The organism is Streptomyces sp. NPDC007264 (assembly GCF_042869095.1).
GTDB lineage: Bacteria > Actinomycetota > Actinomycetes > Streptomycetales > Streptomycetaceae > Streptomyces.
The window spans coordinates 113,344-168,805 of record NZ_JBIAFD010000012.1 but is presented as its reverse complement, the minus strand read 5'-3'; the positions used below and the strand labels follow the sequence as shown (position 1 = coordinate 168,805).

Genomic DNA, 55,462 nt, shown 5'->3' with positions numbered 1-55,462 from the left:
CCCCGCGGCCGCGCAGGAGACCCGGCGGTGGGTCCAGGGACCGTACCGGTTCGAGACCCTCCAGGGCGTCAGCCACTGGGTGCCCGAGGAAGCGCCCGAGACGCTCAACCGCCTGCTGCTCGACCATCTGCGAGCGCACGCTTCCCCGCTGGGCACCGAGGCGCCGCGACGAGCGCGCCGTGCGGAAGCCCGAGCCGACTGAACCGCGGCGGGAAGTCCGCTGCGGCCAGGAAAGGTTCCCGCGCAACTCGTCCACAAACCGGCGCATCACCCGTTACCGTGTGCCCGAGCCTCTGACGTGCGGCCGGACACGGCGCGACCCGTCGGGGCCCGTCACAGGGGGGCGGGGTGGAGAGCACGCGGACGGCGTCCACGGCGGGGGCCGGGGACGCCGAAGACGACAGACGAAACGTCTCGGACGCCACGGGCGTCCTGATGCTCGGCGCGTGCGCGGCCTGGGCGCTGATCACGGCCGCCGCACACGGCGGCCGGCCCGAGGGCGTGCTGCTCGCGGTGCTCGCGGCCGCCGCCGGCTACGCGTCGGGGCGGATCCTGGGTGCCCTGCTGCCGGTGGCCGCACCCGCCGCCGGCGCCTTCACCGGCCTCGGTCTCGCGCTCGCCGCGCCGCACCTCACGGCGGGCCCGCAGTTCGCCGCCCCGCTCGGGCACACCGGTGCGATCGCCGCCCTGCTGACGCTCTCCTCGGGCGCGGCGTGCTGCGCCGCGTGGGCCGCCGGGGCCCCGGGGGCACGCCTGGTGCTACGGCTGTCGGTCGTGGCGTTCGCGGTGGTCGCGGCGGCGCTCGGCTCCGCCACGGGTCTCGCCGCGTGCGCCGGCGTGCTGCTGTGCTCGCTCGCCGCCGACCGGACGCGTCGCCGCGCCCCGGCTCTGGCCGCGCTCGCCCTGGTGGCGGCCCTGACGGCGGCGACGACCTGGGCGGTGGCCGAGGGCACCCTGCCGCACGGTCTGCGGACCGTGCTGGAGGACCGGTTCAGCCGGCATCGGGTGCGGCTCTGGCACGACGCGCTCACCCTGACCGGCCGGGATCCGGTGCTCGGAGCGGGGCCCGGGCGCTTCGGCGAACTGAGCCCCACGGCCACGCAGTCGCTCCTGCCCGACGGCAAGCCCCACTCCGCGCCCCTGCAACAGGCCGCCGAACAGGGGCTGATCGGTGTGGCGCTGCTCGCGGCGGTCTTCTGCTGGGTCCTGTACGCGCTGTGGCGCACCAGGCGCCCCACGCCGGTCGCCCTCACGGCGGGCGCCGCCCTGACGGCACTGGCGGTGATCGCGTCGGTGGGCAACGCGCTGAGCTTCACCACGGTGACGGTGGGAGCGGGGGTGCTGGCCGGGATCGCGACGGCACGCCCGCTCAGGGAGGAGGGGCAGCGCAAGCGGAGCGGGGTGTCGCAGCCGTGAGCCGCCGCTCGGGGACGCACCGCCGTGGGTGCGCAGCACCTGGGGAACCCACCGCCGTGGCGTGCCGCACCCAGGAACCCACCGCCGTGGCGTGCCGCGCTCCGGGCGCGGCTCAGTGCGTGGCGCCGGGCAGGCCGGGCCGCAACCGGGCGCGGATGACGTGTACCGCCGTCTCGGCGTTGTCCACGGTGATCGTGAAGGTGTGGCCGTCCCACAGGCGCAGGGCGAGGCCCTCGCCCCGCCGTACGACGACGGCGGTGCCCTTCTCCGGCCGCCAGCGGTAGCCCCAGCCGCCCCACTGGCGCGGGGTGACCCGCGGGACGAATTCCGCGCGGGCGACGTTCGCGAGGGGGATGCGGCGGCGCGGCACACCGATGTGGCCGCAGCGCACCTCGAGGCACTCGTGGTCGACCCTCACCGCGACGTGCACGAAGGCGAGGGTGCCGAAGAGGACCAGCAGCCCGGCCGCGATGCAGCCCACCACGGCCATGACGAGCGGCGCGATGCCGGAGGTCCAGGCGGAGTCGACGGCCAGTTCGATGCCGAGGGCCATGAAGGCGGCGCCGCCGAGGGACAGAAGCCACTGGAGGCGGTTGGTCGCCCGCCCCGTCCAGATGTCGGGGGGCGTGGCCGTGTCACCGTGGGGGTGGTCCCTCATGTCTCGAGCGTACCGAGGTTCCGGAGCGTGGGCACCTGGTTGCGCGGTGGTCACCCCCGGGAGACGGTGACTCAGCTCACATCCAGGGCCGTCCGCAGCAGCCTGCCCTCGTCGTACGCCAGCGCCGCGGCGGGCAGTGCGCCACCGCGCCCGCTGAGCAGCACGGTCACCCCGGCACCAGGGGAAGCCTCCGGCGCGGGGCTCGCCCCGATCCGGCGCAGCGCCTGCGCGGCCACGGCGCCGGCAGAGCCGTGCAGGACGAGCGGCGGCCGGCCGGGCTGCTGGACGGCGGCGCGGATGCGCTCGGCGACCAGTTCGTAGTGGGTGCAGCCCAGGACGAGGGTCGTCACCTCGGCCGGAGTGCGTGCCGCGGCCGCCGCGACGGCCGCGGCGACGGCCGCCTCGTCCGCCCGCTCCACCGCGTCGGCGAGTCCGGGGCACGGGACCTCGGTGACCTCGACCCCGTCGGCGAAGTCGCGGATCAGGCCGCGCTGGTAGGGACTGCCGGTGGTGGCCGGCGTCGCCCAGATCGCCACCGGCCCCCCGCCCGCGGCGGCCGGCTTGATCGCCGGGACGGTGCCGATGACGGGCACGGTCGGTTCGAGGAGGGCCCGCAGAGCGGGCAGGGCGTGCACGGACGCCGTGTTGCAGCCGACGATCAGCGCGTCGGGCGCGTGTGCCGCGGCGGCCTCGGCGACACCCAGGGCGCGCCGCGTGAGGTCCTCGGGAGTCCGCGGTCCCCAGGGCATGCCGTCCGGGTCCAGGGAGAGCACGAGATCTGCGTCGGGCCGCAGGCGCCGCACTGCGGCGGCGGCCGGCAGCAGTCCGATTCCGGAGTCCATCAGCGCGATCTTCACCCGGCAACGATAGACGATGAGCCCCGGCGGGCCGCCGTGGTGGGGCAGACTTCGACGGGTGAGTGCCCTTGTGTGGATCACCGCCGTGTCATTGGCCGCCTGGTTGTGGCTGCTGCTGGGCCAGGGGTTCTTCTGGCGTACGGATCTGCGGCTGCCGCCCCGCCGGGACCCGGAGTCGTGGCCGCCCGTCTGTGTCGTCGTGCCCGCGCGGGACGAGGCCGCCGTGCTCCCGCGGAGTCTTCCCTCGTTGCTGGCCCAGGACTATCCGGGACGTGCCGAGGTCTTCCTGATCGACGACGGCAGTTCGGACGGCACCGGGGAGCTGGCCCGTGAACTGGCCGGCCGGCACGGCGGACTGCCGCTGACGGTCGGCTCCCCGGGCGAGCCACCCGCGGGCTGGACCGGCAAGCTGTGGGCCGTGCGCCACGGAATCGGACTGGCACGCGCGCGTGCGCCCGAGTACCTGCTCCTGACGGACGCCGACATCGCGCACGCGCCCGACACCCTGCGCTCCTTGGTCGCGGCGGCGCGCACCGGCGGTTTCGATCTCGTCTCGCAGATGGCCCGGCTGCGGGTGCAGAGCATGGGGGAGCGGCTCGTCGTACCCGCCTTCGTGTACTTCTTCTCGCAGTTGTATCCGTTCCGATGGGTCGCGCGGGAAGGATCGCGCACGGCGGCCGCGGCGGGCGGCTGCGTCCTGCTGCGCACCGACGCGGCCGAGCGGGCGCGGATCCCCGACGCCGTCCGGCAGGCCGTCATCGACGACGTGGCGCTCGCGCGGGCGGTCAAGAACAGCGGCGGCCGTATCTGGCTCGGGCTGGCCGACCATGTCGACAGTGTGCGCCCGTATCCGCGGCTGCACGACCTGTGGCGGATGGTCTCGCGCAGTGCCTATGCCCAGCTCCGGCACAGTCCGCTGCTGCTCGCCGGTACGGTGCTGGGGCTCGTGCTCGTCTACCTGGTGCCGTCCGTGGCCCTGGTCGCCGGGCTCGTCACGGACGACGTCGCGGCGATGGTGCTCGGCGGGCTCGCGAAAGTGGTGATGACGGCGACGTACGTTCCCATGCTGCGCTACTACCGTCAGCCGCTGTGGCTCGCGCCGTTGCTGCCGGTGACCGCGGTCCTGTACCTCCTCATGACGGTCGATTCGGCGGTGCAGCACTACAGGGGGCGCGGTGCGGCCTGGAAGGGCCGCACCTACGCACGTCCGGACGCCGCGCTCGACGAACGGTGACCGACGCGGTCACTTCCTGCCGGGGGTCCAGTTCATGCCCCACCCGTAGGCGTGGTCGATGGTGCGCTGGGGGCTGACGCCGCGCTCCGGGACCAGGTAGCGGGCCTCGCGCCGGACGACCAGGTCGCCGCCCGTGTTGGTGATGAGGGCGAGCGCGCACACGGTCGAGGGCACCGTGCACTCGTCGAGGAAGAACTCGATGGGAGCGCCGTGCTGCGGCTGGAGCGTGACCGTGGCGTGCAGGTCGGCGAAGGACCGGGCGCCCTCGTAGATCGTCACGAAGATGAGGATGCGCCGGAAGCTCTGCTGGTGGTCGAGGCTGACGGTGAGGTTCTCGCCGCTCTCGACGGCACCCGTGCGGTCGTCGCCGTCGAGGTGGATGTACGGGGGCTGGTGCAGCGCGCCGAAGGCGTTGCCGAGCGCCTGGACGACGCCCTTCCTGCCGTCGGACAGCTCGTACAGCGCGCACAGGTCCAGGTCGAGGTCGGCGTGCATGGCCACCGCCCGGCCGCGTTTCCTGCCCCATCCGGAGAACTGTTTGCGCACCTGCCAGTTGAGGTTCACGCGCAGGGCACCGGACGTGCCGCCCTGCTTGGCCAGCGAGACCGAGGGGGCCTGTTTGGTGAGGGTGACCTTGCTGAGGCTGACCGGGGGCTGGGGCGCCGAGGGGGCAACGGGCAGCGGCGGCGGAGCGCCGTAGACGCCGGCGGGGGGCGGGACGGTGACCGGCAGGGCGGGCACGGGGGGTGCGGGCGGTGCGGGCGGCGGGGACATGGTGACCGGCGCGGCCGGCCAGTCGACGCGGGTGACGGGCGCGGGCGGCGGCGGCACCGCGTGCTGCGGCTCGTCCACCGTGATCCCGTAGTCCGTGGCGAGCCCCTCGAGTCCGCTGCTGTAGCCCTGTCCCACGGCGCGGAACTTCCACGCTCCCTGACGGCGGTAGAACTCGCCGAGCACGAACGCGGTCTCGACGGTCGCGGTGGGGTCGAAGCGCGCCACCTCGGTGCCCCGCTGCGCGTCGAGCACGCGGATGGACAGACCGGGCACCTGCCCGAAGGTTCCGCCGTCGGTGGAGGCGGCGAGCACCACGGTCTCGATCGCGGGCTCCATGCGCGCGAGGTCCACGAGGAGTGAGTCCGTCACCTGGCCGCCCACGTCCCGCTTGCCCTCGTGGCGGACCGCGCCGGAGGGGTGCGTGGCCTGGTTGTAGAAGACGAAGTCGCCGTCGGTGCGGACCTTGCCGGCGACCAGCAGCAGCGCCGAGGCGTCCGCGTCGGGCACACCAGGTCCGGAGCGCCAGCCCAATTCGACGCGCAGTGCCGTCGTCGGCACCTGGAGATTCGACCCTTTCGGCATTGACATGTCCGCCCCCATCAGGTGTCACCGTGCCAAGGCCGAGGCGCGGTGGTCCGTTGCATCCGTTCCGGCCAACCTATTCCCCCGGGCCCCGAACTCCCATGACCTCTACCGGAAGACCGCCGCTCGGCCCTTCCTTCAACCGCCGGTAACCCTCCCGGAACTCGGCCTTTACAGGATCCAAACACCGTTTGCTGCCCCTTTTTGCCAAGTTCGCTCGCATTGGGGATCCCACGTCACCCAGGACACGGAAAACAACCCTCTTATCGGTCTCCCCAACCAGCACATCGTGGGCTTAACTTATGTGCCATGACCTCCCCCCGCTCCACTTATGGCGGCGGCTACTACTCCGCGTCGCCCTTCCCGGACACTCCGATCTACGACTCGCTCGTCGCCGAGCGGGGCACCCCACAGATCGCTCCGATCCGGGTTCCCTCCGCGTACGAGACGCCGGGCGGCAATCTGCCCGCGCTGCCGTCGGCCCTGCCCGCGCTTCCCGCCGGCCCCTCCCCCCAGACCCCCTCCTACGGCTACCCGCAGGCACCCATGCCCGCGCCGCTGCAGCAGGCCCCGACCGCGTACATCCCGCAGCAGGCGGGACCGCGCGGCTACCCGGGTCCCCAGCAGATGCAGCCACCGCGGCCGATGGCCGCGGGCACCGGGTACGAGGCGATGCGCCCCGCGGCGCCGCGCCCCGCCCCGGCGGCGCCGTACCAGGACCCGTACAACAACGGGCAGCAGTACCGCGGATACTGATCCGCCTCACGGGGTGAGGCCGTCGGCGCCCGATGACACGATGGCCTCATGCCGAATCCAGTGCTGCGCTCGATCCACATCCACCCGGTCAAGGCACTGCGGGCTCAGGACCGCCACGAGGCCGTCGTGGAGCGATGGGGGCTGGACGGGGACCGGCGCTGGGCACTGATCGACACGGCGGGCAGGATCGTCACCCAACGCGAGCGCCCGCGCCTCGCGTCGGCCGCCGCCGAGCTCCTGCCCGGCGGCGGGATCCGGGTGTCCGCACCCGGCCTGGAGCCGCTGACCGTCGCCGTACCCGGGCCGACCGGTACGACCACCGCCACGTGGGCGGGGGAGGAGATCGAGACGGTCGCCGCCGGTCCGGGGCCGAGCGCGTGGTTCAGCGGCTACCTCGGCGAGGACGTGACCCTCGTCCACCTCGACGATCCCGCCGTCCGCCGACCCCTCGACCCGGCCCGCGGGCGCCCGGGCGAGAGCGTGAGCCTGGCGGACGCCTACCCGCTGCTGCTCACCACGGTGGCGTCCCTGAACGCGCTCAACTCCCTGATCGCACAGGGCGACCGCCCCCATGAGGGGCCGCTGCCCATGAACCGGTTCCGGCCCAATCTCGTGGTGGACGGCACCGCGTCCTGGGCGGAGGACGGCTGGCAGCGGATCGCCGTCGGCGAGGTCGTCCTCCGGGTCGCCGAGATGTGCGGACGCTGCGTCGTGACCACCACGGACCAGGCCACCGGCGAGCGCGGCAAGGAGCCGTTGCGCTCCCTGGCCCGCCACCGCGGCTTCGGCGGCCACCTCGTCTTCGGACAGAACCTGGTGCCGGAGACGCCCGGCACGGTCCGCGTCGGCGATCCGGTCACCGTCCTCCACTAGGCCCTGACCCGCTTCGGCCCGGCCGGGCCGGCGACCGTGTCACGCCGCTTGCTCTCCCCTGCTCCCGCCGTGCTCCGGACGGGAATCCTCGGGTCTGGCCGAGAAGGATCCGTCAGACGGCACCTCCGTGGGAACCCGATGGCCGGGCACGGTCGTTGTGAGGGGATGAGACGTTCACGGGGGCGGGGGTCGTCACGGACGCGGAAGGGGGTGCGGGACGGTGCGTGCGATCGGCGGTCTGTGGCGCTGGCGGCACAATCCACTGCGCCGTACGACCGATCTGGTCGAATCCTGGGTGGCGCTCGTCGCGCTGCTGCTGATCCTCGTCGCCGCACCCGTGGCCGGGTGCCTGGCCGGGGCGGCCGCCGACAACTCCCTCCAACGGTCGGTCCGCGACCAGTGGCGCACCCGCCACCTGGTGACGGCCACCGTCGTCAGGAAGCTCGGCCGCGGCTCACCGGACCCGGATCCCGAGACGTCCTCGGCGCGGGACGCCCACAGCCGTGTGCTCGCCGACTGGACCGCGCCGGACGGCACCGCACGGCACGGCGCGGTCCTGGCGGCCCTCAAGTCTCCCCACCCGGGCGACCGCTTCAGGCTCTGGACCGACGACCACGGCCGCACGGTGAGCCGCCCGTTGGACGGCGCCACGGCGACGACCCACGCCGTGCTGGCCGGTTTCGGGGTGGCCGCGATGACCGCGGCACTCGTCGAAGGCGGCCGCCGGCTGATCGTCTGGCGCATGGTGTGTCGCCGGTACGCCCGGTGGGACCAGGCATGGGACAAGGCCGGCCCCGACTGGGGCCGCACCGGCACGGGCAGTTGACGGCCTTCCGGCTCCGGTCAACCGGGCACGTCCGCGCACGCTACGGTGGACCGGCCGGGCCGATCGGCTGTCCGGCTTCTTCACGAGAACCCGCGTGAGCACCGAGGTGGGGGCACAGCAGCGCCATGGCACAGGGCACGGTCCAGGTGACGCACACCGGCACATCGCGGTGGCGGCGCCGCACAGGTGAGTACGCATCGCTCGCCGCCGCCCTGGAGGCCGCTGGGGACGGGGACGTCCTCACCGTGGCTCCCGGCACCTACCGGGAGAACCTCGTCGTCCAGCGGGCGGTGACACTGCGCGGGCCGGAGGGCTCCGCGGGCTCGGTGCGCATCGCGCCCATCGACGGGGTGCCGCTGACCGTGCGGGCCTCCGCCGTGGTCCAGGACCTGCACATCGAGGGCCAGGACGCGGCCGCGCCCGCCCTGCTCGTCGAGGAGGGCGCGGCGGAGCTGGTGGACCTGCGCATCATGACGCGGTCCGCGGCCGGCATAGAGGTCCGCGGCGGCGCCCGCCCCACGGTCAGGCGCTGCACCGTCGACAACCCGGCGGGCATCGGCATCGCCGTCGTCGACGGTGGCGGCGGGGTGTTCGAGGAGTGCGAGGTCGTGGCGGCCGCCCAGTCGGGCGTCGCGGTCCGCGGCGGCGGGCACCCGCGGCTGGAGCGCTGCCGTGTGCACCACACCTCGGGCGCGGGCCTGGCGGCGACCGGGGAGAACTCCGCGCTGGAAGCGGTCGGTTGCGAGGTGTACGAGATCCGGGGCTCCGGGGTGCAGATCACCGGGCGGGCCACGGCGCACCTGACGGACTGCGATGTGCACCGCACGACCGCCGACGGTGTCACGCTCGACACCGACGCCGTGCTGACCCTCGCGGACTGCCGCATCCACGACGTCCCGGAGAACGCGGTCGACCTGCGGTCCCGCTCGGTGCTCACGCTGACCCGCACGACGGTGCGCCAGTTCGGGCGCAACGGCCTGTCGGTGTGGGACCCGGGCACCCGCGTGGACGCCAACCAGTGCGAGATCTTCGACAGCACCGGCGACTACCCGGCGGTGTGGGTCAGCGACGGCGCGACCACGGTGCTCGAGTCCTGCCGGGTGCACGACGTGCCGGACGCGCTGTTCGTCCTCGACCGCGGTTCGCGCGCGGACGTCGTGGACAGCGACCTCACGCAGGTGCGCAACACGGCGGTGTCGGTGAGCGACGGCGCCACCGCGCAGCTCGACGACTGCCGGATCCGGGACGCGGCGACGGGCGCCTGGTTCCGGGACCACGGCAGCGGCGGCACGCTCTCCGGATGCACCGTCGACGGCACCCAGACGGGGGTGATCGTCACCAAGGGCGCCGACCCCACCATCGAGCGGTGCACGGTGACGGCACCGGCGGAGGCGGGCTTCTACGTCTCCGCGGGCGCCCGGGGCAGCTTCCTGAACTGCCGGGTCACGGGCAGCGGCGGCTACGGCTTCCATGTGATCGACGGCTGCCGTGCGACGCTGAAGAAGTGCCGTACCGAGCGGTGCGCCCGCGGGGGCTACGAGTTCGCGGACGGCGGACCGGACGCGCCGGGTGGGGGCGGCGCCGTCGTCGAGGACTGCACCAGCGACGAGAGCGCCGGGCTGCGGCCCGTGGTGGCCCAGGAGGCCGCCGTGCAGAAGGCGAGCCTGTCCCCCGGCCTGCTGGGCGCCATCCCCGGCCAGCGCAGCACCGAGCAGGAGCCCTACGTCACGGCCGCCCAGGAGCCCGAGAGGCCCGCGCGCACCTCGCAGGACGTACTCGGTGAACTCGACGCCCTGGTGGGCCTGGAGAGCGTCAAGCGCGAGGTGCGCGCCCTGACCGACATGATCGAGGTGGGGCGCCGCCGCCAGCAGGCGGGTCTGAAGGCGGCGTCCGCGCGCCGGCATCTGGTGTTCACCGGCTCCCCCGGCACCGGCAAGACGACGGTCGCCCGGCTCTACGGCGAGATCCTGGCCTCGCTCGGCGTCCTGGAGAAGGGCCATCTCGTCGAGGTGTCCCGGGTCGACCTGGTGGGTGAGCACATCGGATCCACCGCGATCCGCACCCAGGAGGCCTTCGACCGGGCGCGCGGCGGAGTGCTGTTCATCGACGAGGCGTACGCCCTGTCGCCGGAGGACTCCGGGCGCGACTTCGGGCGTGAGGCCATAGACACGCTGGTGAAGCTGATGGAGGACCACCGCGACGCCGTCGTGGTGATCGTCGCGGGGTACACGGCCGAGATGGAGCGGTTCCTGGCCGTCAACCCCGGCGTCGCCTCCCGCTTCTCACGGACCATCACCTTCGGCGACTACGGCGCCGAGGAACTGCTGCGGATCGTGGAGCAGCAGGCCGAGGAGCACGAGTACCGGCTGGGACCGGGCACCGGCGAGGCGCTGCTGAAGTACTTCACGGCGATTCCGAAGGGGCCGACCTTCGGCAACGGCCGTACGGCGCGCCAGACGTTCGAGGCGATGGTGGAGCGGCACGCGGGCCGGGTCGCCCAGCTGGCGGAGACCAGCACGGACGACCTGACGCTCCTCTACCCGGAGGATCTGCCGGAGCTGCCCTGAGCCACCGCCTCACCGGTCCCGCGCCCGGCGCCGGAGCACCTCAGGCCCCTGCTGCGCGCCCGGCGCCGGAGCACCTCAGGCCCCTGCTACGCGCCCGGCGCTGCGGGCGCGTCCCCGGACGCGCCGTCCGGCTGCGCGGGCTCCGACCCGGCAGACACGTCCCCGGCCTCCGGTGCGGCAGACACGCCCCCGGGCTCCGGTCCTACAGACGCGTCCCCGGCCCCCGGCCCTACAGGCCCGCCCCCGGCCCCCGGCCCTACAGGCGCGTCCTCCGGCTCCGGTCCGGCGGGCGCGTCCGCCGGGCGCGGCCCCGGCAGCCCCGGCCGCAGCCGCGCCAGCAGCCGCTTCCGCTCCTCGGCGAAGGCCGGGTCCGCCTGGTACTCGCTGTGCCCGAGGATCGGAGCAGGCAGCGGGTCCTGCCGTGTGCGGCCGTGGGCGAGAGGGTCCTTCAGCGGTGCGCGGTCCACCTGTGGGCCGCAGTCGCCGGGCAGCCCGATGGGGCCGCCGATCGGATCGGTGCGGCGGAACAGATTGCGCCAGCAGTCGACCTCGCGATGCAGGGCGCTGAGCGAGGCCGGGCCGAAGTACGCCGGGAACCAGCGCCCGTACAGCCGTTCCAGCGGCGAGCCGTAGGTCAGGAGCGCCACCCGCTTGCGGGCGGACGGCCCCAGTTGCCAGGCCGCGGCCGCCGCCAGCACGCTGCCCTGGGAGTGGCCCGAGAGGACCAGCCGTCCCCCGGTGGTGCCCGTCCAGGCGGCCATGCGCCAGGTCAGGTCCGGCACGGCGCGCTCGGCGTAGCAGGGGGGCGCGAAGGGGTGTGCGGCGCGCGGCCAGAACGTGCCGACGTCCCACAGGATGCCGATGGTGCGGCGCGCGGACGCGTCCTTGTAGGCGCGCCGGCCCCAGGTGACGAAGAGCAGGAAGCCCACGCCGATCAGCCAGGAGCCGAGCGCCTGCGCGGTCTCGGCGGCGCCCCGGACGAGGGGAACCGTGCCGTGCGCGGCCCCTTCCGGCGTGTCGTCGGTGGCGAAGGCCCCCACCAGGGCCACCGCGCCCAGCAGCAGCGTCACCGCGGACACGATGCCGACGACGAGCGGGGCCCGGTCGGTGAGGACGGCCATCGCGCGTGCGCTCGCGATGCGCAGGGTGCGGGCCGAGTCGTCGGGCTCGCCCGGGTAGTCGCGTTCGACCGCTTCGGTCTCGGCCCGCCGCAGCAGCCAGGTGCGCCGGGCCAGCCAGCCGACGAGGACGAGAAGGACGAGGAGCAGGGGCGGGATGGTGGACGCCTGCCAGGTGAGCACGACGGGCGGGCCGGCCATGGCCTGCCCGGTGCCGTCCAGCCAGTCGGCGACCCGCTGGGCCACGCCGCCGGACATCACGCCGCCGAGCGCGCAGGCCAGCATGGCGACGGCGGGTCCTGCCTGTCCGCGCATCGCGGCGCGCGCGTCGGGGCGGGCCCGGTGGAGGACATGGGCGACGACGCCGAGCGCGACGACCAGGACTCCCTGCGCGAGGGCGAGCGCGCCGAAGGTCGTGTCGCCCGGCAGCCGGCCCGCCGACCGCCAGCCGGGGCGCGACCAGCCCGTGTACACCGTGGTCAGGAGCAGCACGGCGAGCGCCCCCCGGGGCAGCCACCGCACCAGCCCGCGGTCGAGGTCGCGGTCGAGCCGCTGCTCGGTGCGGCCACGGCTGCACACCACCCAGACCGCGGCCGCCGCGCCGACGAGGAGGGCGGAGGCCAGAAGCCATCCGAGGGACTGCAGCGCGACCCCTCCGTGGCGGCGGTCGTGGCGGGCGGCGGGGCTGCCGAGCGCGGCCGCGACGGTCAGGAAGCCCGCGGCGGTGTGCGCGGCACGCAGCCGGGCCACCAGCCGGCGCCCGTACCAGAACCCGGGCCGGCCGAGCGCGGAGCGGTGCTCCTCCTCGCCGGGCTCGGCCGGGTGGGAGACCGGCTGCTCGGACTCGTAGGCGCTCCAGGTGCGGTGCGAGAGGTACCAGAGCAGGCCGGTGAGCGCCACGGGCACCAGCGAGGCCAGGGCGAGGCGCCGGCCCGGCGTGCTCCACCAGCCGGCGTCGGGGGCGGCGGGCGAGAGGAAGCCGAGCCACGGGTGGCGCCCGACGCACGCGCGCGTGCCCGCGCACTGCCAGGCGCCCAGGTCCAGGGCCACCTCGCAGGCCGCCGCCACCAGCAGCACGGTCAGGGTGAGCCCGAGCAGCCGGACGATCAGCCCGTACAGCCGGACGGTCCGCGGCCGGCCGGTCGTCATGGGGCGCATCCAGTGCGCGAGGTTGGCCACCATGAACGGCAGCAGCAACAGCCACAGGGCGCGTGCGGCGTTTCCGGATGTGAGATTGCACCAGACGTACGCCTCCGGCACGGGGCGGCCGCGGTGGTTCTCCGGGTGCCGTTCCGCGTCGGTGTCGTCGGCCCGCCGGTAGACGGCGGCCGTGCGGTCGCCGGTGATCCGGACCGTCCGCGGATCGCGCAGCATCTCCTCGGGCGTGGTGCCGCCCACTCCGTGGACCAGGAGTTCCAGTGCGGGTGCGGCCGCCGCGGACCGGTGCCCGGCGCCGCCCCGCTCCCCCTCGTGTTCCTGTGCTTCCCGTGCACGCTCCACTGTTCTGCTCTTCCCCCGCGCTGCGTACCGTGTGTCGTGTGCAGGCTCAGGTTCTCCGCTGACACGGGCCCGCACACCTGTTGTCACGGAATCTCCCCGATACGAGTGAGCGCGCCCGGCGGTGGACGGCGCCCCCGTGGGGCACGGGGGGTGGCGCCCGCGGCGGCGACCCGTGCGAGGATGAGACGTCCTGCCACCGGTGACGGGGGAACGGCCTCGTCGGAGCGGGTGCGCATGGTGGGTCGAACTGATCGGGCGAAACGGAGCGGAGCGGACGTGAGCGAGAATCAGAACCTCCTCGCGGAGCAGCGCCGCGCCCTGATCGTGGACGAGGTGCGCCGGCGCGGCGGCGTCCGCGTGAACGAGCTGACGCGGAAGCTCGGCGTCTCCGACATGACGGTCCGCCGCGACCTCGACGCACTGGCCCGGCAGGGCGTACTGGAGAAGGTGCACGGCGGCGCGGTGCCGGTGGTGGAGGCGAGCACGCACGAGCCGGGGTTCGAGGCCAAGTCGGGAATGGAGCTGACGGCCAAGGAGGACATCGCGCGGGCCGCGGCCGAGCTGGTCGCACCGGGCACGGCGATCGCCCTGTCCGGTGGCACGACGACGTACGCGCTGGCCCACCACCTTCTCGACGTGCCGGATCTGACCGTCGTCACCAACTCGGTGCGGGTGGCGGACGTCTTCCACTCGGCGCAGCGCTCCTCGGGCCGGCGGCAGGGCGCGGCGACGGTGGTGCTGACCGGCGGGGTGCGCACGCCCTCCGACTCGCTGGTGGGGCCCGTGGCCGACCAGGCGATCGCATCGCTCCACTTCGATGTGCTGTTCCTCGGGGTGCACGGGATATCGGCGGAGGCCGGTCTGTCGACGCCGAACCTGGCGGAGGCGGAGACCAACCGGCGGCTGGTGCAGTCAGCACGGCGCGTGGTGGTGGTCGCGGACCACACCAAGTGGGGCACGGTAGGCCTCAGTTCGTTCGCCGCGCTGGACCAGGTCGACACACTGGTCACCGATGCCGGGCTCCCGGCCGAGGCGCGGGAGGAGATCTCCGAGCACCTCAGGCGGCTGGTGGTGGCCGGTGAGGAACCCGGGGAAACCGAAGACATCTGACGGTCGGCCAGCTATGGTGGCGCCCGCCCCGGTGGCACCGCCTCCGTTCGGGGGCGTTCGTTTCCGGCGAGGAGGTTCGTCCATGGCACGCCGTCTGCGTCCGGTGGAACTCGACTTCGCGCGGACCGCTCCCGTGCGGCTGGCGTTCGCGCGCGAGGTCGCGGCCTCCCCCGAGGTGGTCTTCCGGGCCCTCGCCGAGGACGTCCCCGGCTGGAGCGAGTGGTTCGCCGCGGTGGCCTCCGCGCGGCCCGTCGACGACGGTGCCGGGCGCGAGGTGCGCCTGACGGGCGGCATCCGCTTCCGGGAGACGGTGGTGGCGGCCACACCGAACGAGGTGTACGCGTACCGGGTCGACGAGACCAACGCGCCCGGTGTGCACGCCCTCCTCGAGGAGTGGCGGCTCACACCCTCCGGCACCGGCACCCGGGTGCAGTGGACCTTCGCGGGCGACGGGCCGGCCGTCTTCCGCTTCGCGCTGAGAGCGGCGCGGACGGGCCTGGGACGCGCCTTCCGGGGCGCGGTGACCGCGCTGGACCGCCGGCTGGCGGCACAGAACGCCTGAGGGGGTTCAGCCGGGCCACACCCCGGTCTCCAGCAGGGACTCGATCGCCGTGGTGTACGGAGCGATGTCCAGCCCCTGCCCCGCGAGCCACCCGTCCGAGTAGTACTTGTCCAGGTAGCGGTCGCCCGGGTCGCACAGCAGGGTCACCACACTGCCCGTCCGCCCCTCGGCCACCATCTCCGCGACGATCTTGAGCGCGCTCCACAGACCCGTGCCGGTCGAGCCGCCCGCCTTGCGGCCCATGGCCCCTTCCAGGGCCCGCACCGCGGCGACGGCCGCCGCGTCCGGGACCTTCATCATGCGGTCGACGGCGGCGGGCAGGAAGCTGGGCTCCATCCGCGGCCGGCCGATGCCCTCGATGCGCGAGCCGCCGTCGCAGGTGAAGTCCGGATCGCCGGCCGTCCACCCCTCGAAGAAGCACGAGTTCTCCGGATCGGCCACGCAGACCCGGGTGTCGTACTGCATGTACCGGACGTACCGGGCGATGGTCGCCGACGTGCCGCCGGTGCCGGCCGTGGCGACGATCCACGCGGGCTCCGGGAACCGCTCCAACTCCAGCTGGCGGAAGACGGACTCGGCGATGTTGTTGTTGCCGCGCCAGTCCGTGGCCCGTTCGGCGTAGGTGAACTGGTCCATGTAGTGGCCGCCGGTCTCCGCCGCGAGGGCGGCCGACTCCTCGTACATCCCGCGCGGGTCGTCGACGAAGTGGCACCGCCCGCCGTGGAACTCGATGAGGCGGCACTTCTCGGCGCTCGTCGTGCGCGGCATCACCGCGATGAAGGGCACACCGACGAGCTTGGCGAAGTACGCCTCGGAGACGGCCGTCGACCCGCTGGACGCCTCGATCACCGGGCGGCCCGGCCGGATCCAGCCGTTGCACAGGCCGTACAGGAACAGAGACCGGGCGAGGCGGTGCTTGAGACTGCCGGTGGGGTGGGTCGACTCGTCCTTCAGGTACAGGTCGATGCCCCAGTGCTCGGGCAGCGGGAAGCGGAGCAGGTGCGTGTCGGCCGAGCGGTTGGCGTCGGCCTGTACCCTGCGGACGGCGTCCTTGAGCCAGCTCCGGTACTCGGCGTCGCTGTGGTCGACGTCGAGGGTCTCGCCGGGGCGGGCGATCGGGGGGGTGCTCACGGCGGGGGCTCCTTACCGGGGGGGTGCCGACGCCGGGTTCACGCGGTCGGACGCCTCGATGATAGACACCTCCCAAAACGCTTCCCACCTGCATAAACGTATCTTTGGGCAGCTCAAAGGCGCCCTGTGGCACGCGGCGGGGCACGGTGGGGGGCGCATCCATGCGAGTGCGCCGGATGCCCCGCGTGAGCCGCCCGTGCGCACTGGTGCGAGCCGTCGGCTGCGGGCAGACTGCACGGCATGGGCCGCCGACCGGCGCATCCGGACACCGTGCGCCACCGGCCCGTGCGGGGATGGACACTGGATCACGACCGGGTCGGTCGAACCCACGCCGGATCGCGTCCGCACGCGGTCAGGGACGGGCACGACCGCATGGGCAAGGGGGCGGAGCAGGATGGCGGAGCCGGAGTTCACGGCCACGGGCGTGCGGATCGGGAAGGGGCTGCGGTCGCTCACCCGGGCAGGAGAGGTCCGTATCAGGGACGGCAGGCTGCGGCTGCTCACGAGTTACGGCAGCGAGATCGACAGCGCCCCGGTCCGGGCCGTGCGCGCTTCGAAACCCTGGTTCGCGCCGGAGGACCGGGCGTTGGCCGATGTCAACGGCACCCGGTATTCACTGACACTCGGCGACCAGGACCCCGCGCCGGGACGGCCCCGCCCCTCGTCGGCGCGGCGGTTCATCGAGGCGGTCCGCAAGGCGGGCGGGCGCGAGGACTGAGCGTGGCGCGAGTTGCACGACGTCACCTCGTGCGTCACGCTGGTCTCACATCACTCTCGGTTTACCGGCGATTACGCTGAAGAACCAGCCCGCCGGTCACGACCGCGGGCGGCCCCCGTACGAAGCCGTTCCGCACCCAGCGGCCGGAGCACTCCGCCGCACAGCAGGCGGCACACAGGCCAGCCCTCCTGCTGGATCCGATCCCGTCGTCTTCCGGACTCAATTCGGGGAGTCGCAGCCGTGATCAGCCAGCCAAGCAGGCACTGCACGGTGGAGCTCCAAGCCCTGCCGTCGCGGATCGGCCAGGTCCGCAGAATCGTATCGGCGCAGTTGCGCTACTGGCACCTCGATCCCCTGATCGACCGGGCCGCGCTCGGTGTGACGGAGTTGTTGACGAACGTCCACCTGCACGCCCGGCCCGACAAGACGTGCACCGTGGAGATCGAGCTGCTGCTCGACCGGCTCACCGTCTCGGTGCACGACCACGACCCGCGCCTGCCCGAGCTGCGCGAGTCGGACTGCACGGACACCAGCGGACGCGGTCTCGCCATGGTCGCCGCGGTGGCCGACAGTTGGGGGGCGCGTCAGGACGGCGACTCGGGAAAGGTCGTCTGGTTCACGCTTCCCGCACCGGCACAGGCACCCGCCCGGCCGCTGCCGGCCCTCACGCCGTACGAGAAGCCCCTGGAGGCGCCGGCCCGCGCTCTCGCGGTCGGCGATCGCACGACGGAACACGCTCCCGCCCGGTCCGCCGTTGCCGGCTGACCGGGCGGTGACCCGCGACCGGTACACCGCCGGCGGGGGCGTCGCCCGCCTCGTTCCACGGCGTCGGCGCGCCACACGTCGGGACGGCCCCCCACCGGGCCGGAGGCGGCCCGGCGGAGGCACCGGCCGCGGGCGCGCGGACGCCTCCGCCACCCCGGTCGGGGCGCGCGGAGGCGTCCGGCGGCGCGTCCGACGGCGGTGCCGCCCTACGGGGCCGGCTCCCGGCGAAGCACGGCCCGCGGCCGGGACCGGATCCGGCCCACGGGCCGACGGCCGTCGGCCGTCGGCCGCAACAGGCGCCGCCCGCGCCTGCCTTCGCGGACCACCGGCGTCGGCGCCCGGCGGGTGACGGGCGGGAGGGACGTCATGCGGCGTCGCGCTTGCCCGTACGGCCGAACTGCTCGTCCAGGACGGAGAGCCGGCGCCAGTACTCGTCCTCGTCGATCTCGCCGGAGGCGAAACGGCGGCCGAGGACGGCGATCGGAGAGTCGCCCGCCGGACGGCCGTCCACCCCGCGCCACGGCGCGCCACGGCCCCGCCAGGCGGTGCGGCGCAGGAAGGTCAGGGCGCCGAGCAGGACGGCCACCCAGATCAGCGGGAAGAACAGGATCCAGGGGCCGGGCCCGCCGCCCCAGTGGGCCAGGGTCTGCATCTCGGGTCATCTCCTCGGTCGGTTCGTCGGTCCGTCGGTCCGTCGGTTCGGTCGGTTCGTCGGTGCTGGGGTGATGACCACAGACTCGCCGAACGAGGGGGCCCGGGTCGTCGTACGGCCGGCGGCAGTGCGGATACCCCGCCGGGAGTACGCGGGCGACCGCCGCCGCCCGCCGAGCCCTGGTGGCGACCGAGGCTCGATTTCTGTACCTACTAGTATGTACAATCTCTGCATGAGCACCCCCGAGCGACTGATCGAGTCCACCCGCGAGCTGCTGTGGGAGCGCGGCTACGTCGGCACCAGCCCCAAGGCGATCCTGGAGCGCGCCGGCGCCGGCCAGGGCAGCATGTACCACCACTTCACGGGCAAGCCCGACCTGGCGCTCGCCGCGATCCGCCGTACCGCCGAGGAGATGCGCGCCACCGCGCAGGACGTGCTCGGCGGGCCCGGGACCCCGTACCAGCGGATCGAGGCGTATCTGCGGCGCGAGCGTGACGTGCTGCGCGGCTGCCCCATCGGCCGGCTGACGATGGACCCGGACGTGGTCGCCAGCGACGAGCTGCGCGGTCCCGTCGACGAGACCATCGACTGGCTGCGGGAGCAGCTCGCCGCAATCGTCGAAGAGGGCAAGGAACAGGGCCAGTTCGTGCCCTCCCTGGACGCCGAGGAGGTCGCGGCGACGATCCTGTCGACCGTCCAGGGCGGCTATGTGCTGGCCCGTGCCTCGGGTTCGCCGGCGGCCTTCGACGCCGGGGTGCGGGGTCTGCTCTCCCTTCTCCGACCCGCTACCGCTTGACGAGGAGTTCCGCGTGCGCATCACGAGACAGCGCCCCGACACCTGGCAGGGCCCGCCCGAGAACTTCACGGGCACGGTCTGGATCGACGAGATCGCGGCGCCTCCCCTTCCCTCCCGGCTGCGGATGTTCACCGTCCGCTTCGCCCCCGGCGCCCGCACCGCGTGGCACCGCCATCCCTACGGCCAGGCCCTGCACGTCCGGGACGGCGAGGGCCTGGTGCAGCGCAGGGGCGGTGACGTGGAACCGATCAGGGCGGGCGACACCGTGTGGGTCGAGCCCGGCGAATGGCACTGGCACGGGGCCGGGCCCCGCACCTTCATGACGCACCTGGCGGTCTGTGAGGCGGCCGAGGACGGCACGACCACCGAGTGGGGCGCGCTCACCGGCCCCGAGTACCCCACCGCCTGAGGAGACGCCAGTTGCATGCCATGCAGTACGAGCTGACCCTGCCCGCCGACTACGACATGGGCATCATCCGCGGCCGGGTGTCCCGCGTCGGGCATCTGCTCGACGACTGGGACGGCCTCGGCATCAAGGCCTATCTGATGCGCGAGCGGGGTGCGCACGGCTCCCCGGTCAACCAGTACGCGCCGTTCTACCTGTGGAACACGGTCGAGGGCATGAGCTCCTTCCTCTGGGGCGGCCCCTTCCAGGGGCTCGTGGGCGACTTCGGGCGTCCGGAGGTCCAGCAGTGGACGGGGCTGGCGTACGAGGAGGGGGCCGCCCCCGGCTCGCCCGCCGTCGTCGCCGTGCGGCGGCGGCAGCAGGTGCCCGAGGGGGCGCGGCTGTCCGACGTCATGGAGGACGCCGTGCGCGAGACCGGGCGGCTCGCCGCGCAGGACGGCGCGGTGCTGGCGGCGTCGGCCGCCGACCCGCACCGCTGGGAGCTGGTCCACTTCTCGCTCTGGGACCACGACACGCCCGAGGCCGCCGGGGAGGTCTTCCAGGTGCTGCATGTGTCGGCCCCCGGGCGGGGCGGGCTGCCGCGGGGACGGCAGTGGTGAGCCGTGTCCGCACGGTCCTCGGCGATGTGCATCCCGCGGAACTGGGCGTCTGCGACGCCCACGACCATCTCTTCCTCAGCAGTCCGGTGTTCCGCGGTCAGGAGCTGAACGACGCCGGCGCCGCCCGGGCCGAGCTCGCCGCGTTCCGCGCGGCGGGCGGGTCGGCCGTCGTCCAGTGGACGCCGTACGGCATGGGGCGGCGGGCCGCGGACCTGCCGGAGCTCTCCCGGGCCACCGGGGTCCACGTGGTCTGCGCGACCGGCCTGCACCAGGCGGCGCACTGCGCCCCGGGCACGGTCGACGAGTTGCGCGGCCAGCTCGCCGAGGTCTTCGTCTCCGAACTCACCGAGGGCATCGGCACGTCGGGGGTCCGGGCCGGGCTCATCAAGGTGGCGGGCGGCTTCCACGCCCTCGACGCGCACGCCCGCCGGACGATGACCGCGGCGGCCGAGGCGCACCACGCGACGGGCGCGCCGATCGCCGTGCACCTGGAGCTGGGCACGGGCGCCCTGGACGTACTGGACCTGTTGTGCGGCGAGGCGGGGGTCGCGCCGCACCGGGTGATCCTCGGACACCTCAACCGCTCCCCCGACCCGGTGATCCACCGGCAGGCCGCCGCCGCGGGTGCCTATCTGGCCTTCGACGGGCCGTCCCGGGCCCATCACGCCACGGACTGGCGCATGCCCGACGCCGTGCGGGCGCTGGCGGAGGCGGGGTTCGGACACCGGCTGCTGCTCGGCGGGGACACCGTCGTCGCCGGGGCGCGGTCGGTCGACGGCGGTCCCGGAATGCCGTATCTGCTGCGCCGGGTACGGCCCCGGCTCGAGGCCGACCTGGGGAAGGAACTGGTCGGCCTCGTCCTGACGGAGAACCCCGGCCGGGCCCTCGCCGTCGACTGGCCCTGACCACCGGCGGCGGGCGACGGCGCGGGGCCCGCCGGATCCCTCCGCTCCACCTCCCCGAAAGGAGGACGCAGGCATGCCCTTCGTCCGCATCGACGCCCTGACGACCGACGGCGACCGGCTCGACGCGCTCGGCCGCGCCGTGCACGAGGCCCTGGTCGAGACGCTCGGCATCCCTCCCGCCGACCGGTTCCAGGTCTTGACCGGCCATGACGGCACCCGCGGCATGCTGGGCCACGGCGACTGTCCCGGGGTGCACCGCGACGAGGGCATCGTGTTCGTCGCGATCACGATGCGCTCGGGTCGCACCCCCGCGCAGAAGCAGGCGCTGTACCGGCGGATCGCCGAGCTGGCCCACGCCTGTGCGGGGACCGAGCCGCGCAACGTGTTCGTCACCGTCACGGAGAACGCGCCGGCGGACTGGTCGCTCGGCAACGGGGTGGCGCAGTACCTCGCCCTCTGACGGCCGGCCGCTCAGGCGAGTGCCGCCAGCGGATCGTCCAGCACGGGCTGCCACGCCAACTCCGCCGCCCCGACCAGGCTGTTGTGGTCCAGCGTGCACGCCAGGATCGGAACCCCGCCGCTGCGGCCCCACAGGCTGCGGTCGGCGACGACGGCGCGCAGCCGCTCGGGATCGGCGTCGAGCAGGGTGCGGTGCAGTCCGCCGAGGATGATGCGGTCCGGGTTGAGGATGTTGACGAGCCCGGCGAGGCCGAGGCCCAGCCGGTCGATCAGCGTCTCGACGGCGGTACGGACGTCCGGGTCCGTCCGGTATCCCGTGCGGACGAGGTCGTCGGCCTGCTCCAGCTGGGAGACCTCGGGGCCGGCCTCGCGTCCCGCCGCCGCGAGCAGGGCCAGCGGGTCCGCCTCCACGTCGAGGCAGCCTCGGCTGCCGCAGTGGCAGGGGCGCCCCTCGGGGTTGACGGTGAGGTGACCGACCTCCAGCGCGAGCCCCGAGCTGCCGGTGTGCAGCCGCCCGTCCAGCACCAGCGCACCGCCCACGCCCCGGTGTCCGGTGGCCACGCACAGCAGATCGCGGGAGCCGCGGCCGGCGCCGTGCCGGTGCTCGGCGAGGGCGGCCAGGTTGACGTCGTTGGCGGCGAACGCGGGCCCGGTGATGCCCGCGGCGCGCACCCGCTCGGCGAATATCTCGCGGACGGGCGCTCCCGCGGGCCAGTCGAGGTGGAGGGGGTTCAGGGCGAGGCCCTCGGGCTCGGCGACCGCGGACGGCACGGCGAGCCCCGCGCCCACACAGCGCCGCCCGGTCTCGCGCAGCAACTCCGCGCCCGCGTCGACCACCGCGCCGAGCACTTTGGCCGGGTCGGCGTCGACGGTCTCGCAGCGAGGCGCGGTCGCGACGATCCGGCCGCCGAGCCCGACGAGTGCGGCCCGGAAGCCGTCCGCGTGCACCTGGGCCGCGAGCGCAACGGGCCCGTCCCCGGCGACCTCGAGCCGGTGCGAGGGCCGACCCTGCGCACCGGCGGCGGCCCCCGGATGCGCGTCGACCCGGATCAGCCCCAGTGCCTCCAGTTCGGCGGCCACCGCTCCGGCGGTCGCGCGGGTGACGCCCAGCTCGGCGGTGAGCACGGCGCGCGTCGGCGCGCGTCCGGTGTGCACCAGCTCCAGCGCGGGACCGAGGGCACCGCGCCCCCGGTCGAGGCGTGTGCGCGCGTTCCCTTCCCCTGCCGTCCGGGGGGCTGCCTTGCCGTTCATGAGGGGGAGTCTCCCATGATCGGATCCACGGCCGGTCCGAAGCCACCGGCCGACTGCGTGCTGCCGAGCCGGCCGGTCGGCCCCGTGTCCGCCGGTGCGGTACGCGCGGTCCGCGGGCCGGCGGGCGGCCGGGCCCACACCCGGAGGGCCGTCAGGAGCCGCCGCCGACGGCCCGCGTCCGGCCGGTGCGGCACTTGGACCGTGCCGGGTGCGCCCCGTCTGCGGGCTCGCGGAAACAGCTCGGCGTCCATGACTCCATCATCACGGACACCGGCCGGCCGGCGGGACCGCGGCCTCCGGCCGGGGACGGCGTCGACCTGCGGCTCGGCTAGCCTGGACGACGATGAACGACCCGCTGACCACACCCTGGGGCGCGTACACGCTGACCCGCTTCCCGGAAGACCCCCGCGACCGCCTGCGCGCCTGGGACGCGTCCGACGCGTATCTGCTGCGGCACCTCGCGACCGGCGGCGTGCCCCTCAGCGGTGAGGTCGTGGTCCTCGGCGACCGGTGGGGCGCGCTCACCACGGCGCTCGCGGCACACCGTCCCACGCAGATCACCGACTCGTACCTGGCCCATGAGGCGACCCGCGCGAATCTGGCGCGGGCCGGCGTCGAGGCGGATGCCGTACGGCTCCTGACCACCCGGGACGATCCCCCGCCCCGCATCGACGTCCTCCTCGTGCGGATTCCGAAGAGCCTCGCGCTGCTGGAGGACCAGCTGCACCGGCTGGCGCCCGGGGTGCACGAGGGCACGGTGGTCGTCGGCACAGGCATGGTCAAGGAGATCCACACCTCGACGCTGAGACTGTTCGAGCGGATCCTCGGACCCACTCGCACCTCGCTCGCCGAGCAGAAGGCACGGCTCGTCTTCTGCACCCCGGACCCGGGCATCGAACGGGGTGCCGACCCCTGGCCGTACCGGTACCGGCTCCCCGAGGGCATCGGCCCGGTGTCCGGCCGGACCGTCACCAACCACGCGGGGGTCTTCTGCGCGGACCGTCTCGACGTCGGGACCCGGTTCTTCCTGCGGCACCTGCCGCGCGACGCGGGCGGGGGACGGGTGGTCGACCTGGGCTGCGGCAACGGGGTCGTCGGGCTGGCCGTCGCGTTGTCCGATCCGCGGGCCGAGGTGCTCTTCGTCGACGAGTCGTACCAGGCGGTGGCCTCGGCGGCGGCGACGTACCGGGACAACGCGCGGGGGGCGGCGGATTTCCGGGTGGGCGACGGTCTGGCGGGGGTGCCGGACGCGAGCGTCGACCTCGTGCTCACCAACCCGCCGTTCCACTCCCATCAGGCGACGACGGACGCCACGGCGTGGCGCATGTTCACGGGGGCGCGGCGCGTCCTGCGCCCGGGCGGCGAGCTGTGGGTGGTCGGCAATCGCCACCTGGGTCACCACGTGAAACTGCGCCGCCTCTTCGGCAACGGTGAACTGGTCGCGAGCGACGCGAAGTTCGTGGTCCTGAAGGCCGTCAGGAAGTAGAAGCGGTGGTTCGCACGTGCGGCCCGCGGCACGTCCGGCCCGCGGCGCGGCCGGACGCTCGCGGGCACGGCGGTGACCGCCTGCCGGACGGGCCGGTGCGCAACGGAGCCGGGCTCACGGAGAGACGCGCGCGGCCGCGTGCGTGCCACCGTCCCCGAGCACGGTGATCAGACGGGCCACGGTGCCGGCCATCGCCTCCCGTCCGGCCCCGAGATATCCGCGCGAGTCGACCGCCTCGGGGCGCGCGGCGAGGAACTCCCGGATCGCGCCGGTCATCGCGACGTTCAGGGCGGTCCCGATGTTGACCTTCGCGATACCGCCGGCGACCGCCGCCGCCAGTTCGTCGTCCGGCAGCCCGGACGAGCCGTGCAGCACGAGCGGTACGTCGAGCCCGGCGCTCAGCCGCTTGAGCAGGCCGTGGTCGAGTGCGGCCGTGCGGGTCGTCATGGCGTGCGTGCTGCCCACCGCGACGGCCAGGGCGTCGACCTGCGCATCCGCCACGAAGGCGGCGGCCTCGCCCGGGTCGGTCCGGGCGCCGGGGGCGTGCGGATCCGGCGGCGGTTCGCCGTTCTTGCCGCCGACCTGCCCCAACTCGGCCTCGATCCAGAGCCCGTGGGCGTGGGCCCAGTCGGCCGCGGCACGGGTGGCGGCGAGGTTCTCCTCGTAGGGCAGCCGGGCGGCGTCGTACATCACGGAGCTGAACCCGGCGTCGGGCGCCTGCCGGAGCAGTTCGTCGCTGTGGACGTGGTCGAGGTGCAGGGCGACCGGCACGGCGGCTCGTGCGGCCGCCGCCGCGGCGGCCCGGGCGAGCGGCAGCAGCCGCCCCTGGCGGAATCCGACGGTGTTCTCGCTGACTTGGAGCACGACCGGGGCGTCCACCGCCTCGGCGCCCGCAACCACCGCCTCGACGTGCTCGATGGTGATGATGTTGAACGCGGCGACGGCACCGCGCTCCGCGACGGCGGCGGCGACCAGCTCGCCGGTGGCTGCGAGGGTCATGACTCCTCCTTCTCCCCGAACCCGAACCCGAACCCGTCCACCCGCTCTTGTGCCCCGCCGCTCACCGGGCGTCCGTGCCGGCGGCGGGGGTCAGGACCACGGAGCGGGTCAGATGGCGCGGCCGGTCGGGGTCGAGGCCGCGGGCGGCGGCCAGGGCGGCCGCGAGCCGATGGACGCGGACGAGTTCGGCGAGCGGGTCGAGGCGCCCGGTCACCCACAACCCGCCGGTCTCCCGCACCTGTTCGGCGAGCCCCTCGGGCGCGTCGCCGAGCATCCAGGTGGCGGTCCCGCTGGTCGTGATGCTGATGGGGCCGTGCCGGTACTCCATCGCCGGATACGCCTCGGTCCACGCCTGCGCGGCCTCCCGCATCTTCAGCCCGGCCTCGTGCGCGAGCCCGACCGTCCAGCCGCGGCCGAGGAAGGTGAACTGCGAGCAGCCGGCGAGCCCTTCGGGCAGCGGCAGCTCCAGCGCCGTGCGGGCGTCGGCGACCACGGCGTCCCTGTGCAGGCCGAGGTGGGCGCGGAGCACGGTGAGGGCGGTGGTGGCGAACCGGGTCTGCACGACGGACCGTTCGTCCGCGTACTCGAGGACGACCAGGTCGTCGGCCACGTCCGCCACCGGCGTGCGCGGGTCGGCGGTGATCGCCGTGGTACGGGTCCCCCCGCCGAGCCGCCCGAGGAGTTCGAGGACCTCGGTGGTGGTGCCGGACCGGGTGAGGGCGACCACCCGGTCGTAGGCGCGTCCGTACGGGAACTCGGAGGCCGCGAAGGCGTCCGTCTCCCCCTGCCCGGCCCGCTCCCGCAGCACGGCGGCGGACTGCGCCATGAAGAAGGAGGTCCCGCATCCCACGATCGCCACGCGCTCCCCCACTCCGGGCAGCGCCTCCTTGTACGCGGTCGCCCCGGCGGCCGCGCGGGCCCAGCACTCGGGCTGGCTGGTCAGCTCGTCCTCGACATGTGTCATGCCGCACCCTCCGCTGTGATTGTTCATGCACGTTACTGCCCCTTTTCAAGCACGAGCAAGCATTCGTGACGCGATTGCGGTGCGTTAAGGTCACCCCGAGGCCGAGGAACGGAGAGTGCGGATGTCACGCGACGCCCGCTGGAAGGCACTGCTGGAGCTGCTCGTCGAGCGCGGCCGGCTGGATGTCGAGGAGGCGGCGGCCGAGCTGGAGGTGTCGGCCGCGACGATCCGCCGCGACTTCGACCGGCTGGCCGAGCAGCAGATGCTGGTGCGCACCCGGGGCGGCGCGGTGGTGCACGGCGTCTCGTACGAACTGCCGCTGCGCTACAAGACGGCCCGCCACGCCTCCCAGAAGCAGCGCATCGCCACCGCGGTCGCCGGCCTGATCGCCCCCGGCGAGGCGGTCGGGCTCACCGGCGGCACGACCACGACGGAGGTGGCACGGGCCCTGGCGGTGCGCGGCGACCTGACCTCAGGCTCCCCCGCGCTGACCGTCGTCACCAACGCGCTGAACATCGCCAACGAGCTGGCCGTACGCCCGCAGTTCAAGATCGTGGTGACGGGTGGGGTCGCGCGCCCGCAGTCGTACGAGCTCATCGGCCCGCTCGCGGACGGCGTCCTCGGCCAGATCACCGTCGATGTGGCCGTGCTCGGCGTGGTGGCGCTCGACGTCACGCACGGCGCGGCGGCGCACGACGAGGCGGAGGCCGCGATCAACCGCCTGCTGTGCGAGCGGGCCGAGCGGGTGGTCGTCGCCGCGGACTCCAGCAAGCTCGGGCAGCGCGCGTTCGCCCGGATCTGCCCGGTGGAGTCGGTGGACACCCTGGTCACGGACTCGGCGGCGGGACCGGAGACCGTACGGGGGTTCGAGGAGGCGGGGGTGCGGGTGGTCCTCGTCTGACGGAACGCACCCCGGTCGCCGCGCTCCCGGTGGCGCCGTCGCCCGCTGCGCCTAAGCTGGGATGCGCCGTGGCACGCCGGGTGGCAGGGAGGCCGCGATGGCCGAGACGCCGGTCGACCAGTACGGGCAGGATGCCTCCCGGTATCTGCCGATCGCCGAACACGGCCTGATCGGCGATATGCGGACCGTGGCCCTGGTGGGCTCCAACGGCACCATCGACTGGTACTGCTGCCCGGCGTTCGACGCCCCCAGCGTCTTCGCCTCGGTGCTGGACGCAGACCGGGGCGGCTGCTTCGAGCTCTCCGCGACCGTGCCGGCGCGCACAAAGCAGTTCTACTTCCCCGACACCAACGTCCTGATCACGAGGTTCTTCACCGAGGACGGCGTCGGCGAGGTGCAGGACTTCATGCCCGTCGGCGCGGGGTCGGTGGAGACCGAACGCCACCGGCTGATCCGGCGGGTGCTGTGCGTGCGCGGTGCCATCCCGTTCCGGGCACGGGTGGCCCCCCGGTTCCGCTACGGCACCCAGCCGCACACCGTTCGTGTGCTCGGCGACATCGCGGTCTTCGAGTCCGCCGACCTGTCGCTGGCCCTGACCGCCACCGTGGCCCTCGAAGGCGACGCCCTGGACGCCTGGGCGGACTTCAAACTCTCCGAGGGCGAGTCGGCGGTGTTCGCGCTGGACCAGGTCGGAGAGGACCTCGGGCCGCGCACATGCGCCCACAGGGAGGCGGAGGAGCAGTTCGGCACCACGGTGGCGTTCTGGCGGAAGTGGCTGTCCGCCTCGCGCTACCGCGGCCGGTGGCGGGAGATGGTGCACCGCTCCGCCCTCACGCTGAAGCTGCTCACCTACGCGCCGACCGGGGCGATCGTCGCCGCGCCGACGACCAGCCTCCCCGAGCGGCTCGGCGGCGAACGCAACTGGGACTACCGCTACGTGTGGGTGCGCGACGCGGCCTTCTGCGTCTACGCCCTGCTGCGCCTCGGTTTCACCGGCGAGGCGGAGGCGTTCATGCAGTTCGTGACCCGGCACATCACGTCCGGGGACGGCGGGCCGTCCGGACCGCTGCAGATCATGTACGGGATCGACGGCCGTACCGACCTCCCCGAGCACGAACTCGACCATCTGGAGGGCCATCGGGGGGCGGCGCCGGTGCGTATCGGCAACGCGGCCGCCGAACAGCTCCAACTCGACATCTACGGCGCCCTCATCGACTCGATCTACCTCTACGACAAGTGGGCGCAGCCCGTCTCCAGCGACCAGTGGGACCAGGTCTGCGCGCTGGTGGACTGGGTGTGCGCCCACTGGGACCAGCCCGACGAGGGCGTCTGGGAGACGCGCGGCGGCCGCAAGAACTTCCTGTACTCGCGGCTGATGTGCTGGGTGGCGATCGAGCGGGCCATCCGGATGGCCCGCCGCCGTGGTCTGCCCGCCGACCTGGTCCGCTGGCTGGACTGCCGTGACACGGTCTACCGGCGGATCATGCAGCGGGGCTGGTCCGCCGAACGCCAGGCGTTCGTGCAGCACGAGCAGGGCGATGTGCTCGACGCCTCGGTGCTCATGATGCCGCTGGCCAAGTTCATCGCACCCACCGATCCCAAGTGGCTGTCCACGCTGGACGCGCTCGGCCAGGAGCTGGTGTCCGACTCGCTGGTCTACCGCTACGACCCGAGGTCGAGCCCGGACGGTGTGCGAGGCGACGAGGGGACGTTCTCCATCTGCTCGTTCTGGTACGTCGAGGCGCTGGTCCGCGCCGGCCGCCTCGACGAGGCACGGCTGGCCTTCGAGAAGATGCTGACGTATGCCAACCATCTGGGGCTGTACGCCGAGGAGATCAGCCCCACCGGCGAGCAACAGGGCAACTTCCCGCAGGCGTTCACCCACCTCGGACTGATCAGCGCGGCATTCAACCTCGACCGGGCCCTGGGCTGACGACCGCGCCGCCGACCCGTCCACGGCCCGGGGACGGCAGCGGCTCATGGGGGACGACCCCCGGACCGCCCCCGCCGCCCGGGAGCGCACGGCGACAACTCCCTTGCCGGGGCCGCCGGGCGACTCTACCGTGACTTTGTGCCGCTAATAAACAAAGTCCGTTCGCACAGCGCCGTGCCGGACGACCGTCCGATCCGGCTCCGCCTCGCCCTGACCGCCTTCTTCGCCCTCGACGGCTTCGTCTTCGCCGGCTGGGTCGTCCGCATCCCCGCCGTCAAGGACCAGACCGGCGCATCCGCCGGCGCCCTCGGCCTCGCCCTCCTCTGCGTCTCCGCAGGCGCCGTGGTCACCATGACGCTCACCGGCCGCCTGTGCCGCCGCTACGGCAGCCATCCCGTCACCGTGATCTGCGCGGTCCTGCTCTCCCTGAGCGTCGCCCTGCCGCCGCTGACCCGTTCCGCGCCCGAACTCGGCGCCGCGCTGCTGGTCTTCGGCATGGCCTACGGCGGCATCAACGTCGCCTTCAACAGCGCCGCCGTCGATCTCGTCACCGCGCTCCGGCGGCCGATCATGCCCAGCTTCCACGCGGCGTTCAGCCTCGGCGGCATGACGGGCGCCGGGCTCGGCGGACTGGTCGCGAACTCCCTGTCCCCCGTGCGGCACCTCCTCGGGCTCACCGTCCTCGGCCTGCTCGTGACCGCGGTCGCCGGACGCGCCCTGCTGCGCCTGAAGCCGCCGGTGCCGCCGGTGCCGGTGCCGGTGCCCGCCGACCGGGTACGGCCGCCCGATGAGCGCGCCCCGCACCGCCTGGACGCCCGCACCCGGCGCATGGTGACGGTCTTCGGCCTGATCGCGCTCTGCACGGCCTACGGCGAGGGCGCGCTGGCGGACTGGGGGGCACTGCACCTGGAACAGGACCTCGGCGCGCACCCGGGTGTGGCGGCGGCCGGCTATTCCGGCTTCGCGCTCGCCATGGCCGTGGGCCGACTCGGCGGCACAGTCCTGCTGGAACGGCTCGGGCGGATGCGCACGGTGGTGTCGGGCGGGGCCACGGCGGCGGCCGGGATGCTCCTCGGCTCGCTCGCCCCCTCGGTGTGGGCGGCACTGCTCGGCTTCGCGGTCACCGGCCTCGGCCTCGCCAACATCTTCCCCGTCGCCGTGGAGCGCGCCGGCGCACTCGCGGGCCCCGGCGGGGTCGCCGTCGCCTCGACGCTCGGCTACGGCGGCATGCTGCTCGGCCCGCCCGCCATCGGGTTCATGACGGACTGGTACTCGCTGCCCGCCGCGCTGACGAGCGTGGCGGCACTGGCCGCGCTCGCCTCGGTGATCGGACACGGTGTACGCCGCGCGGCCGGCGCCCGCCCGTGATCAGGCCTCTCGGCCGGCGGCGGCCCGTGATCAGTCCTCTCGGCCGACACCCGCCCACGATCAGCCCTCCTCGGCCGGCGCCCGCCCACGATTCAGTCCTCCTCGGCCGACGCCCGCCCGTGATTCAGTCCTTCTCGGTCGGCTCGCCGGTCGAGAACCTGCCCTTCCAGACCGCCTTCGCCCCGGAGTCGCCGATCCGGTACGCCTGGACGACCGCGCCGACGCCCACCGCCAGGGCCAGCACCAGCACCACGACCCGCAGCGGAACGGATCCGGCCAGCCGGGCCCCGGCGGGCGCCCTGCCCCCGGTGGGACCGTCGACGACGTCCTCACCGTAGGGCCGTCGGCGGGCGGCGCGGCCCAGCCACCACACGACGGCCGTGAGCACCAGGAGGGCGATGACCCAGGGCGTCAGCCCCTCCCCCATCTCGGCGTGCGACTCCACCAGCGGGGTCTCCTTCACACGCTCCTCCAGCCACTCGCCGGATTCGGTGGTCAGCACCACCAGGGCGAGCGCGACCAGCCCCAGTACCGGAAGCAGCCACCCGAACCGCCGCGCCGTCGCGGGCCACACGGCGCACACGACGAGCGCCAGCGCCGTCAGCGGAACCAGCACGACCGAGCCGTGGACGAACAGAGGATGGCCGGGAAGGCCGTTGATCAGCCCGACGCTCACGGTGGTCTCTCCTTCGGCGACTACGCCGGACAACTCCGGCCGGGAGCTTACTTTTCCGTCATTCCACGCCTCAGTCACCGCAGCCGCGCGCGGCGTGCGCACGGATGGAGCAGTGCCGGCGAGGCCGGCCGAATGATCAGCACCCGGTGGCGGCGACCGCCCGGACGTGCCGTACCGGTTCGCCACGGCGCGCCTTCCCACCACCCGGCCTGCCGCACGGCGCGCCCCGTGCGGCACACTCACCCCATGGAGACTGCCGAGTTGATCGAGGCCCTGGAGCGGGAGGGCCGGCTGCTGGCCACCGCGGCCGAGGAGGCGGGCACGGACGCGACGGTACCGACCTGCCCGGAGTGGCAGGTCCGGGACCTGCTGCGGCACACGGGCATGGTGCACCGCTGGGCGGCGGCCTTCGTCTCCGAGCGGCACACCTCGTACCACCCCGACGGCGGCCTGCCGGACCTGGACGACGCCGACCTCGTGCCCTGGTTCCGGGAAGGCCACCGCCACCTCGTCGACACCCTCTCCGGCGCCGAGCCCGACGTGCGGTGCTGGCACTTCCTGCCGGCGCCCTCGCCGCTCGCGTTCTGGGCCCGTCGACAGGCCCACGAGACGGCTGTGCACCGGATCGACGCGGAGTCGGCGCGCGGTGGCACGCCCACCGGTGTCGCTCCGGCGTTCGCGGCCGACGGCATCGACGAGCTGCTGCACGGCTTCCACGCCCGCTCCAAGAGCCGGGTGCGCAGCGAGCAGCCGCGCGTGCTGCGGGTGCGGGCCACGGACACCGACGGCGCCGTGTGGACCGTGCGGCTGTCGGCGGAGCCCCCGGTGACCGAGGCGGGCGATACCGCGGACGCGGACTGCGAGGTGACCGGGCCCGTCGCGCAGCTGTATCTGTCGCTGTGGAACCGGATGCCGTTCCCGCACGTGGCCGGTGACACCTCGGTCACCGACCTGTGGCGCGAGAAGTCCGCTGTGGTCTGGGCCTGAGCACGCGGGGCGAGGCCGTCAGCCGCTCAGCATCCGCGTCAGCACCGCGCGCTGCACCGGCCGCACCTCGCCGTGCAGCGCGCTCCCCCTCGCCGTGAGGGCGACGCGCACGCCCCGCCGGTCCTCCGGGCACAGGGTGCGCTCGACGGGCCCGTCCTTCTCCAGTCGGGCGATCAGCCGCGACAACGCGCTCCGACTCGGATGGACCCGCTCGGAGATCTCCTGGACGCGCAGGGCGCGGGGGCCGCCGTGCTCCGGCGGCGCCGAGAGGACGTCGAGCACCTCGAAGTCGCTGGGGCACAGGCCGAGCATGCTGCTGATCGGGGCGGCCTGCGCGCTGGTCTTCCCCTCGCTCAACATCCAGGCCACTAACGGGGTGGAGGACCACGAGCAGGGCATGGTCTCCGGCCTGCTCAACACCTCGGTCCAGGTGGGCGGCGCCGTCTTCCTGGCGGTGGTGACCGCCGTGGTGACCGCGCGCACGCCCGCGCACGCCTCGCCGCAGGCCGTGCTCGACAGCTACCGGCCGGCTTGATCGTGGTCACGGGCATCGCGGCGGCGGGCCTGCTGATCACCCTCACGGGAGTGCGTACCCGCCGCACCCGGCGGTCCGTCGTGGTCGCCCGGTCCCGTCGGGAGCAGACGGAGGCGGAGCCCGTGGCGGTCCGCGACTGAGGCGGGGGACGCGAAAGCACCCGAGGGTCGCGCAGCGCCCGGACGGGCCGGGCGGGTCGGTTGCCGCGCCGGGCACACGCCTGTTTGACTCGGACCATGGAGAACCATGGGGGACGTTCGCTCCGGGCCCGCGGCCGGCGCACCCAGGCGGAGCGGGACGCCGTCACCGTCGAGATCGGATACGGGCTGTGCAGCGCGGTGTTCGCGGCGGCCCTGGCGTTCGGGGCCGTGGCGGGGCCCGCCTTCGCCTTCGACCTGTCGCACGGCGTGCGGCGCACGCTGATCGTCTCGGCGGCCACCGTGGCCTGCACACTCTTCGTGGTCCGCGTCGTCAGCGTGCTGGCGCGTTTCGGGCGCGGCCCCGGGACTCAGCCCAGCCAGCCCGGCCGCACCAGCCCCGACTCATAGGCCAGGACGACGAGTTGGGCCCGGTCGCGGGCGCCCAGCTTGACCATGGTGCGGCTGACATGGGTCTTGGCCGTGAGCGGGCTGACGACCAGCCGCCGGGCGATCTCGTCGTTGGACAGTCCGATGCCGACCAGGGCCATCACCTCCCGTTCCCGCTCGGTGAGTTCGGCGAGCGACACGGCGGCCGCGGGCTCCTTCGAGCGGGCCGCGAACTCGGCGATCAGCCGCCGGGTGACACCCGGTGACAGCAGGGCGTCCCCTGCGACCACCGCCCGCACGGCGCGCAGGAGTTCTTCCGGCTCGGTGTCCTTGACCAGGAATCCGGAGGCGCCGGAGCGGATCGCCTCGAAGACGTACTCGTCCAGCTCGAACGTGGTCAGCATGACCACCTTCACGTCCTCCAGTGCCGGATCCCCGGTGATGCCGCGGGTCGCGGCGAGCCCGTCGACCAGCGGCATGCGGATGTCCATCAGCACGACATCGGGACGCAGCGCGCGCACCTGGCGCAACGCCTCGCCGCCGTCGGCGGCCTCCCCGGCCACCTCGATGTCCGGCTGCGCGTCGAGCAGCGCCCGGAACCCGGCCCTGACCAGGGACTGGTCGTCGGCGAGCAAGACCCGGATCACCGGTCCTCCTTCCTGTTCGAGCCGCCCCGGAGCGACTCCTCGGACGACACCGTCAACGGCAGCACCGCCAGCACCCGGAACCCGCCGCCGGGGTGCGGGCCCGCCTCGATCGAGCCGCCGAGGGCCGCGGCCCGTTCCCGCATCCCGGCCAGGCCGTTGCCGCTGCCGCCCGCGTCGGCTCCCGTCGGGGGTCCGTCGTCGTCGACACGCAGGCGCAGCGTGCCGTTCGCGCAGTCGACGCGCACGCGAGCGTGCCGCGAACCGGAGTGCCGTACGACGTTGGTGAGGGCCTCCTGGACGATGCGGAACGCCGCGAGGTCGGTGCCCGGCGCGAGCCTCGGCGCCGCGCCGTCGACCGTGACCGTGAGCCCGGCGCCGGCGGCCTGCTCGACGAGTTCCCCCAGCCGCCCGAGCCCGGGGGCCGGCGCGCGCGGCGCGTCACCGGGGGCGCGGAGCGTGTCGAGCACCTGGCGCACCTCCCCGAGCGCCTCCTTGCTGGCCGCCTTGATGGTGGTGAGCGCCGTGCGCGCCTGTTCCGGATCGGAGTCGAGCAGCGCAAGACCCACGCCCGCCTGGACGTTGATCACGGAGATGCTGTGGGCCAGCACGTCGTGGAGTTCGCGGGCGATGCGCAACCGCTCCTCGTCCGCGCGCCGCCGCGCGGCCTGGGCCCGTTCGGCCCGCTCGCGCACCCACTGCTCCCGCCGGATCCGCACCAGTTCCGCCACGGCGACGATGGCCACCACCCAGGTGGCGATGATCAGTTCCTGCCCCCAGGAGGCGGCCGCGTCGCCGGCCGGCGGAAGCCATCGGTACAGCCAGTGCGCCACCAGGACGTGCCCGGCCCAGAACATCCCGCCGGCCGTCCACACGGCCGTGCGGTGGCCGGCGACCAGGGCGCTGAAACAGGCGACGGCGACGGTGAGGAAGACGGGGCCGTACGGGTGTCCGGCCCCCAGATAGACCATGGCGGCCGCGGCCGTGACGAACACGACGGGCACGGGATGCCGTTGCCGCCACAGCAGCGCCCCCGCGGCCACGAGGAGCAACAGATGTGCCACGAGGCCGAGCTGGGCGCGATCACCCCGCTGATCGTGCGCCGAGACGTGCGAACCGATGACCACGAACGCGGTGAGCAGCACCGTGGACCGCCAGGGCAGGCGGGAGCCGCGGGGTGCGTCGTGCCTCCAGTGCCCCCACGGCGGCCCGGGCCACCGCCGGCCCGTCTCCGCGTGCTGCTCCTCCATGGGATGCACGCTAGACGCTGCCGGCCGCGGACGACGTCGCCCCGGCGAGGTGATCACACGTACTCCCCGGGGAGTACGTCCTCTCCCGATCACTGGTGGGCCGATCGGGGCCGTCCCCTTCCCCGCGCCCCCGCCCGGTCCCGGTCCCCAGCAGCAGCGCCCTAAGGGAACACCAGGCCCACGTTGTGCGCGAGTTGCGCCGCCGCGTGCCGGAAGAACACCTCGCGCTCCTCCACGACCTTGTTGAAGTGCCCGAACAGCTCGAACCCGACCAGTCCGTACAGCTGTGCCCAGGAGGCGACCAGGGCGGCGACCACCTCCGGCGGCAGGTCGGCCGCGTGGTCGGCGGCCATGCGCCGCGCCTCGGGCGCCAGCTCGGCGGGCAGGGGAGGGCGGGCCACGCCCCGCTGCCGGTGGGCGTCACGCACGATGCCGATCAGGAGCAGTGCCACGCGGGACGCGGCAGGGATGGTGGTGTCGGGCGCGGAGTACCCGGGCACGGGCGACCCGTAGATCAGCGCGTACTCGTGCGGATGCGCCAGCGCCCACGTTCGCACGGCCTCGCACACGGCGACCCACCGCCGCGCGGGGGCGAGGGTGCCGGCCTCGGCGTGCGCGGCCTCGGCGGCCTCCCCCAGGGAGTCGTAGGCGTCGATGATGAGCGCCGTGAGCAGGTCGTCGCGGCTGGGGAAGTAGCGGTAGAGGGCGGAGGAGACCATGCCGAGCTCGCGGGCGACGGCCCGCAGCGAGAGTCTGGCGGCGCCTTCCGCGGCGAGCTGCCGGCGCGCCTCGTCCTTGATGGCGGCGGTGACCTCGATCCGGGCGCGGGCGCGGGCTCCTCGTGCTGTGCTCATGAAGGCAGTGTGACACGAAGTCGGAGCAGTGCACACAAAGGAGAGCGGTGCTCCGCGAAGAGAGCGATGCTCACCGCAAATCGCCACGCGCCCACCATGACCGGAACCGGGAGCGCCGCACACGACCGAGAGCACTGCTCTTGCTTTGGAGCACCGATCTCGCGCATACTGCTCTCGTTCGAGAGCACTGCTCACACTTTTCTGCCAGGAGGACGCTCCATGTCCACGCACGTTCAGAAGCCCGGCTGGTTCACGGTCAACATCCTCAACCGCGCCGTGGCCTGGATGACCCGCCGTGGCATCAGCGTCTGGGGCTCCCGCGTGCTGGCGGTCCGCGGCCGCAAGAGCGGCCAGTGGCGGACCACCCCCGTCAACCTGCTGACCGTGGACGGCCGGCAGTACCTGCTCGCCCCCCGCGGCCACGTCCAGTGGACCCACAACATGCGGGCCGCCGGCGGCGGCGAACTGCGGCTCGGCAGTCACGTGGACGTGTTCACCGCGACCGAGGTCGCCGACGACGACAAGGTTCCGCTCCTGCGCGCCTACCTCAAGCGCTGGAAGGCCGAGGTCGGGGTCTTCTTCAACGGGGTCGGCCCCGATTCGCCGGAGGCCGACCTGCGCCGCATCGCCCCCGACCACCCCGTCTTCCACATCACGATCACGAGCTGACCGCGTCGCCGGCGGGCCCGCGGTCCAGCGCGGACAGGGCGCGCTGGGCGATCGGGCGGGTGCGGACCATCTCCCCCAGGGACGTGGCGCCCTGCGTGATGTCCTTGAACGCCTTCCAGGCGGGGCGGAATCCGGTGAGTGCAGCGTGGAAGAGTCCGGGCCGGCGCTCGAACACGTTCAGCAGCCGCCTGCCGACGCTCATCTCGACGCCCAGGCCGGCCTTGACGGCGAACGCGTAGTTCAGGGCCTGCCTGCGCGTGTCCACCGCGTCGTGCGCCTCGGCGATCCGTACCGCCCACTCACCTGCCAGCCGTCCCGACCGCAGCGCGAACGAGATCCCCTCACGGGTCCACGGCTCCAACAGCCCTGCCGCGTCCCCGCACACCAGCACCCGTCCCCGCGACAGCGGCGAGTCGTCGGCGCGGCAGCGCGTCAAGTGCCCCGACGAGAGGCTCGGTTCGAAGCCTGCGAGGCCGAGCCGGGCGATGAAGTCCTCCAAGTACCGCTTGGTCGCGGCGCCTTCACCCCGGGCGGAGATCACACCCACCGTGAGCGTGTCCCCCTTCGGGAACACCCAGCCGTAGCTGCCTGGCATCGGCCCCCAGTCGATGAGCACCCGTCCCCGCCAGTCCTCGGCGACGGTCTCGGGGACCGGGATCTCCGCCTCCAGACCCAGGTCGACCTGGTCGAGCTTCACGCCGACGTGCGCCCCTATCCGGCTGGCGCTGCCGTCCGCGCCGACCACGGCCCGGGCCAGCAGTGTCTCGCCGCCCTGCAGCACCACGGCGACCGTGCGGCGGTCGGGCACCGCCGAGCCGTGCTGCTCGACGCGCGAGACCGCCGTGCCGGTGCGCAGCTCCGCGCCGGCCTTCTGGGCGTGCTCGACGAGTTGCTGGTCGAACTCGGGGCGGTTGATCAGCCCGAACAGCATCTGCCGGGAGCGACGGGTGCGCGTGAAGCGGCCGTTGTTGGAGAAGGTGACCGCGTGCACCCGGTCGCGGAGCGGCAGTTCGAAGCCGGGTGGCAGGGCATCGCGCGAGGGGCCGATGATGCCGCCGCCGCACGTCTTGTAGCGGGGCAGTTCCGCCTTCTCCAGCAACAGCACGCTGCGGCCCGCGACCGCGGCCGCGTACGCCGCCGAGGCCCCCGCAGGCCCCGCGCCCACCACGACGACGTCCCACACCCGCTGCACGCCGTCCGCCGAAGAGTTCTCGCTGCTCACGATGGTCTACTGCTCCCGATCAAGCCGACTGCCGCACCTGTCTCCCGCATACTACGGCGGGTATCGCCGCAGGCCGCTGTGGGAGGATCGGCTCGGTATGCGCTCTGCACCCCAGGAGGCGCCTACACCCGCAGGACCGTACACACAGAAGTACCGACCGGTACACCATCGCACCCACAAGGAGCGTGCCATGTCGTCGAATCCGATCGCCGGGACCGTCGCCTCGCTGATCCCCCGGGCGAGGGAGGAGCTCACCGAACTGGTGGCCTTCAGGTCGGTGGCGGACTTCGACCAGTTCCCGAGGAGCGAGAGCGAGGACGCCGCGCGCTGGGTCGCCGACGCGCTGCGCGCCGAGGGCTTCCAGGACGTGGCGTTGCTCGACACCCCGGACGGCACGCAGTCGGTGTACGGCCACCTGCCCGGCCCGCAGGGCGCCAAGACGGTTCTGCTGTACGCGCACTACGACGTGCAGCCGCCGCTCGACGAGTCGGCGTGGACCACCCCGCCCTTCGAGCTGACCGAGCGCGACGGGCGCTGGTACGGGCGGGGCGCGGCCGACTGCAAGGGCGGCCTCGTCATGCATCTGCTGGCGCTGCGCGCGCTCAAGGCGAACGGCGGCGTGCCCGTGCACGTGAAGGTGATCGTCGAGGGCTCGGAGGAACAGGGCACGGGCGGTCTCGAGCGGTACGCCGAGCAGCACCCGGACCTGCTCGCGGCGGACGCCGTCGTCATCGGCGACACGGGCAACTTCCGTGCCGGGCTGCCGACGGTCACCTCCACGCTGCGCGGCATGACCCTCGTCCGCGTGCAGGTCGACACGCTCGAGGGCAACCTGCACTCCGGCCAGTTCGGCGGGGCCGCGCCCGACGCGCTGGCCGCGCTCATCCGGGTCCTGGACTCGCTGCGGGCCGAGGACGGTTCGACGACCGTCGAGGGACTGGCCGGCGAGGCGCGGTGGGACGGCCTCGAGTACGACGAAGGGCAGTTCCGCGACGACGCCAAAGTGCTCGACGGCGTCCAGCTGATCGGCTCAGGCTCGGTCGCCGACCGCCTCTGGGCGCGCCCCGCCGTGGCCGTGCTCGGCATCGACTGCCCGCCGGTCGTGGGCGCGACCCCGTCCGTGCAGGCGAGTGCCCGCGCGCTGGTCAGCCTGCGGGTGCCGCCGGGGGTCGACGCGGCGGAGGCGAGCAAGCTGCTCGAGGCCCACCTGCAGGCACACACGCCGTGGGGTGCCCGGGTGACCACGGAACAGATCGGGCAGGGGCAGGCGTTCCGTGCGGACACCTCGAGCCCGGCCTACACGGCGATGGCCGAGGCGATGGCGGTCGCGTATCCGGGCCGGCGGATGCAGCACGCGGGCCAGGGCGGCTCCATCCCGCTGTGCAACACCCTCGCGTCGCTGTATCCGCGGGCGGAGATCCTCCTCATCGGGCTCAGCGAGCCGGGGGCGCAGATCCACGCGGTCGACGAGAGCGTGTCCCCCGACGAACTGGAGCGCCTGTCGGTGGCGGTGGCCCTGTTCCTCCGCACCTACGCGGCGAGCTGAGTGAGACGCTCTGCCACCGGCTGAGGCCCCTCGCCCGCCGGCGGGGGGGGCTGCCCAGGGTCGTCCCATGGACGTCGTCGCGCTTCTCCCCCGTCTTCATCTGCTGCGGTTCCCGGTCGGCCAGGCACATCTCTGGCGCGACGCGGACGAGTCGACGCCTGTCGACGCCGGGCCGAGGGGCTCCGGCGAGGCGGTCGCCCGGGCGGTCGTCTCGCTCGGTCTGCCCCTGCGGCGGTGCGGCGGATCGTGCTCACCCACTTCCACGAGGACCACGCGGGCGGGGCGGGCGAGTTCGCCGCGCTCAGCGGCGCCGAGGTGCTGGTCCACCGCCGGGACGCGCCCATGACGCGGGGGGAGGTCCAAGGGCCGCCGCCGGTCCTTGAGGAAGGGGAGCGCCCGATCCACGCGGGCGCAGCGTCAGGGCAGGCGGCGCGGCACCTTCCCCGGGGTGACATCGTGCGTCCGGGGAGCGTCACGGAGCTGTCCGGCGGCGAGGTCCTCGGCTTCGGCGGCGGCGCCCGCGTCATCCCCACCCCCGGCCGTACGCACGGCAGCGCCGCCGTGCATCTCCCCGAGCACGGTGTGTTCCATGGCGATCCGGTGGTCGGACGGGCCGCGGCCGCGCTGCGGGCTTCCGCCGACCGGTACTCCGCGGCACCCTGACGACGGAGCCGTGCAGCGCTCCGCGTGCTTCCCGCGCCCGCGGCGTCACCGCCCCGGCCCTCACCCCGGCCCTCGTCCCGGTCCTCGTCCCGGTCCTCGTCCCCGCCCCACGCAGCGCGGTTCCCGGTTCATGCCGGGCCGGCGCGAATTCGGCCGGGTGCGTCTCCGGGGCCGCACGTTCCGGGCAGAGCTTCCGGCCCGAGACGGCAGCGCCGGACGCACCGCCGGTCTCACGCGCCATCGGGACTCTCGGCCGCGGTCCAGCCGTGCGGCACGCCCGCCTCCAGGTAGAGTGCCGCGCCTCGTTCACGGGCCCGCAGCGCCCAGCGGAGCCGCGCGTAGCGCACCGGGGGAAGGAGATCGGCCGCTTCCGCCTCGGTGACGAACCGCCACTCGCGCAGTTCGGGCCCGGGCAGCAGGAGGCGGCCGGCTTCGCCGCTGTCGAGCCGGCCGCCGTCGAAGAGGAGGCGCAGCCCCCCGTAGCCGGGCGGCGCGGGCGGCTCCCAGTCCACGACGAGGAGCCGGGGAACCTCCTCGAGCGTGATGCCGGTCTCCTCGGCGACCTCGCGCATGCCCGCGCGGGCGGGGGCCTCACCGGGTTCCACGACGCCGCCGGGGAACTCCCAGCCGGCCTTGTAGGTGGGGTCGACGAGCAGCACGCGGTCCTGCTCGTCGAAGAGGAGCACACCGGCGGCGACGGTCTCCGCGGTCGGCTCCGGGGTCTGCACGATGTCGCAGACGGGCGCGTCACCGCTGCGGACGGCGTCGGCGATCCGCAGGGCGGTCTCGTACGGGGTGAGGGCGCTGCTGTCGACGGGGTGCGCGTCGGCGGCGAGCCAGCCGGCCAGGGCGGCGTGGTAGGGCTCGATGTGGTCGTAGGACCACTGACGCACCCGCATCTCCCCGTCGGGAAGGTCGGGTGGAACCTCCCGGCCGGCTATCCGCTCGCGCAGGATCGTTTCGGCCGGGGCGAGCAGTACATGGCGCACGGGGATGCGCCGGGCGGCGAGGCCGCCGAAGATCTCGTCGCGGTACTCCTGGCGCAGCAGGGTCATCGGAACCACGAGGACACCGCCGAGTTCGCCCAGCATCGCGGCGGCGGTGTCGATCACGAGCCGTCGCCAGATCGGCAGGTCCTGGAAGTCGCCGACCTCGGCGAGGCGTTTGGGCGGCAGCAGGTGCGCGAGCGCTTCGCCGATGACCTCGGGGTCGAAGAGCGTGCTGTTCGGGATCAGTTCGATCAGTTCCCGTGCGGTTGCCGTCTTCCCCGCACCGAACGCACCGTTGATCCAGACGATCACGGTTCCCCCTCTTCTGTTGGCCCCCTGTGGCTTGCCCGCTCCAGCCTGCCACGGAAACCCGGCGCTGATGAGGGCGCGTCGGGCGACAGGCGTGCCGCGGCGGCGACCACGCCCGGGTACCCGGCGTGCCCGCGGCGCCGGTGCCCCGGGAGCGGGGGCACCGGCGCCGCGGGCACGGGCGGTCGTCAGCCGTTCTGTCCTGGGGCGTCCTCGTCCGTGGCGAGGCCGTCCTGGCCGAGGGTGTGGTCGACGGCGCTCAGGGTGTCCCTGACGTTCAGATCGCCGGTCCCCTCGTGGTCGGCGGCGTGGGACGGCGTGACGGCGGCCACGACGAAGCCGGTGGCGAGGGAGGCGATGGCGAGCATGCTGCGCTTCTTCATGCGCTGTTCAACTGCGGAATCCGGCAGGGGTCACGCACGCCGCCGAGCAGAAGCGAGCACCGCCGTCACGCCCCGGGGTGAGGACACGCTCGGCGTACGGAGTTCGTCCGGTGTCCGACGAGCCATCGAACAAACACGACCACTCCTCTTCCGACAGACTCCAACACGTCCTACCGTAAGCGCGCACGGTTGACGCGGGCATGCAGGCTCCCCAACGGTCGTGAAGACGGAGGAACGTAACGATGCGTCACCTTCTCATCCGCACCATCCGCCGACGTGTGGTCGGCACGCTCGCCGCAGGGCTGCTGTCCACGATCGGGGTCGTCGCGCCGGCCCTCGCCGCGCCCGCTGCGGCACCGGTCGCACCACGACTCGCCGACGGCCTCGCCCTCACTCCCCCCATGGGCTTCAACAACTGGAACTCCACCCACTGCCGGGCCGAGTTCAACGAGTCGATGGTCAAGGGGATCGCCGACATCCTCGTCGAGAAGGGCCTCAGGGACGCCGGATACCAGTACGTCAACCTCGACGACTGCTGGGCCCTGCCGTCGCGGGACGCGAACGGCAGGCTCGTGCCCGACCCGGTGCGCTTTCCCGGCGGGATCGAAGCCGTGGCGGACTACGTCCACTCCAAGGGGCTCAAGCTCGGGATCTACACCAGCGCGGGCACCAGGACGTGCGACAGCGCCGGTTTCCCGGGCGCGCTCGGTCATGAGTACGGCGACGCGCAGCAGTTCGCCGACTGGGGCGTGGACTACCTGAAGTACGACAACTGCAACAACCAGGGCGTGGACGCCGAACAGCGCTACACGACGATGCGTGACGCCCTCGCGGCCGCCTCGCGGTCCACGGGGCGTCCGATCGTCTACAGCATCTGTGAGTGGGGGGAGAACAAGCCCTGGGAGTGGGCGCCGGACGTCGGACATCTGTGGCGCACCACGGGCGACATCAGTGACAACTGGGGCTCGATGCTGTCGATCCTCAAGCAGAACCTGCCGCTCGCGCCGTACGCGGGCCCCGGGCACTGGAACGACCCGGACATGCTGGAGGTGGGCAACGGCGGGATGACCGACACCGAGTACCGCACCCACTTCTCCATGTGGTCGATGGTGGCCGCGCCCCTTCTCATCGGATCCGACCTGCGCAAGGCGTCGCCGGCGACCCTCGGCATCGTCGGCGACAAGGAGGTCGTCGCCGTCGACCAGGACCCGCTGGGGAAGCAGGGCACGGTGGTCTCCTCCGAGGGCGGGCGCTGGGTGGTCGCCAAGGAGATGAAGGACGGCAGCCGGGCGGTGGCCCTCTTCAACGAGACGGGCAGCGCGCAGCGGATCGCCACGACCGCCGCGGCCGTCGGCCTGCCGCAGGCGAGCGGCTACACGCTGCGCGACCTGTGGCGGCACAGGAGTTACAACACCGCGGGCACGATCTCGGCGACGGTGCCCGCGCACGGCACGTTCCTCGTCCGCGTCACCGCCGACCGGCACTGGGCGCAGCACCCGCCCGCGGTCGATCTCGCCCTGGACGGCGCCCCGTTGGTCGAGGCGGGCAGGACGGCGACCCTCACCTCGGCGGTGACCGACCTCGGCCGTACACCGGCCGGGCGCGTGTCCGTGTCGCTGACCGGGCCCGAGGGGTGGACGGTGCGGGCGGTGTCGGGGACGTCCGCGCGCGTCCTGCGGACGGGCCGCACCCTGCGCACCTCGTGGCGGGTGACGGCACCCCGGGGCACGGAGACGGGACCGTACGCCCTGACGCTGAGGACGGCCTACCGGTCGCCGACGGGGGCATCGGCGCAGAGCCTGGTACCGGTCACGGCGACCGTCGTCGTGCCACCGCCCGCGGGGACCTCGTACCTCGGCGACCTGCCGTGGATCTCCGCCGCCAACGGCTACGGCCCGGTCGAGCGCAACACCAGCAACGGGGAGAGCGCCGCCGGTGACGGTCACCCCCTCACGCTCGGCGGCGTCGTGTACGCCAAAGGGCTCGGTGCGCACGCCGGGAGCGACATCGCGTACTACACGGGCGGGTCGTGCGGGACGGTCACGGCGGACGTCGGCGTGGACGACGAGAAGGGCGGAGCCGGCACGGTCGCCTTCGAGATCTGGGCGGACGGCACGAAGGCCGCCTCCACCGGGGTGCTGACCAACGCGATGCCCGCGCAACCGCTCAGCGCCGACGTGGCGGGTGCCCGCGTGGTCCGCCTCGTCGTCACCGACGGGGGCGACGGCATCGACTCGGACCACGCGGACTGGGCGGACGCGAAGCTGAGCTGCTGAGCGCCGTCGAGGAAGTGTCCCCGCCGCAGCCGCGCCGGGGACGCGTCCTCCGCGCACCGGGACGTCTCCCGCGCGGACACGCCGCCCCGGCGGGCACGGCCCCGGAGACGCGAGGCGGCGGCCCGCCACGCCGCAGACGCGAGGCAGGGCCCGCCACGCCGCAGACGCGAGGCAGCGGCCCGCCACGCCGGACACGGCGCGCGGTCGCCGCCTCGGCGCACGCGCGGCGGGCCCTGCCTCCGACGGCCCGGCCGCCCCCCGTCAGGTCACGGCGTTCGCCGTCGGCGTGCTCTCCCGGCCGCGCAGGGCCGCCGCGGCCGCGCCCACCAGGCCCGCGTCCGTGCCCATCAGCGCGGGCGCCACGGTCAGGCGCCGCACGAAGGAGAGGGTGGCGTAGCCGGCCAGGGCCTTGCGCAGCGGCGCGAAGAGGATGTCGCCGGCCTTGCCCACTCCCCCGCCGACGACCGCGATGTCGATCTCGACGAGGGTCGCGGTCGCGGCGATGCCCGCGGCCAGGGCCTGGGCGGCCCGCTCGAAGGACGCCACGGCGACCGAGTCGCCCGCGCGGGCGGCGGCGGCCACCGCGGCCGCCGAGGTGTCGCCGTCGGGTCCCGGCTGCCAGCCGCCCTCCAGCGCGCGGCGCGCGATGTTGGGCCCGCTCGCGATGCGTTCCACGCAGCCGCGCGAACCGCACGGGCACGGGTCGCCGTCCAGATCGACGCTGATGTGCCCGATGTGGCCCGCGTTGCCGGTCGGACCGGGATGCAGCCGCCCGCCCAGGACCAGCCCGCCGCCCACGCCCGTGGAGACGACCATGCACAACGCGTTGTCGTGGCCCCGCGCGGCGCCCTGCCAGTGCTCGGCGGCCGTGATGGCCACTCCGTCGCCGATCAGCTCGACGGGCAGCCCACCCGCCGCCGCCCGTACCCGCTCGACCAGCGGATAGTCGCGCCAGCCCGGCACGTTGACCGGGCTCACCGTGCCCGTCGAGGCGTCCACCGGGCCCGCGCTGCCGATGCCCACGGCACGCGCCCTGCCCCAGAGGGAGGACCGGGTCAGCTCGCCCATCACGTCCTCCACGGTCCCCATCACGGTGTCGCCGTCCTCCTGCGCGGGCGTCGCGCGCTGCGCGCGCACCAGGATCCGGCCGTGGCCGTCCACCAGCGCTCCGGCGATCTTGGTGCCGCCGATGTCGAGCGCGGCCACGAGGTCGGTGTGCATCAGTGTCAGATCTCCCAATGCCGAGTAGTAGCGGTCCCGACGTCCGGCGGCGCCGCACGCGGGGTCCGAGCCTCCGACCGGGAAAAGACAGGGAGCGCCTCTGGGGGAAGGCGCAGGCCGGAGATTGCGGTGGACAGTCTCCCGTGCATCTGACAACGTTGTCCAGGCTCTATGCTCGACGCCACATCCTCATACAACTCCATGGACCGCCGCATCCCCGTGGACGACAGGACAGGACAGCGCATCGTGCCCCAGACCGGCCGCCGGCCCGAGAACCGCTACGGCAACCGTCCCACCATGAAGGACGTGGCAGCGCGCGCCGGTGTGGGGCTGAAAACGGTCTCGCGCGTGGTCAACGGCGAACCGGGCGTCACCCCGGACACCGAGCGCCGTGTCCAGGAGGCCATCGACGCGCTGGGCTTCCGCCGCAACGACAGCGCGCGGGTACTGCGCAAGGGCCGCACCGCGAGCATCGGCCTGGTCCTGGAGGACCTCGCGGACCCCTTCTACGGGCCGCTGAGCCGCGCGGTCGAGGAGGTGGCCCGAGCCCACGGCGCCCTGCTGATCAACGGTTCCAGCGCGGAGGACCCCGGCCGCGAGCAGGAGCTCGTGCTGGCGCTGTGCGCGCGGCGCGTGGACGGCCTGGTGATCATCCCGGCCGGCGACGACCACCGCTATCTGGCACCGGAGATCAAGGCGGGCGTCGCCACGGTGTTCGTGGACCGGCCCGCCGGCCGGATCGACGCCGACGTGGTGCTGTCCGACAGCTTCGGCGGTGCCCGCGACGGGGTCGCCCACCTCATCGCGCACGGCCACCGCCGTATCGGCTTCATCGGTGACATGCCGCGCATCCACACCGCTGCCGAGCGGCTGCGGGGCTACCGGACCGCCATGGAGGACGCCGGCATACCGGTCGAGGATTCCTGGATGTCGCTCGGCGTCACCGACCCGGAGCGGGTGCGGCGCGCCGCCGAGGAGATGCTCGCGGGCCCCTCCCCCGTCACCGCCGTCTTCGCGGGAAACAACCGGGTCACGGTCACCGTCGTGCGCGTCCTGGCCGAGCACGACCGTCCCGTTGCCCTCGTGGGCTTCGACGACTTCGAGCTGGCCGACCTGCTCAAGCCCGGCGTCACGGTCGTCGCCCAGGACGCCGCCGCCCTCGGCCGTACGGCAGCCGAGCGCCTCTTCCGCCAGCTCGACGGCGCGCTCATCGCCCCGGAGCGCATCGTGCTCCCGACACGGCTGATCACCCGCGGCTCGGGCGAACTGCCCCCGGCCGACTGACCACCGGCACGCCCACCGGCGCGCCCACCACCGTGCACGGCGATGGTGCCGGGACGGTCCCACCCGCGCGCCACGGCACGGGCCTGCCCGGCACGCCCGCCGCGGGAACGGCGCGTGGTCCGGCGGCGCGTGACGTCCCCTCAGGTGCACGTCATCGCGTCGACGCCGTTTCCTCGCCCCGCCCCCGCGCCGCCAGACGCTCGAGGCCGTCGCGGGTCAGGCCGGTGGCCTCGGCGACCTCGGCGGTGCCGAGCGCGCCGCAGTCCAGTCCGCGCAGCAGATGGCCGCCGAGTGCCCTGGCGGTCGCAGGCTCGTCCAGGACGTCGCCGCCGGCGCGGGCCGTGTAGCGGGCCAGGCGGGCCGCGGCCTGCTCGAAGCCCTCGCGGTGGAAGGCGAACACCGCCGCGTAGCGGGTCGGGAGGTGGCCGGGGTGCATGTCCCAGCCCTGGTGGTAGGCGCGGGCCAGGGCCCGTCGGGTGAGCCCGTAGTGCAGCCGCCACGCGTCGTGCACCTGCTCGGTGTCTCCGACCGGGAGGACGTTCGTGGAGCCGTCGCAGACGCGTACGCCGGTACCCGCGGCCGCGACCTGCATGACCGCCTTGGCGTGATCGGCGGCCGGGTGGTCACTGGCCTGATGGGCGGGGGACACACCGAGGCAGGCGCTGTAGTCGAACGTGCCGTAGTGCAGTCCGGTGGCGCGGCCCCGGGCGGCCTGGATCATGCGGGCGACGGTGGCGGTGCCGTCCGCCGCGAGGACGGCCTGGCTGGTCTCGATCTGGATCTCGAAGCGGATCCGTCCGGGCATGAGCCCGTGGGTCTTCTCGAACTCCTCCAGCAGTCTCACCATGGCGGTGATCTGTTCGGCGTACGTGACCTTGGGCAGGGTGAGCACGAGGCCGTCCGGGAGCCCACCGGCCTCCATCAGCCCGGTCAGGAAGACGTCCAGCGTGCGGATGCCCCGGTCGCGCACGGGCGCCTCCAGGCACTTCATGCGGATGCCCATGTACGGGGCGGCCGTGCCGTTCTCGTACGCCTCGGCGATCAGCCGGGCCGCGCGGGCCGCCGCCTGGTCCTCCTCGGCGTCGGGCCGCGGTCCGTAGCCGTCCTCGAAGTCGACGCGCAGGTCCTCGACGGGCTCGCGCTCCAGCTTGGCGCGGACGCGGTCGTGGACGGGCCCGGCCAGGTGGTCCGCCAGGCCGAGCACGGCGGCCAGGGCGGCGGCGTCCGGGGCGTGTCGGTCGAGGGCGGCGAGGGCCTGGTCGCCCCAGGAGCGGACGGTGCCGGCGGTGAAGGCGTCACCGGGCACATAGACCGTGTGGACGGGCTGGCGGGTCCCGGGATCACCGGGGTAGCGGCGCGCCAACTCGGCGTCGACGGGCGCGAGCGAGGCACTGATCTCCTCACTGACGGCGCCGGCGAGGCTCGTTGTCACGCGCTCCTGCCCGGCCCGACCCATCCCGCACCCGCTTTCCGTCACACGGAATCCGCAATCCGTCGAGCGAAGTTATCCAGGGGCTCGCCGCCGGTCAACACCCCCTTACGCACGTCACGTCTCCTCTTACGGCGAGAGGCCCCCGCGACCGTCACTAGAACTCAAGCACGGTCGCGGGGGCCTCTCGCACACGAAGCGGCTCAGCCCTTGCGGGCCTTGATCTCCTCGGTGAGCTGCGGGACGACGTCGAAGAGGTCACCGACGACGCCGTAGTCGACGAGGTCGAAGATCGGCGCCTCGGCGTCCTTGTTGACCGCCACGATCGTCTTGGACGTCTGCATGCCGGCCCGGTGCTGGATGGCGCCGGAGATGCCGTTGGCGATGTACAGCTGCGGCGAGACGGACTTGCCGGTCTGGCCGACCTGGTTGGTGTGCGGGTACCAACCCGCGTCCACGGCGGCACGGGACGCGCCCACCGCCGCGCCCAGGGAGTCGGCCAGCGCCTCGATGACGGCGAAGTTCTCCGCGCCGTTGACGCCGCGGCCGCCGGAGACGACGATCGCGGCCTCGGTCAGCTCCGGACGCCCGGTCGACTCCCGCGGGGTCCGCGCGGTGACCTTGGTGCCGGTCGCCTGGTCCGAGAAGGACACGGACAGCGCCTCGACGGCACCGGCGGCGGGAGCGGACTCCACCGGCGCCGAGTTCGGCTTCACGGTGATGACAGGGGTGCCCTTGGACACCCGGGACTTGGTGGTGAACGACGCGGCGAACGCCGACTGCGTGGCCACCGGCCCCTCGTCGCCGGCCTCCAGGTCGACGGCGTCGGTGATGATGCCCGAGCCGATGCGCAGCGCCAGGCGGGCGGCGATCTCCTTGCCCTCCGCGGAGGACGGCACCAGCACGGCGGCCGGGGAGACGGCCTCGAAGGCGGCCTGCAGCGCGTCCACCTTGGGCACGACCAGGTAGTCGGCATACTCGGCGGCCTCGTGGGTGAGGACCTTCACCGCGCCGTGCTCGGCGAGCGTGGACGCGGTGTTCCCGGCGCCCGCGCCCAGAGCCAGCGCGACCGGCTCACCGATACGACGGGCCAGGGTCAGCAGCTCCAGAGTGGGCTTGCGGACGGCACCGTCCACGTGGTCGACATAGACGAGAACTTCAGCCATGGGATGGATCTCCTTGCGGATGACGAATCTGAGGAACGGTCAGGCCGATGAGCCCTAGATGAACTTCTGGCTCGCGAGGAACTCAGCGAGCTGCCTGCCGCCCTCGCCCTCGTCCTTGACGATCGTGCCCGCGGAACGCGCCGGCCGCTGAGCCGCGGACTCCACCACGCTCCAGGCACCCTCGAGACCGACCTCCTCCGCCTCCAGACCGAGGTCGGACAGATCCCAGGACTCGACCGGCTTCTTCTTCGCCGCCATGATGCCCTTGAAGGACGGATACCGCGCCTCACCCGACTGGTCGGTCACCGACACCACCGCCGGAAGCCGCGCCTCCAGCCGCTCGGAGGCCGCATCACCGTCACGACGGCCCCTGACCACACCGTCCTCGACCAGCACCTCCGACAGCAGCGTCACCTGCGGCACACCCAGACGCTCCGCCAGCAACGCCGGCACCACACCCATCGTGCCGTCCGTCGACGCCATGCCGGAGACCACCAGGTCGTAACCGGCCTTCTCGATCGCCTTGGCCAGCACCAGCGAGGTACCGATCGCGTCCGTCCCGTGCAGGTCCTCGTCCTCCACATGGACCGCCTTGTCCGCACCCATCGACAACGCCTTGCGCAGCGCGTCCCTGGCATCCTCCGGACCCACCGTCAAAACAGTGACCTCGGCGTCGTCGGCACTCTCCGCGATCCGCAGCGCCTGCTCGACCGCATACTCGTCCAGCTCGGAGAGCAGCCCGTCCACATCGTCACGATCGACGGTCAGGTCATCGGCGAAATGCCGGTCGCCCGTGGCGTCGGGCACATACTTCACAGTGACAACGATCCTCAAGCTCACGCCGGCTCTCCTACTGCATCGTCATTTCTGGGCTGCCTTCTTCCAGGCAGCATAGGCGCCCGGAGCGGCTGATCCCGGTCGGGGCGACCCCGCGCTCCGAACGAAATATTACTCGCCAGTACACCCATTGGATGCCCGCTAAGCAAGCGCTTTGAACTGTGACCTTGGCAACGCTCAGTAACCGACCGGTAGGTTCAGTCGCGAAGGCCGCTGAAACGCCCCTGGTGATAGAGGAGCGGCCGCCCCGACCCCGACGGATCACCGACGACGACCTCCGCGATGACGACGCGGTGGTCTCCCGCGGGCACCCGGGTCACCACGCGGCAGACGAGCCAGGCGAGCACGTCGTCCAGCAGTGGGACGCCCTCGGGGCCCTCCCGCCAGCCGGTGGGCGCCGCGAAGCGGTCCGCGCCGCTGCGCGCGAAGGTGCCGGCCAGGGCTTCCTGGTGCTCACCGAGCACATGCACCCCGATGTGGTCGGCCTCGGAGACGGCCGGCCAGCAGGAGGAACGCGTGCCTATGCCGAAGGAGACGAGCGGGGGCTCGGCGGAGACCGAGGTGAGGGAGGTCGCGGTGAAGCCGACCGGGCCCGTGCCGCCCTGGGCGGTGATCACGGCGACTCCGGCCGCGTGCCGCCGGAAGGCGGAGCGCAAGAGGTCCGGGGAAGCGAGCCGGGGGGTACCGAGGCCGGGAATGGCCGTCATGGAGTTGTCCTTCTGCGAGAGGTGACCTGGTGGTCCCCCACTCGGGCCGGGCCGAGGGCGGGGGCGGATCCGGGGTGGTTCAGCGAGCCGGACAACACGCACTCGCGGTGCGGGCCAGATCCACGTGGACACGCTCGAAGAGAAGGAGTTCCGGGGGCATACGGTCACACTGACGATAGGTGGTGCGTGCAGTCAAGCGCGTTCCGGCATCTGGGAGATGCGTCACCCGTCGCCGGGGCGGTGCGGCCTTGGGCCGGGTGAGGGTCGGACGGCCTCGCCGAGGGCGGCGATCACGTCGGCTTTGCGGGGCTGTCCGGTCGCGCGCCGCACGATCCGTCCGTCCGCGTCCAGGACGAGCACGGTCGGAGTCCTCAGGACGTCGAGTACGCGGACGAGTTCGAGCCGCTGCTCGGCGTCGATCTCCACATGGGTGACGCCGGGCACCATGGCGGCCACCTCGGCGAGAACCCGTCGCGTGGCCCGGCAGGGGGCGCAGAAGACACTGGAGAACTGGACCAGGGTCGCCCGTTCGCCGAGCCGCCGGCCCAACTCGGGTGCACCGAGCCGCCTTCCGTCGTCCCGCCCGCGCACTCCCACGCTCCGTCCTCTCCGCCCTCTCCGCTCCGCCGCCGAAGCGGTACTCCCTTTCGGCGTCGGCTGCTCCAGCGTCGTGCGGCCCCCGGGAATTCCCGGCCCCGTACGCCCGCCCGCCGCGCAACGCCCGACGGGTGGGCCGGGCCGGCGCGTACGGCGGGTCGCGGGACGCGCACGGCCGGGGCCGTGGACAATCCGGACGTGGGCCTCGCGGCCGACGTGACGAGTATCTCGCCGTTCACCTGTACCAGGACTGGCCCACCCGTCCGTTCATGGGGCACGATCGGCGGGATGCCGTAACCTACGGCTGCGTAACTTCCCGCCGGGAGTCCCTTCCCAGGCAGAGAGAAGGGGTCTGTCCCGTCCATGGCTGAGCTCGTCTACCGCCCCGTCATCGGTCTCGCCCTCACGATGTTCAAGGTGTGGGACCTGAAGATCGACTGTAAGGGCTCGGAGAACATCCCGCGCTCGGGTGGTGCGGTCCTGGTGAGCAACCACATCAGTTATCTGGACTTCATCTTCGACGGCCTGGCGGCCCTCCCGCAGAAGCGTCTGGTGCGCTTCATGGCCAAGGAGTCCGTCTTCCGGCACAAGATCTCCGGTCCCCTGATGCGCGCCATGAAGCACATCCCGGTGGACCGCAACCAGGGCGAGGCGGCGTACGCCCACGCGCTGGACTCGCTGAAGTCGGGCGAGATCGTCGGGGTCTTCCCCGAGGCGACCATCTCGCAGTCCTTCACCCTCAAGAGCTTCAAGTCCGGAGCCGTGCGCCTGGCCCAGGAGGCGGGCGTCCCGCTGGTTCCGATGGCCCTGTGGGGCACGCAGCGGCTGTGGACGAAGGGGCACCCGCGCAACTTCCGGCGCAGCCACACCCCGGTCACGATCCGGGTCGGCGAGGCCATGGAGGCACCGCGCGACAGCTACGCGGGTGCACTCACCCGCCAGTTGCGCGGGCGCGTCCAGGAGTTGCTGGAGGCCGCGCAGCGCGCCTACCCCGTACGCCCCAAGGGGCCGGACGACACCTGGTGGATGCCGGCCCATCTCGGCGGCACGGCTCCGACCCCGGAGCAGCTGCGCGCGCCCGAGGCGGGCTGAGGCGGGTCAGGCCGGCTCGCGAACGGCGATCCGGGCCCCGGGGCTGAACCTCTCCAGCAGGTCGGCCAGTTCGGCGGCGGCCTTCTCCACGTCGGCGACCGGCATCGGGGCCAGGCTCTCCAGCAGGAAGACCGCCGAGGTGGTCTCCTCGGTGAGCCGGGTGCGGGGGCCCTGGCGCCAGTTCCAGCGGCGGCAGGTCACGCCGGCGCCGTCGCACCAGACCACCTCGCCGGCCTCGGGGCGCTCGACGCTCTCCTCGCCCGCCGCGACGGTCCCGAAGTCCTCCTCGCCCGTGGCCCGCACCAGCCGCATGCCGCCCCGAATGCGGTGGAGGTCCTCGCCGCCGACCGGGACGAGATGGGCGACGCTGATCGCGTTGTAGACGTCGACGAGCACGTTGATCCGGGGCAGACCGCTGTCCGACAGGGCCCTCTTGGCGAGCGCCTCGGCGGAGTTGCGGGTACGGGACGGCTTGGCGCCGAAGGCGGTGTACACCGCGCGCCAGGCCGCCATGTGCGGATCCTCGTGCGGGGCGCGCCCGTCCAGACGCCCGGCGAGCCGGCGGGCGGCGTCGTCGAGCAGAGCAGAGGTGGCCTCGGTGCTGGGGCCGTTGACAAGCCCGTCCGCCTCGATCGCGACATGCGTGAAGCCGGGTGCGAGGGCGCGCACCTCGTCGGACACGGTCAGGGTGAGAGTCATCGTCTGCCTCAGAGTGCGGTGGGGAGCGTCTTCCAGAGGGAAGGCCGGTCGGGAGCGGCCCTGAGGACGTTCACCACGACCGGGTGAGGTTCAGCGTACAGCACTGGATAGTCCACCTCGTTGAACTTTTCGTCGGGGGTCCAGGCCAGCCGTTCACCGTCGAGGGAGAACCGGGCCTCGACGCCGGGCTTGTTGCCCCGCGGGTCCTGGCGGTGCCAGGCACCGCGGAACCGCACGGCGACCAGACCGTGCACGGCATGGCCGCCCCCGTCGAGCCGGAGCCGCTGGTAGCACAGCGCCGTCGGGATGTCCTCGGCCCGCAGGAGGGCCGTCAGCGCGTGCGCCTTGGCGTAGCAGATGCCGGTGCGCCGCTCCAGGACGTCGGAGGCGCGCCAGGTGACCCGCGGGTCGCCGCTGTCGTCGGAGTGCGGAATCTCGTCGCGCACGAACTCGTAGGCGGCTTGCGCATAGGCATACGAGTCGGCCACCTGTTTCGCGAGCCGCGCGGCCGTCGCACGCACCAGCCGGTGCCGGTGGTCGATGACGTCGTCAGCAGCCAAATAAGCAGACAGATCGGGGGTTTGCTGGACCATCTCCATGACCAAGAGCATAGGAATGCAGCCGACCGACAGTCAATGACTTTTCGATCAGCCGCATATCTATGCATCCCGGGAGAGGGAGCTACCCCGCCATCTCCTCCTTGAGCGCCGCCACGAACCGGTCCACGTCGTCCTCCGTCGTGTCGAAGGCGCACATCCAGCGGACCTCGCCCGCGGCCTCGTTCCAGAAGTAGAACCGGAAGCGCTTCTGAAGGCGCTCGCTCACCTCGTGCGGCAGGCGCGCGAAGACGGCGTTGGCCTGCACCGGATAGAGGATCTCCACCCCGTGCACGGCCCGGACGCCCTCGGCGAGGCGCTGGGCCATCTCGTTGGCGTGGCGCGCGTTGCGCAGCCACAGGTCCTTGGCGAGCAACGCCTCCAGCTGCACCGACACGAAGCGCATCTTGGAGGCCAGCTGCATGGACATCTTGCGCAGGTGCTTCATGCGGCGCACGGCGTCCTGGTTGATGACGACGACCGCCTCCCCGAAGATCGCGCCGTTCTTGGTCCCCCCGAAGGAGAGGATGTCGACGCCGACCGCGTTGGTGAAGGTCCGCATCGGGACGTCCAGTGAGGCGGCGGCGTTGGCCATCCGGGAGCCGTCCAGGTGCACCTTCATGCCGCGGGCATGGGCGTGCTCGCAGATCGCGCGGATCTCCCCTGGCGTGTAGAGGGTGCCGAGCTCCGTGCTCTGGGCGATCGAGACGACCTGCGGCATGGCCCGGTGCTCGTCGTCAAACCCCCACGCCTGCCGGTCGATCAGCTCCGGGGTGAGCTTGCCGTCGGGCGTGGGCACGGTGAGCAGCTTGAGCCCGCCCATGCGCTCGGGGGCGCCGCCCTCGTCCACGTTGATGTGCGCGCTCTCCGCGCAGATCACCGCGCCCCAGCGGTCGGTGACCGCCTGGAGCGCGACGACGTTCGCACCGGTTCCGTTGAAGACCGGGAACGCCTCCGCCGTCGCGCCGAAGTGACCACGGACGATCTGCTGGAGGCTGTCCGTGTAGACGTCCTCGCCGTAGGCCACCTGGTGCCCGCCGTTGGCCAGAGCCAGCGCGGCGAGCACCTCCGGGTGGGCGCCCGCGTAGTTGTCGCTGGCGAAACCCCGGGCCTGGGGGTCGTGACGGCGACGGGCGTCGGTCTTGGGAGGGTTCACGGCTTCTCGGTCAGCCACAGACGGTTTCCGTTCACTTCGGAGGCGGACTTCTCCCAGACGCCGGCGATGGCCTCGGCCAGGTCCGTGACGTCGGTGAAGCCGGCGAACTGCGCGTGCGGGCGCTCGGCCCGCATCGCGTCGTGCACCAGCGCCTTCACCACCAGAACGGTGGCCGCGGAGGTCAGGCCGCCCTCGCCCGCGGTCTTGCGGAAGCCGTCGGCCATGGCCAGGGTCCACGCCTCGGCCGCGGCCTTCGCCGCGGCGTACGCCGCGTTCCCGGCGGTCGGCCGGGACGCGCCGGCGGCGCTGATCAGGATGTAGCGGCCGTGGTCGCTGCGCTGCAGCGCGTCGAAGAAGGCCAGCGAGGTGTGCTGCACGGTGCGGATGAGCAGCCTCTCCAGCAGGTCCCAGTCGGACAGCCCGGTGTGCGTGAACGTGGAGCTGCCGCGCCAGCCCCCGACGAGGTGGACCACCCCGTCCACCCGGCCGAACTCCTTCTCGATGTGGTCCGCCCAGTCGCGGGTGGACTGCAGGTCGAGCAGGTCGACCTTCTCCCCCACGACGGTGGCCCCGCCATGCGCGTAGCGCGCCGCGTCGACGGCCTCCGCCAGCCGCTCGGCGTTGTTGTCGGACCCGACGACGACGGCTCCCGCCTCGGCGAGCCGCAGCAGTGCCGCCCGGCCGGCGGGTCCGCCCGCGCCGGCCACCGCGATCACGGAGCCGCTCAGCGCCCCGTTTCCGTTCCCCATGCTCTTCGCCTCCTGGGCAGCATCACCGTCGCTCGTGCGCAGGGCGCTCACGCGGCGGCCCGCTCGGCGGCCTCCGCGGTGATGCCCTTCGTCGAGGCAATCACGTTCTTGAGCTTCTTGGCGAGCGCCTCATAGAACATGCTGAGCGGAAACTCGTCCGGAAGCACGTCGTCCACGAGCTTGCGCGGCGGCTGCGTCAGGTCCAGGGCGTCCGCGCCCCTGGCCCAGCGGGA

55 protein-coding genes and 2 pseudogenes (2 of these 57 running past the window's edge) are annotated in these 55,462 nt (G+C 73.4%); 29 read left to right on the top strand and 28 right to left on the bottom strand.

The genetic code is table 11. The features are described from left to right. Positions 1-202, top strand: the end of a protein-coding gene (locus ACFYMU_RS21990) for an alpha/beta fold hydrolase (RefSeq protein ID WP_388375601.1). Its footprint begins 680 nt before the window's first position; only the last 202 of its 882 coding nucleotides appear in the window; the start codon falls outside the window, past its left edge; it ends in the stop codon at positions 200-202. A 146-nt stretch (positions 203-348) separates the two neighbouring features. After that, a complete protein-coding gene (locus ACFYMU_RS21985; RefSeq protein ID WP_388375598.1) occupies positions 349-1,416 on the top strand; it encodes an O-antigen ligase family protein in 1,068 nt (355 codons plus the stop codon). A 112-nt stretch (positions 1,417-1,528) separates the two neighbouring features. Here ACFYMU_RS21985 and ACFYMU_RS21980 read toward each other — a convergent pair whose 3' ends face one another. Both ACFYMU_RS21980 and ACFYMU_RS21975 read right to left on the bottom strand, forming a co-directional pair. After that, positions 1,529-2,074: a hypothetical protein gene (locus ACFYMU_RS21980; protein WP_388375595.1), complete on the bottom strand. Its 546-nt coding sequence runs from the start codon at positions 2,072-2,074 to the stop codon at positions 1,529-1,531. A 71-nt stretch (positions 2,075-2,145) separates the two neighbouring features. Continuing rightward, on the bottom strand, positions 2,146-2,931 hold the full coding sequence (locus ACFYMU_RS21975; RefSeq protein ID WP_388375592.1) for a glutamate racemase: 786 nt from the start codon (positions 2,929-2,931) through the stop codon (positions 2,146-2,148). A gap of 16 nt (positions 2,932-2,947) precedes the next feature. On the opposite strand from ACFYMU_RS21975, the gene ACFYMU_RS21970 reads away from it, so the two are divergent. Further along, positions 2,948-4,165, top strand: a complete 1,218-nt coding sequence (locus ACFYMU_RS21970; RefSeq protein ID WP_388375589.1) for a glycosyltransferase — start codon at positions 2,948-2,950, stop codon at positions 4,163-4,165. Positions 4,166-4,174: 9 nt separating this feature from the next. Here the strand turns inward: ACFYMU_RS21970 and ACFYMU_RS21965 are convergent, their stop codons facing one another. Continuing rightward, entirely contained in the window at positions 4,175-5,527 is a 1,353-nt protein-coding gene (locus tag ACFYMU_RS21965; RefSeq protein ID WP_388375585.1) for a TerD family protein, read from the bottom strand. A gap of 303 nt (positions 5,528-5,830) precedes the next feature. Between ACFYMU_RS21965 and ACFYMU_RS21960 the strand changes: the two genes are divergently transcribed. The 4 genes from ACFYMU_RS21960 to ACFYMU_RS21945 all read left to right on the top strand — a co-directional run bounded on the left by ACFYMU_RS21960 (position 5,831) and on the right by ACFYMU_RS21945 (position 10,543). Beyond that, a complete protein-coding gene (locus tag ACFYMU_RS21960) occupies positions 5,831-6,277 on the top strand; it encodes a DUF6643 family protein (protein WP_388375582.1) in 447 nt (148 codons plus the stop codon). A 48-nt stretch (positions 6,278-6,325) separates the two neighbouring features. Further along, positions 6,326-7,150, top strand: coding sequence for an MOSC domain-containing protein (locus ACFYMU_RS21955; RefSeq protein ID WP_388375580.1), 825 nt, complete (start codon positions 6,326-6,328; stop codon positions 7,148-7,150). A 220-nt stretch (positions 7,151-7,370) separates the two neighbouring features. Beyond that, positions 7,371-7,976, top strand: coding sequence for a hypothetical protein (locus ACFYMU_RS21950; protein ID WP_388375577.1), 606 nt, complete (start codon positions 7,371-7,373; stop codon positions 7,974-7,976). Positions 7,977-8,101: 125 nt separating this feature from the next. Further along, on the top strand, positions 8,102-10,543 hold the full coding sequence (locus ACFYMU_RS21945; RefSeq protein WP_388375575.1) for a right-handed parallel beta-helix repeat-containing protein: 2,442 nt from the start codon (positions 8,102-8,104) through the stop codon (positions 10,541-10,543). Between the two features lie 86 nt (positions 10,544-10,629). On the opposite strand, the gene ACFYMU_RS21940 is transcribed toward ACFYMU_RS21945, so the two are convergent. Next, the gene (locus ACFYMU_RS21940; protein WP_388375572.1) at positions 10,630-13,161 is read right to left on the bottom strand and encodes a hypothetical protein; all 2,532 of its coding nucleotides are present in this window, start codon (positions 13,159-13,161) and stop codon (positions 10,630-10,632) included. Between the two features lie 276 nt (positions 13,162-13,437). Between ACFYMU_RS21940 and ACFYMU_RS21935 the strand changes: the two genes are divergently transcribed. Both ACFYMU_RS21935 and ACFYMU_RS21930 read left to right on the top strand, forming a co-directional pair. After that, complete coding sequence (locus ACFYMU_RS21935) at positions 13,438-14,271, top strand: DeoR/GlpR family DNA-binding transcription regulator (protein ID WP_388375570.1); 834 nt, start codon at positions 13,438-13,440, stop codon at positions 14,269-14,271. 82 nt (positions 14,272-14,353) lie between these two features. Next, complete coding sequence (locus ACFYMU_RS21930; RefSeq protein ID WP_388375567.1) at positions 14,354-14,833, top strand: SRPBCC family protein; 480 nt, start codon at positions 14,354-14,356, stop codon at positions 14,831-14,833. A gap of 6 nt (positions 14,834-14,839) precedes the next feature. Here ACFYMU_RS21930 and ACFYMU_RS21925 read toward each other — a convergent pair whose 3' ends face one another. After that, complete coding sequence (locus tag ACFYMU_RS21925; protein WP_388375564.1) at positions 14,840-15,964, bottom strand: PLP-dependent cysteine synthase family protein; 1,125 nt, start codon at positions 15,962-15,964, stop codon at positions 14,840-14,842. A gap of 394 nt (positions 15,965-16,358) precedes the next feature. On the opposite strand from ACFYMU_RS21925, the gene ACFYMU_RS21920 reads away from it, so the two are divergent. Both ACFYMU_RS21920 and ACFYMU_RS21915 read left to right on the top strand, forming a co-directional pair. Then, entirely contained in the window at positions 16,359-16,682 is a 324-nt protein-coding gene (locus tag ACFYMU_RS21920; RefSeq protein ID WP_388375561.1) for a hypothetical protein, read from the top strand. 240 nt (positions 16,683-16,922) lie between these two features. Further along, entirely contained in the window at positions 16,923-17,447 is a 525-nt protein-coding gene (locus tag ACFYMU_RS21915; protein WP_388375558.1) for an ATP-binding protein, read from the top strand. Positions 17,448-17,811: 364 nt separating this feature from the next. Here ACFYMU_RS21915 and ACFYMU_RS21910 read toward each other — a convergent pair whose 3' ends face one another. Further along, positions 17,812-18,099: an SHOCT domain-containing protein gene (locus ACFYMU_RS21910; RefSeq protein WP_388375555.1), complete on the bottom strand. Its 288-nt coding sequence runs from the start codon at positions 18,097-18,099 to the stop codon at positions 17,812-17,814. A gap of 232 nt (positions 18,100-18,331) precedes the next feature. On the opposite strand from ACFYMU_RS21910, the gene ACFYMU_RS21905 reads away from it, so the two are divergent. The 5 genes from ACFYMU_RS21905 to ACFYMU_RS21885 all read left to right on the top strand — a co-directional run bounded on the left by ACFYMU_RS21905 (position 18,332) and on the right by ACFYMU_RS21885 (position 21,265). Further along, positions 18,332-18,895, top strand: coding sequence for a TetR/AcrR family transcriptional regulator (locus ACFYMU_RS21905; RefSeq protein WP_388375552.1), 564 nt, complete (start codon positions 18,332-18,334; stop codon positions 18,893-18,895). Positions 18,896-18,908: 13 nt separating this feature from the next. Continuing rightward, positions 18,909-19,304, top strand: a complete 396-nt coding sequence (locus ACFYMU_RS21900) for a cupin domain-containing protein (RefSeq protein ID WP_388375550.1) — start codon at positions 18,909-18,911, stop codon at positions 19,302-19,304. Positions 19,305-19,315: 11 nt separating this feature from the next. Next, positions 19,316-19,900 (top strand): DUF4865 family protein, encoded by a 585-nt coding sequence (locus ACFYMU_RS21895; RefSeq protein ID WP_388375548.1) that lies wholly within the window; start codon positions 19,316-19,318, stop codon positions 19,898-19,900. Beyond that, a complete protein-coding gene (locus ACFYMU_RS21890) occupies positions 19,894-20,805 on the top strand; it encodes a phosphotriesterase (RefSeq protein ID WP_388375546.1) in 912 nt (303 codons plus the stop codon). The genes ACFYMU_RS21895 and ACFYMU_RS21890 overlap by 7 nt, the downstream gene beginning before the upstream one ends. Positions 20,806-20,878: 73 nt before the next feature. Next, positions 20,879-21,265, top strand: coding sequence for a tautomerase family protein (locus ACFYMU_RS21885; protein WP_388375543.1), 387 nt, complete (start codon positions 20,879-20,881; stop codon positions 21,263-21,265). 11 nt (positions 21,266-21,276) lie between these two features. Here ACFYMU_RS21885 and ACFYMU_RS21880 read toward each other — a convergent pair whose 3' ends face one another. Beyond that, the gene (locus tag ACFYMU_RS21880; protein WP_388375540.1) at positions 21,277-22,515 is read right to left on the bottom strand and encodes an ROK family protein; all 1,239 of its coding nucleotides are present in this window, start codon (positions 22,513-22,515) and stop codon (positions 21,277-21,279) included. Positions 22,516-22,858: 343 nt separating this feature from the next. On the opposite strand from ACFYMU_RS21880, the gene ACFYMU_RS21875 reads away from it, so the two are divergent. Next, positions 22,859-24,001 carry a methyltransferase gene (locus tag ACFYMU_RS21875; RefSeq protein ID WP_388375538.1) on the top strand — a complete coding sequence of 381 codons (1,143 nt, stop codon included), beginning with the start codon at positions 22,859-22,861 and terminating at the stop codon, positions 23,999-24,001. 114 nt (positions 24,002-24,115) lie between these two features. On the opposite strand, the gene ACFYMU_RS21870 is transcribed toward ACFYMU_RS21875, so the two are convergent. Together ACFYMU_RS21870 and ACFYMU_RS21865 are read right to left on the bottom strand one after the other, a co-directional pair. Beyond that, on the bottom strand, positions 24,116-25,000 hold the full coding sequence (locus tag ACFYMU_RS21870) for a ketose-bisphosphate aldolase (protein WP_388375535.1): 885 nt from the start codon (positions 24,998-25,000) through the stop codon (positions 24,116-24,118). 61 nt (positions 25,001-25,061) lie between these two features. Next, complete coding sequence (locus tag ACFYMU_RS21865) at positions 25,062-25,964, bottom strand: SIS domain-containing protein (protein ID WP_388375532.1); 903 nt, start codon at positions 25,962-25,964, stop codon at positions 25,062-25,064. 121 nt (positions 25,965-26,085) lie between these two features. On the opposite strand from ACFYMU_RS21865, the gene ACFYMU_RS21860 reads away from it, so the two are divergent. The 3 genes from ACFYMU_RS21860 to ACFYMU_RS21850 all read left to right on the top strand — a co-directional run bounded on the left by ACFYMU_RS21860 (position 26,086) and on the right by ACFYMU_RS21850 (position 30,166). Then, on the top strand, positions 26,086-26,865 hold the full coding sequence (locus ACFYMU_RS21860) for a DeoR/GlpR family DNA-binding transcription regulator (RefSeq protein ID WP_388375529.1): 780 nt from the start codon (positions 26,086-26,088) through the stop codon (positions 26,863-26,865). 97 nt (positions 26,866-26,962) lie between these two features. Continuing rightward, the gene (locus tag ACFYMU_RS21855; RefSeq protein WP_388375527.1) at positions 26,963-28,798 is read left to right on the top strand and encodes a glycoside hydrolase family 15 protein; all 1,836 of its coding nucleotides are present in this window, start codon (positions 26,963-26,965) and stop codon (positions 28,796-28,798) included. A 174-nt stretch (positions 28,799-28,972) separates the two neighbouring features. After that, positions 28,973-30,166, top strand: coding sequence for an MFS transporter (locus ACFYMU_RS21850; protein ID WP_388375524.1), 1,194 nt, complete (start codon positions 28,973-28,975; stop codon positions 30,164-30,166). 124 nt (positions 30,167-30,290) lie between these two features. Here the strand turns inward: ACFYMU_RS21850 and ACFYMU_RS21845 are convergent, their stop codons facing one another. Then, complete coding sequence (locus ACFYMU_RS21845) at positions 30,291-30,842, bottom strand: DUF2231 domain-containing protein (protein ID WP_388375521.1); 552 nt, start codon at positions 30,840-30,842, stop codon at positions 30,291-30,293. 246 nt (positions 30,843-31,088) lie between these two features. Here ACFYMU_RS21845 and ACFYMU_RS21840 point away from each other — a divergent pair, with 246 nt between their 5' ends. Then, positions 31,089-31,829 (top strand): maleylpyruvate isomerase family mycothiol-dependent enzyme, encoded by a 741-nt coding sequence (locus ACFYMU_RS21840; protein WP_388375518.1) that lies wholly within the window; start codon positions 31,089-31,091, stop codon positions 31,827-31,829. 18 nt (positions 31,830-31,847) lie between these two features. Here the strand turns inward: ACFYMU_RS21840 and ACFYMU_RS21835 are convergent. Further along, positions 31,848-32,135: pseudogene (locus ACFYMU_RS21835) on the bottom strand (MarR family transcriptional regulator); the annotation flags it as partial. Here ACFYMU_RS21835 and ACFYMU_RS21830 point away from each other — a divergent pair. Both ACFYMU_RS21830 and ACFYMU_RS21825 read left to right on the top strand, forming a co-directional pair. Then, positions 32,134-32,504, top strand: a pseudogene (locus ACFYMU_RS21830) (MFS transporter); the annotation flags it as partial. The pseudogenes ACFYMU_RS21835 and ACFYMU_RS21830 sit on opposite strands and share 2 nt — an antisense overlap. 96 nt (positions 32,505-32,600) lie before the next feature. Continuing rightward, positions 32,601-32,912: a DUF6332 family protein gene (locus tag ACFYMU_RS21825; protein ID WP_388375515.1), complete on the top strand. Its 312-nt coding sequence runs from the start codon at positions 32,601-32,603 to the stop codon at positions 32,910-32,912. Here ACFYMU_RS21825 and ACFYMU_RS21820 read toward each other — a convergent pair. The 3 genes from ACFYMU_RS21820 to ACFYMU_RS21810 all read right to left on the bottom strand — a co-directional run bounded on the left by ACFYMU_RS21820 (position 32,873) and on the right by ACFYMU_RS21810 (position 35,639). Next, a complete protein-coding gene (locus ACFYMU_RS21820) occupies positions 32,873-33,538 on the bottom strand; it encodes a response regulator (protein WP_388375512.1) in 666 nt (221 codons plus the stop codon). The two genes, ACFYMU_RS21825 and ACFYMU_RS21820, sit on opposite strands and share 40 nt — an antisense overlap. Then, positions 33,535-34,785: a sensor histidine kinase gene (locus ACFYMU_RS21815; RefSeq protein WP_388375510.1), complete on the bottom strand. Its 1,251-nt coding sequence runs from the start codon at positions 34,783-34,785 to the stop codon at positions 33,535-33,537. The genes ACFYMU_RS21820 and ACFYMU_RS21815 overlap by 4 nt, the downstream gene beginning before the upstream one ends. Before the next feature lie 161 nt (positions 34,786-34,946). After that, positions 34,947-35,639, bottom strand: a complete 693-nt coding sequence (locus ACFYMU_RS21810) for a TetR/AcrR family transcriptional regulator (RefSeq protein ID WP_388375507.1) — start codon at positions 35,637-35,639, stop codon at positions 34,947-34,949. Positions 35,640-35,858: 219 nt separating this feature from the next. On the opposite strand from ACFYMU_RS21810, the gene ACFYMU_RS21805 reads away from it, so the two are divergent. Next, a complete protein-coding gene (locus ACFYMU_RS21805) occupies positions 35,859-36,308 on the top strand; it encodes a nitroreductase family deazaflavin-dependent oxidoreductase (RefSeq protein WP_388375505.1) in 450 nt (149 codons plus the stop codon). Here ACFYMU_RS21805 and ACFYMU_RS21800 read toward each other — a convergent pair. Next, positions 36,298-37,530, bottom strand: a complete 1,233-nt coding sequence (locus ACFYMU_RS21800) for a geranylgeranyl reductase family protein (protein ID WP_388375502.1) — start codon at positions 37,528-37,530, stop codon at positions 36,298-36,300. The two genes, ACFYMU_RS21805 and ACFYMU_RS21800, sit on opposite strands and share 11 nt — an antisense overlap. 190 nt (positions 37,531-37,720) lie before the next feature. Here ACFYMU_RS21800 and ACFYMU_RS21795 point away from each other — a divergent pair, with 190 nt between their 5' ends. Both ACFYMU_RS21795 and ACFYMU_RS21790 read left to right on the top strand, forming a co-directional pair. After that, a complete protein-coding gene (locus ACFYMU_RS21795) occupies positions 37,721-39,076 on the top strand; it encodes a dipeptidase (RefSeq protein WP_388375499.1) in 1,356 nt (451 codons plus the stop codon). Positions 39,077-39,310: 234 nt separating this feature from the next. Continuing rightward, positions 39,311-39,739, top strand: coding sequence for an MBL fold metallo-hydrolase (locus ACFYMU_RS21790; RefSeq protein ID WP_388375497.1), 429 nt, complete (start codon positions 39,311-39,313; stop codon positions 39,737-39,739). Positions 39,740-39,969: 230 nt separating this feature from the next. Here the strand turns inward: ACFYMU_RS21790 and ACFYMU_RS21785 are convergent, their stop codons facing one another. Together ACFYMU_RS21785 and ACFYMU_RS21780 are read right to left on the bottom strand one after the other, a co-directional pair. Continuing rightward, entirely contained in the window at positions 39,970-41,040 is a 1,071-nt protein-coding gene (locus ACFYMU_RS21785) for an NUDIX domain-containing protein (protein ID WP_388375494.1), read from the bottom strand. Between the two features lie 185 nt (positions 41,041-41,225). After that, positions 41,226-41,420 (bottom strand): hypothetical protein, encoded by a 195-nt coding sequence (locus ACFYMU_RS21780; protein WP_388375491.1) that lies wholly within the window; start codon positions 41,418-41,420, stop codon positions 41,226-41,228. A gap of 242 nt (positions 41,421-41,662) precedes the next feature. Between ACFYMU_RS21780 and ACFYMU_RS21775 the strand changes: the two genes are divergently transcribed. Then, a complete protein-coding gene (locus ACFYMU_RS21775; RefSeq protein ID WP_388375488.1) occupies positions 41,663-43,696 on the top strand; it encodes an NPCBM/NEW2 domain-containing protein in 2,034 nt (677 codons plus the stop codon). 261 nt (positions 43,697-43,957) lie between these two features. Here the strand turns inward: ACFYMU_RS21775 and ACFYMU_RS21770 are convergent, their stop codons facing one another. Further along, a complete protein-coding gene (locus tag ACFYMU_RS21770) occupies positions 43,958-44,917 on the bottom strand; it encodes an ROK family protein (protein WP_388375485.1) in 960 nt (319 codons plus the stop codon). A 201-nt stretch (positions 44,918-45,118) separates the two neighbouring features. Here ACFYMU_RS21770 and ACFYMU_RS21765 point away from each other — a divergent pair, with 201 nt between their 5' ends. Beyond that, positions 45,119-46,201 (top strand): LacI family DNA-binding transcriptional regulator, encoded by a 1,083-nt coding sequence (locus ACFYMU_RS21765; protein ID WP_388375747.1) that lies wholly within the window; start codon positions 45,119-45,121, stop codon positions 46,199-46,201. A 151-nt stretch (positions 46,202-46,352) separates the two neighbouring features. Here the strand turns inward: ACFYMU_RS21765 and ACFYMU_RS21760 are convergent, their stop codons facing one another. From ACFYMU_RS21760 to ACFYMU_RS21740, 5 genes are all read right to left on the bottom strand, one after another. Then, positions 46,353-47,657 carry a DUF6986 family protein gene (locus tag ACFYMU_RS21760; RefSeq protein WP_388375744.1) on the bottom strand — a complete coding sequence of 435 codons (1,305 nt, stop codon included), beginning with the start codon at positions 47,655-47,657 and terminating at the stop codon, positions 46,353-46,355. A 176-nt stretch (positions 47,658-47,833) separates the two neighbouring features. Continuing rightward, positions 47,834-48,796, bottom strand: coding sequence for an electron transfer flavoprotein subunit alpha/FixB family protein (locus ACFYMU_RS21755; RefSeq protein WP_388375482.1), 963 nt, complete (start codon positions 48,794-48,796; stop codon positions 47,834-47,836). A gap of 54 nt (positions 48,797-48,850) precedes the next feature. Beyond that, positions 48,851-49,636 (bottom strand): electron transfer flavoprotein subunit beta/FixA family protein, encoded by a 786-nt coding sequence (locus ACFYMU_RS21750; RefSeq protein ID WP_388375480.1) that lies wholly within the window; start codon positions 49,634-49,636, stop codon positions 48,851-48,853. A 194-nt stretch (positions 49,637-49,830) separates the two neighbouring features. Then, complete coding sequence (locus tag ACFYMU_RS21745; protein WP_388375477.1) at positions 49,831-50,340, bottom strand: flavin reductase family protein; 510 nt, start codon at positions 50,338-50,340, stop codon at positions 49,831-49,833. A gap of 222 nt (positions 50,341-50,562) precedes the next feature. After that, complete coding sequence (locus ACFYMU_RS21740; RefSeq protein WP_388375742.1) at positions 50,563-51,006, bottom strand: TlpA family protein disulfide reductase; 444 nt, start codon at positions 51,004-51,006, stop codon at positions 50,563-50,565. Between the two features lie 294 nt (positions 51,007-51,300). Here ACFYMU_RS21740 and ACFYMU_RS21735 point away from each other — a divergent pair, with 294 nt between their 5' ends. Beyond that, positions 51,301-52,029, top strand: a complete 729-nt coding sequence (locus ACFYMU_RS21735) for a lysophospholipid acyltransferase family protein (protein ID WP_388375474.1) — start codon at positions 51,301-51,303, stop codon at positions 52,027-52,029. Between the two features lie 6 nt (positions 52,030-52,035). Here the strand turns inward: ACFYMU_RS21735 and ACFYMU_RS21730 are convergent, their stop codons facing one another. The 5 genes from ACFYMU_RS21730 to ACFYMU_RS21710 all read right to left on the bottom strand — a co-directional run. After that, the gene (locus ACFYMU_RS21730) at positions 52,036-52,728 is read right to left on the bottom strand and encodes a B3/4 domain-containing protein (RefSeq protein WP_388375472.1); all 693 of its coding nucleotides are present in this window, start codon (positions 52,726-52,728) and stop codon (positions 52,036-52,038) included. 8 nt (positions 52,729-52,736) lie between these two features. Further along, a complete protein-coding gene (locus tag ACFYMU_RS21725; protein ID WP_388375469.1) occupies positions 52,737-53,327 on the bottom strand; it encodes a transglutaminase family protein in 591 nt (196 codons plus the stop codon). An 82-nt stretch (positions 53,328-53,409) separates the two neighbouring features. Then, positions 53,410-54,480 carry a threonine aldolase family protein gene (locus ACFYMU_RS21720; RefSeq protein WP_388375466.1) on the bottom strand — a complete coding sequence of 357 codons (1,071 nt, stop codon included), beginning with the start codon at positions 54,478-54,480 and terminating at the stop codon, positions 53,410-53,412. Next, entirely contained in the window at positions 54,477-55,229 is a 753-nt protein-coding gene (locus ACFYMU_RS21715) for an SDR family NAD(P)-dependent oxidoreductase (protein WP_388375463.1), read from the bottom strand. Before ACFYMU_RS21715 ends, ACFYMU_RS21720 begins: the two co-directional genes overlap by 4 nt. Before the next feature lie 47 nt (positions 55,230-55,276). Next, a protein-coding gene (locus tag ACFYMU_RS21710; protein ID WP_388375460.1) for a DUF6421 family protein crosses the window boundary here: on the bottom strand, positions 55,277-55,462 show its final stretch. 1,212 nt of this gene lie beyond the right edge of the window; 186 of the gene's 1,398 nt are visible here — the last part of the coding sequence; its start codon lies beyond the right edge, outside the window; the stop codon is at positions 55,277-55,279.

Coding starts and splice junctions, on each gene's coding strand:
- ACFYMU_RS21980 (WP_388375595.1), bottom strand. CDS start 2,074: ATGAGGGACCACCCCCACGGTGACACGGCCACGCCCCCCGACATCTGG.
- ACFYMU_RS21970 (WP_388375589.1), top strand. CDS start 2,948: ATGAGCCCCGGCGGGCCGCCGTGGTGGGGCAGACTTCGACGGGTGAGT.
- ACFYMU_RS21965 (WP_388375585.1), bottom strand. CDS start 5,527: ATGTCAATGCCGAAAGGGTCGAATCTCCAGGTGCCGACGACGGCACTG.
- ACFYMU_RS21960 (WP_388375582.1), top strand. CDS start 5,831: ATGACCTCCCCCCGCTCCACTTATGGCGGCGGCTACTACTCCGCGTCG.
- ACFYMU_RS21955 (WP_388375580.1), top strand. CDS start 6,326: ATGCCGAATCCAGTGCTGCGCTCGATCCACATCCACCCGGTCAAGGCA.
- ACFYMU_RS21945 (WP_388375575.1), top strand. CDS start 8,102: ATGGCACAGGGCACGGTCCAGGTGACGCACACCGGCACATCGCGGTGG.
- ACFYMU_RS21930 (WP_388375567.1), top strand. CDS start 14,354: ATGGCACGCCGTCTGCGTCCGGTGGAACTCGACTTCGCGCGGACCGCT.
- ACFYMU_RS21920 (WP_388375561.1), top strand. CDS start 16,359: ATGGCGGAGCCGGAGTTCACGGCCACGGGCGTGCGGATCGGGAAGGGG.
- ACFYMU_RS21910 (WP_388375555.1), bottom strand. CDS start 18,099: ATGCAGACCCTGGCCCACTGGGGCGGCGGGCCCGGCCCCTGGATCCTG.
- ACFYMU_RS21905 (WP_388375552.1), top strand. CDS start 18,332: ATGAGCACCCCCGAGCGACTGATCGAGTCCACCCGCGAGCTGCTGTGG.
- ACFYMU_RS21885 (WP_388375543.1), top strand. CDS start 20,879: ATGCCCTTCGTCCGCATCGACGCCCTGACGACCGACGGCGACCGGCTC.
- ACFYMU_RS21880 (WP_388375540.1), bottom strand. CDS start 22,515: ATGAACGGCAAGGCAGCCCCCCGGACGGCAGGGGAAGGGAACGCGCGC.
- ACFYMU_RS21875 (WP_388375538.1), top strand. CDS start 22,859: ATGAACGACCCGCTGACCACACCCTGGGGCGCGTACACGCTGACCCGC.
- ACFYMU_RS21870 (WP_388375535.1), bottom strand. CDS start 25,000: ATGACCCTCGCAGCCACCGGCGAGCTGGTCGCCGCCGCCGTCGCGGAG.
- ACFYMU_RS21865 (WP_388375532.1), bottom strand. CDS start 25,964: ATGACACATGTCGAGGACGAGCTGACCAGCCAGCCCGAGTGCTGGGCC.
- ACFYMU_RS21860 (WP_388375529.1), top strand. CDS start 26,086: ATGTCACGCGACGCCCGCTGGAAGGCACTGCTGGAGCTGCTCGTCGAG.
- ACFYMU_RS21855 (WP_388375527.1), top strand. CDS start 26,963: ATGGCCGAGACGCCGGTCGACCAGTACGGGCAGGATGCCTCCCGGTAT.
- ACFYMU_RS21840 (WP_388375518.1), top strand. CDS start 31,089: ATGGAGACTGCCGAGTTGATCGAGGCCCTGGAGCGGGAGGGCCGGCTG.
- ACFYMU_RS21825 (WP_388375515.1), top strand. CDS start 32,601: ATGGAGAACCATGGGGGACGTTCGCTCCGGGCCCGCGGCCGGCGCACC.
- ACFYMU_RS21815 (WP_388375510.1), bottom strand. CDS start 34,785: ATGGAGGAGCAGCACGCGGAGACGGGCCGGCGGTGGCCCGGGCCGCCG.
- ACFYMU_RS21810 (WP_388375507.1), bottom strand. CDS start 35,639: ATGAGCACAGCACGAGGAGCCCGCGCCCGCGCCCGGATCGAGGTCACC.
- ACFYMU_RS21805 (WP_388375505.1), top strand. CDS start 35,859: ATGTCCACGCACGTTCAGAAGCCCGGCTGGTTCACGGTCAACATCCTC.
- ACFYMU_RS21795 (WP_388375499.1), top strand. CDS start 37,721: ATGTCGTCGAATCCGATCGCCGGGACCGTCGCCTCGCTGATCCCCCGG.
- ACFYMU_RS21780 (WP_388375491.1), bottom strand. CDS start 41,420: ATGAAGAAGCGCAGCATGCTCGCCATCGCCTCCCTCGCCACCGGCTTC.
- ACFYMU_RS21775 (WP_388375488.1), top strand. CDS start 41,663: ATGCGTCACCTTCTCATCCGCACCATCCGCCGACGTGTGGTCGGCACG.
- ACFYMU_RS21770 (WP_388375485.1), bottom strand. CDS start 44,917: ATGCACACCGACCTCGTGGCCGCGCTCGACATCGGCGGCACCAAGATC.
- ACFYMU_RS21765 (WP_388375747.1), top strand. CDS start 45,119: ATGGACCGCCGCATCCCCGTGGACGACAGGACAGGACAGCGCATCGTG.
- ACFYMU_RS21760 (WP_388375744.1), bottom strand. CDS start 47,657: ATGGGTCGGGCCGGGCAGGAGCGCGTGACAACGAGCCTCGCCGGCGCC.
- ACFYMU_RS21755 (WP_388375482.1), bottom strand. CDS start 48,796: ATGGCTGAAGTTCTCGTCTATGTCGACCACGTGGACGGTGCCGTCCGC.
- ACFYMU_RS21745 (WP_388375477.1), bottom strand. CDS start 50,340: ATGACGGCCATTCCCGGCCTCGGTACCCCCCGGCTCGCTTCCCCGGAC.
- ACFYMU_RS21735 (WP_388375474.1), top strand. CDS start 51,301: ATGGCTGAGCTCGTCTACCGCCCCGTCATCGGTCTCGCCCTCACGATG.
- ACFYMU_RS21730 (WP_388375472.1), bottom strand. CDS start 52,728: ATGACTCTCACCCTGACCGTGTCCGACGAGGTGCGCGCCCTCGCACCC.
- ACFYMU_RS21725 (WP_388375469.1), bottom strand. CDS start 53,327: ATGGAGATGGTCCAGCAAACCCCCGATCTGTCTGCTTATTTGGCTGCT.
- ACFYMU_RS21715 (WP_388375463.1), bottom strand. CDS start 55,229: ATGGGGAACGGAAACGGGGCGCTGAGCGGCTCCGTGATCGCGGTGGCC.